Source organism: Nocardioides sp. Z40_12 (assembly GCF_058215795.1).
The window spans coordinates 1-56,764 of record NZ_JBZAJA010000007.1 but is presented as its reverse complement, the minus strand read 5'-3'; the positions used below and the strand labels follow the sequence as shown (position 1 = coordinate 56,764).

47 protein-coding genes and 1 tRNA gene are annotated in these 56,764 nt (G+C 73.6%); 17 read left to right on the top strand and 31 right to left on the bottom strand.

What is annotated here, in order from left to right; genetic code table 11:
* Positions 1-40: 40 nt before the first annotated feature.
* A complete protein-coding gene (locus AC4BG9_RS13785) occupies positions 41-214 on the bottom strand; it encodes a hypothetical protein (RefSeq protein ID WP_490571682.1) in 174 nt (57 codons plus the stop codon).
* A 203-nt stretch (positions 215-417) separates the two neighbouring features.
* Here AC4BG9_RS13785 and AC4BG9_RS13780 point away from each other — a divergent pair, with 203 nt between their 5' ends.
* Positions 418-1,170 carry a hypothetical protein gene (locus AC4BG9_RS13780; protein WP_490571681.1) on the top strand — a complete coding sequence of 251 codons (753 nt, stop codon included), beginning with the start codon at positions 418-420 and terminating at the stop codon, positions 1,168-1,170.
* A gap of 95 nt (positions 1,171-1,265) precedes the next feature.
* Here the strand turns inward: AC4BG9_RS13780 and AC4BG9_RS13775 are convergent, their stop codons facing one another.
* Positions 1,266-2,045: a 3'(2'),5'-bisphosphate nucleotidase CysQ gene (locus AC4BG9_RS13775; RefSeq protein ID WP_490571680.1), complete on the bottom strand. Its 780-nt coding sequence runs from the start codon at positions 2,043-2,045 to the stop codon at positions 1,266-1,268.
* 213 nt (positions 2,046-2,258) lie between these two features.
* On the opposite strand from AC4BG9_RS13775, the gene AC4BG9_RS13770 reads away from it, so the two are divergent.
* From AC4BG9_RS13770 to wecC, 5 genes are all read left to right on the top strand, one after another.
* Positions 2,259-3,512: an MFS transporter gene (locus AC4BG9_RS13770; protein ID WP_490571679.1), complete on the top strand. Its 1,254-nt coding sequence runs from the start codon at positions 2,259-2,261 to the stop codon at positions 3,510-3,512.
* Positions 3,509-4,528 (top strand): TolB-like translocation protein, encoded by a 1,020-nt coding sequence (locus tag AC4BG9_RS13765; protein WP_490571678.1) that lies wholly within the window; start codon positions 3,509-3,511, stop codon positions 4,526-4,528. The genes AC4BG9_RS13770 and AC4BG9_RS13765 overlap by 4 nt, the downstream gene beginning before the upstream one ends.
* Positions 4,529-4,589: 61 nt before the next feature.
* Entirely contained in the window at positions 4,590-5,768 is a 1,179-nt protein-coding gene (locus AC4BG9_RS13760) for a hypothetical protein (RefSeq protein WP_490571677.1), read from the top strand.
* On the top strand, positions 5,761-6,594 hold the full coding sequence (locus tag AC4BG9_RS13755) for a WecB/TagA/CpsF family glycosyltransferase (protein WP_490571676.1): 834 nt from the start codon (positions 5,761-5,763) through the stop codon (positions 6,592-6,594). Before AC4BG9_RS13760 ends, AC4BG9_RS13755 begins: the two co-directional genes overlap by 8 nt.
* A 25-nt stretch (positions 6,595-6,619) precedes the next feature.
* Positions 6,620-7,876 (top strand): UDP-N-acetyl-D-mannosamine dehydrogenase, encoded by a 1,257-nt coding sequence (gene wecC / locus AC4BG9_RS13750; protein ID WP_490571675.1) that lies wholly within the window; start codon positions 6,620-6,622, stop codon positions 7,874-7,876.
* Positions 7,877-7,892: 16 nt separating this feature from the next.
* Here the strand turns inward: wecC and wecB are convergent, their stop codons facing one another.
* The 3 genes from wecB to AC4BG9_RS13735 all read right to left on the bottom strand — a co-directional run bounded on the left by wecB (position 7,893) and on the right by AC4BG9_RS13735 (position 11,104).
* The gene (gene wecB / locus AC4BG9_RS13745; RefSeq protein WP_490571674.1) at positions 7,893-9,032 is read right to left on the bottom strand and encodes a non-hydrolyzing UDP-N-acetylglucosamine 2-epimerase; all 1,140 of its coding nucleotides are present in this window, start codon (positions 9,030-9,032) and stop codon (positions 7,893-7,895) included.
* 66 nt (positions 9,033-9,098) lie between these two features.
* Positions 9,099-10,436: an O-antigen ligase family protein gene (locus AC4BG9_RS13740; protein WP_490571673.1), complete on the bottom strand. Its 1,338-nt coding sequence runs from the start codon at positions 10,434-10,436 to the stop codon at positions 9,099-9,101.
* Positions 10,437-10,477: 41 nt separating this feature from the next.
* Positions 10,478-11,104, bottom strand: a complete 627-nt coding sequence (locus tag AC4BG9_RS13735) for a hypothetical protein (protein ID WP_490571672.1) — start codon at positions 11,102-11,104, stop codon at positions 10,478-10,480.
* 109 nt (positions 11,105-11,213) lie between these two features.
* Between AC4BG9_RS13735 and AC4BG9_RS13730 the strand changes: the two genes are divergently transcribed.
* Positions 11,214-11,903 carry a hypothetical protein gene (locus AC4BG9_RS13730; protein WP_490571671.1) on the top strand — a complete coding sequence of 230 codons (690 nt, stop codon included), beginning with the start codon at positions 11,214-11,216 and terminating at the stop codon, positions 11,901-11,903.
* On the opposite strand, the gene AC4BG9_RS13725 is transcribed toward AC4BG9_RS13730, so the two are convergent.
* Complete coding sequence (locus AC4BG9_RS13725) at positions 11,839-13,029, bottom strand: GNAT family N-acetyltransferase (protein WP_490571670.1); 1,191 nt, start codon at positions 13,027-13,029, stop codon at positions 11,839-11,841. The genes AC4BG9_RS13730 and AC4BG9_RS13725 overlap by 65 nt on opposite strands.
* Positions 13,030-13,296: 267 nt before the next feature.
* Between AC4BG9_RS13725 and AC4BG9_RS13720 the strand changes: the two genes are divergently transcribed.
* The gene (locus AC4BG9_RS13720) at positions 13,297-14,706 is read left to right on the top strand and encodes a DUF4082 domain-containing protein (protein ID WP_490571669.1); all 1,410 of its coding nucleotides are present in this window, start codon (positions 13,297-13,299) and stop codon (positions 14,704-14,706) included.
* On the opposite strand, the gene AC4BG9_RS13715 is transcribed toward AC4BG9_RS13720, so the two are convergent.
* The 15 genes from AC4BG9_RS13715 to AC4BG9_RS13645 form a co-directional block, all read right to left on the bottom strand.
* Positions 14,625-16,814, bottom strand: coding sequence for a glycosyltransferase (locus AC4BG9_RS13715; RefSeq protein ID WP_490571668.1), 2,190 nt, complete (start codon positions 16,812-16,814; stop codon positions 14,625-14,627). The genes AC4BG9_RS13720 and AC4BG9_RS13715 overlap by 82 nt on opposite strands.
* Positions 16,811-17,929 carry a glycosyltransferase gene (locus AC4BG9_RS13710; RefSeq protein WP_490571667.1) on the bottom strand — a complete coding sequence of 373 codons (1,119 nt, stop codon included), beginning with the start codon at positions 17,927-17,929 and terminating at the stop codon, positions 16,811-16,813. The genes AC4BG9_RS13715 and AC4BG9_RS13710 overlap by 4 nt, the downstream gene beginning before the upstream one ends.
* A complete protein-coding gene (locus AC4BG9_RS13705) occupies positions 17,884-18,933 on the bottom strand; it encodes a glycosyltransferase family 2 protein (RefSeq protein ID WP_490571666.1) in 1,050 nt (349 codons plus the stop codon). The genes AC4BG9_RS13710 and AC4BG9_RS13705 overlap by 46 nt, the downstream gene beginning before the upstream one ends.
* 14 nt (positions 18,934-18,947) lie before the next feature.
* Positions 18,948-20,426 carry a lipopolysaccharide biosynthesis protein gene (locus AC4BG9_RS13700; RefSeq protein WP_490571665.1) on the bottom strand — a complete coding sequence of 493 codons (1,479 nt, stop codon included), beginning with the start codon at positions 20,424-20,426 and terminating at the stop codon, positions 18,948-18,950.
* On the bottom strand, positions 20,423-21,544 hold the full coding sequence (locus tag AC4BG9_RS13695) for a glycosyltransferase family 2 protein (RefSeq protein WP_490571664.1): 1,122 nt from the start codon (positions 21,542-21,544) through the stop codon (positions 20,423-20,425). Before AC4BG9_RS13695 ends, AC4BG9_RS13700 begins: the two co-directional genes overlap by 4 nt.
* Positions 21,541-22,653, bottom strand: a complete 1,113-nt coding sequence (locus AC4BG9_RS13690) for a DegT/DnrJ/EryC1/StrS family aminotransferase (RefSeq protein ID WP_490571663.1) — start codon at positions 22,651-22,653, stop codon at positions 21,541-21,543. Before AC4BG9_RS13690 ends, AC4BG9_RS13695 begins: the two co-directional genes overlap by 4 nt.
* Positions 22,650-23,792: a DegT/DnrJ/EryC1/StrS family aminotransferase gene (locus tag AC4BG9_RS13685; protein WP_490571662.1), complete on the bottom strand. Its 1,143-nt coding sequence runs from the start codon at positions 23,790-23,792 to the stop codon at positions 22,650-22,652. Before AC4BG9_RS13685 ends, AC4BG9_RS13690 begins: the two co-directional genes overlap by 4 nt.
* Entirely contained in the window at positions 23,789-24,790 is a 1,002-nt protein-coding gene (locus AC4BG9_RS13680) for an NAD-dependent epimerase/dehydratase family protein (RefSeq protein ID WP_490571661.1), read from the bottom strand. The genes AC4BG9_RS13685 and AC4BG9_RS13680 overlap by 4 nt, the downstream gene beginning before the upstream one ends.
* Positions 24,787-25,869 carry a Gfo/Idh/MocA family protein gene (locus AC4BG9_RS13675; RefSeq protein WP_490571660.1) on the bottom strand — a complete coding sequence of 361 codons (1,083 nt, stop codon included), beginning with the start codon at positions 25,867-25,869 and terminating at the stop codon, positions 24,787-24,789. The genes AC4BG9_RS13680 and AC4BG9_RS13675 overlap by 4 nt, the downstream gene beginning before the upstream one ends.
* Before the next feature lie 45 nt (positions 25,870-25,914).
* Complete coding sequence (locus AC4BG9_RS13670) at positions 25,915-30,660, bottom strand: DUF4082 domain-containing protein (RefSeq protein WP_490571659.1); 4,746 nt, start codon at positions 30,658-30,660, stop codon at positions 25,915-25,917.
* Positions 30,657-31,547 carry a glycosyltransferase family 2 protein gene (locus tag AC4BG9_RS13665; RefSeq protein WP_490571658.1) on the bottom strand — a complete coding sequence of 297 codons (891 nt, stop codon included), beginning with the start codon at positions 31,545-31,547 and terminating at the stop codon, positions 30,657-30,659. The genes AC4BG9_RS13670 and AC4BG9_RS13665 overlap by 4 nt, the downstream gene beginning before the upstream one ends.
* Complete coding sequence (locus AC4BG9_RS13660; protein ID WP_490571657.1) at positions 31,544-32,974, bottom strand: sugar transferase; 1,431 nt, start codon at positions 32,972-32,974, stop codon at positions 31,544-31,546. Before AC4BG9_RS13660 ends, AC4BG9_RS13665 begins: the two co-directional genes overlap by 4 nt.
* Positions 32,975-33,339: 365 nt before the next feature.
* Positions 33,340-33,930 carry an aminoacyl-tRNA hydrolase gene (gene pth, locus AC4BG9_RS13655; RefSeq protein ID WP_490571656.1) on the bottom strand — a complete coding sequence of 197 codons (591 nt, stop codon included), beginning with the start codon at positions 33,928-33,930 and terminating at the stop codon, positions 33,340-33,342.
* A 109-nt stretch (positions 33,931-34,039) separates the two neighbouring features.
* Entirely contained in the window at positions 34,040-34,687 is a 648-nt protein-coding gene (locus AC4BG9_RS13650; RefSeq protein WP_490571655.1) for a 50S ribosomal protein L25/general stress protein Ctc, read from the bottom strand.
* A gap of 216 nt (positions 34,688-34,903) precedes the next feature.
* Positions 34,904-35,371, bottom strand: coding sequence for a MarR family winged helix-turn-helix transcriptional regulator (locus tag AC4BG9_RS13645; RefSeq protein ID WP_490571654.1), 468 nt, complete (start codon positions 35,369-35,371; stop codon positions 34,904-34,906).
* Positions 35,372-35,434: 63 nt separating this feature from the next.
* On the opposite strand from AC4BG9_RS13645, the gene AC4BG9_RS13640 reads away from it, so the two are divergent.
* Positions 35,435-36,124, top strand: coding sequence for a maleylpyruvate isomerase family mycothiol-dependent enzyme (locus AC4BG9_RS13640; protein WP_490571653.1), 690 nt, complete (start codon positions 35,435-35,437; stop codon positions 36,122-36,124).
* Here AC4BG9_RS13640 and AC4BG9_RS13635 read toward each other — a convergent pair.
* Together AC4BG9_RS13635 and glmU are read right to left on the bottom strand one after the other, a co-directional pair.
* Positions 36,096-37,067, bottom strand: coding sequence for a ribose-phosphate diphosphokinase (locus AC4BG9_RS13635; protein WP_490571892.1), 972 nt, complete (start codon positions 37,065-37,067; stop codon positions 36,096-36,098). The two genes, AC4BG9_RS13640 and AC4BG9_RS13635, sit on opposite strands and share 29 nt — an antisense overlap.
* A 129-nt stretch (positions 37,068-37,196) precedes the next feature.
* On the bottom strand, positions 37,197-38,657 hold the full coding sequence (gene glmU / locus AC4BG9_RS13630) for a bifunctional UDP-N-acetylglucosamine diphosphorylase/glucosamine-1-phosphate N-acetyltransferase GlmU (protein ID WP_490571652.1): 1,461 nt from the start codon (positions 38,655-38,657) through the stop codon (positions 37,197-37,199).
* Positions 38,658-38,821: 164 nt separating this feature from the next.
* Between glmU and AC4BG9_RS13625 the strand changes: the two genes are divergently transcribed.
* Positions 38,822-42,838, top strand: a complete 4,017-nt coding sequence (locus AC4BG9_RS13625; RefSeq protein WP_490571651.1) for a S8 family serine peptidase — start codon at positions 38,822-38,824, stop codon at positions 42,836-42,838.
* A 5-nt stretch (positions 42,839-42,843) separates the two neighbouring features.
* Here AC4BG9_RS13625 and AC4BG9_RS13620 read toward each other — a convergent pair.
* A tRNA-Gln gene (locus AC4BG9_RS13620) sits at positions 42,844-42,922 on the bottom strand.
* Between the two features lie 132 nt (positions 42,923-43,054).
* On the opposite strand from AC4BG9_RS13620, the gene AC4BG9_RS13615 reads away from it, so the two are divergent.
* The 3 genes from AC4BG9_RS13615 to AC4BG9_RS13605 are packed head-to-tail and all read left to right on the top strand — an operon-like array spanning position 43,055 to position 47,463.
* The gene (locus tag AC4BG9_RS13615; RefSeq protein WP_490571650.1) at positions 43,055-44,170 is read left to right on the top strand and encodes an ATP-dependent DNA ligase; all 1,116 of its coding nucleotides are present in this window, start codon (positions 43,055-43,057) and stop codon (positions 44,168-44,170) included.
* A 6-nt stretch (positions 44,171-44,176) separates the two neighbouring features.
* Positions 44,177-44,758 (top strand): hypothetical protein, encoded by a 582-nt coding sequence (locus AC4BG9_RS13610; RefSeq protein WP_490571649.1) that lies wholly within the window; start codon positions 44,177-44,179, stop codon positions 44,756-44,758.
* Positions 44,758-47,463: a stealth conserved region 3 domain-containing protein gene (locus tag AC4BG9_RS13605; RefSeq protein ID WP_490571648.1), complete on the top strand. Its 2,706-nt coding sequence runs from the start codon at positions 44,758-44,760 to the stop codon at positions 47,461-47,463. Before AC4BG9_RS13610 ends, AC4BG9_RS13605 begins: the two co-directional genes overlap by 1 nt.
* Before the next feature lie 39 nt (positions 47,464-47,502).
* On the opposite strand, the gene AC4BG9_RS13600 is transcribed toward AC4BG9_RS13605, so the two are convergent.
* The 3 genes from AC4BG9_RS13600 to AC4BG9_RS13590 are packed head-to-tail and all read right to left on the bottom strand — an operon-like array spanning position 47,503 to position 50,241.
* Positions 47,503-48,570, bottom strand: coding sequence for a sulfotransferase family protein (locus tag AC4BG9_RS13600; RefSeq protein ID WP_490571647.1), 1,068 nt, complete (start codon positions 48,568-48,570; stop codon positions 47,503-47,505).
* Positions 48,571-48,580: 10 nt separating this feature from the next.
* Positions 48,581-49,162: a mycothiol transferase gene (locus tag AC4BG9_RS13595; RefSeq protein ID WP_490571646.1), complete on the bottom strand. Its 582-nt coding sequence runs from the start codon at positions 49,160-49,162 to the stop codon at positions 48,581-48,583.
* Positions 49,159-50,241: a DNA polymerase domain-containing protein gene (locus AC4BG9_RS13590; protein ID WP_490571645.1), complete on the bottom strand. Its 1,083-nt coding sequence runs from the start codon at positions 50,239-50,241 to the stop codon at positions 49,159-49,161. Before AC4BG9_RS13590 ends, AC4BG9_RS13595 begins: the two co-directional genes overlap by 4 nt.
* A 59-nt stretch (positions 50,242-50,300) precedes the next feature.
* Here AC4BG9_RS13590 and msrB point away from each other — a divergent pair, with 59 nt between their 5' ends.
* Positions 50,301-50,717, top strand: coding sequence for a peptide-methionine (R)-S-oxide reductase MsrB (gene msrB / locus AC4BG9_RS13585; protein ID WP_490571644.1), 417 nt, complete (start codon positions 50,301-50,303; stop codon positions 50,715-50,717).
* Between the two features lie 76 nt (positions 50,718-50,793).
* Here msrB and AC4BG9_RS13580 read toward each other — a convergent pair whose 3' ends face one another.
* The 4 genes from AC4BG9_RS13580 to hemQ all read right to left on the bottom strand — a co-directional run bounded on the left by AC4BG9_RS13580 (position 50,794) and on the right by hemQ (position 54,466).
* A complete protein-coding gene (locus AC4BG9_RS13580) occupies positions 50,794-51,348 on the bottom strand; it encodes a glycosyl-4,4'-diaponeurosporenoate acyltransferase CrtO family protein (protein WP_490571643.1) in 555 nt (184 codons plus the stop codon).
* Between the two features lie 48 nt (positions 51,349-51,396).
* Positions 51,397-52,752 (bottom strand): hypothetical protein, encoded by a 1,356-nt coding sequence (locus AC4BG9_RS13575; protein WP_490571642.1) that lies wholly within the window; start codon positions 52,750-52,752, stop codon positions 51,397-51,399.
* 60 nt (positions 52,753-52,812) lie between these two features.
* Positions 52,813-53,673 carry a hypothetical protein gene (locus AC4BG9_RS13570; RefSeq protein WP_490571641.1) on the bottom strand — a complete coding sequence of 287 codons (861 nt, stop codon included), beginning with the start codon at positions 53,671-53,673 and terminating at the stop codon, positions 52,813-52,815.
* Between the two features lie 61 nt (positions 53,674-53,734).
* Positions 53,735-54,466, bottom strand: coding sequence for a hydrogen peroxide-dependent heme synthase (hemQ, locus tag AC4BG9_RS13565; protein WP_490571640.1), 732 nt, complete (start codon positions 54,464-54,466; stop codon positions 53,735-53,737).
* 142 nt (positions 54,467-54,608) lie between these two features.
* Between hemQ and AC4BG9_RS13560 the strand changes: the two genes are divergently transcribed.
* From AC4BG9_RS13560 to AC4BG9_RS13550, 3 genes are all read left to right on the top strand, one after another.
* Positions 54,609-55,109, top strand: coding sequence for a hypothetical protein (locus tag AC4BG9_RS13560; RefSeq protein WP_490571639.1), 501 nt, complete (start codon positions 54,609-54,611; stop codon positions 55,107-55,109).
* A gap of 58 nt (positions 55,110-55,167) precedes the next feature.
* Complete coding sequence (locus tag AC4BG9_RS13555; RefSeq protein WP_490571638.1) at positions 55,168-56,028, top strand: AraC family transcriptional regulator; 861 nt, start codon at positions 55,168-55,170, stop codon at positions 56,026-56,028.
* A gap of 109 nt (positions 56,029-56,137) precedes the next feature.
* Positions 56,138-56,524, top strand: a complete 387-nt coding sequence (locus tag AC4BG9_RS13550; protein WP_490571637.1) for a hypothetical protein — start codon at positions 56,138-56,140, stop codon at positions 56,522-56,524.
* Positions 56,525-56,764 lie beyond the last annotated feature (240 nt).

The following is a 56,764-nucleotide window of genomic DNA, read 5'->3' as shown; positions in this document are numbered from 1 at the left end:
TCGCGAGTCTACGTCGCGGGGTCAGGCACGAGCGCGACGCTCAGACGCTCACCGGCCGGCGCCGGCCCGGCGAACGGGGCGGCTCGGGGACGGCCGGCTCGCAGTCGCAGCTGTCCGAGCACGGCAGGTAGACGTGCAGCGCGTGCCCGCAGGCCGTGCACGGGCGGTCGTGCGAGAGATGGCTCGCGCGCGAGGTGTCGATGGTGTCCCACATTCCTCCACGGTGACCCGCGTCCGGACCCCGGCGGGGCCGAATGGCGCAGAACTGCCCACAAATGACCCGTTCGGGCCATGCGGCACGACCCCTGCTGGTTTGTCCGTACCCACCATGGGGTAGGACTTGCGCGGCGGCTCTCGGGGGCAGCCAGCCGACTTCGTGGGCGACGCCCACACCATTCAGAAAGGGACCAACGGGGAATGAACACCACCCGCCTCATCGCAGGACTCACCACCGCCGGACTCCTGGGCCTCAGCCCGCTCGCGCTCAGCGCACCGGCCAACGCCACCGAGACGTTCCAGCCGACGCCCACCGTCGAGGTGAGCCTGCCCCCCGACTACGCGGACAGCGGCCGCATCCCGGTCGGCGCCACGGTCAACGTCGAGGTCGACCTGCGCTACGTCGACTCCACCGGCGCGGAGAAGGGCGCCTTCAAGGGCGTCTCGACGCTCCAGATGTTCACCGCGAAGAGCGGCACCTGGGTCGACCTCGGCGCCCCGACCGGCGCGACGTACGGCACCTTCCGCGACATCAAGCCGGACTCCAACGCGCTGTTCCGCGTCGTCTACAGCGGCTACAACGCGGCCAGCCAGTACGAGGACAACTTCCTGGCGGCGACCTCCGCGCCGGTCCCGGTGGCGGTCACCCGCAAGTTCAAGACGAACGTGGGCAAGAACAAGACCAAGAAGGGCACGGTCATCAAGGGCAAGGTGACCCCGTCCTACACGAAGAAGCCGATCACCATCTTCTGGAAGAAGAAGGACAACGCGGAGTACAAGAAGCTCCGCAAGATCAAGACCGACAAGAAGGGCAAGTTCACCGTGAAGCTGCCCGCCCCCAAGAAGATCGGGCCGGAGTACTCCTTCCAGTTCGTGACCAAGGACGACGAGACGTTCTCGGCCACCGCCTACGGCATCGTCACCAGCCGCGGATTCTTCCGCCCCGTGGGCTGAGCCCAGCACCACTCAGCACCGGGCAGCACCCGCCAGACACGACAGCCGCGGTCCCCACGAGGGGCCGCGGCTGTCGGCGTTCGGCGGTCGGTCGTTCAGTCGGTCCCGTGCCGCCGCACGAAGTCGACGATCGACTCGGCCAGCTCGGGGCGGCAGACGATCAGGTCGGGCAGCGAGACGTCGTCCTTGTTGTAGACCAGCTCGGAGCCGTCGACCCGGGAGCAGAAGAGGCCCGCGGCCCGTGCGACGGCGACCGGGGCGGCGTTGTCCCACTCGTACTGCCCGCCCGCGTGCACGTAGGCGTCCGCGACGTCGCGGACCACGCTCATCACCTTGACCCCGGCCGAGCCCATCGGCACCAGGACGGCGTCCAGCTCGGCGGCGAGCGCCTCGACGAAGGCCGGGGGGCGCGAGCGCGAGACCGCGATCCGCGGCTTCTGCGACGTGCGCGGCGGCACCACCGCCGGGATGCCGGTGTTGAAGGTCTCCCCCAGCGCGGGCTGGGCCACCGCGCCGGCGACCAGCTCGCCCGACTGCCACAGCGCCACGTGCACCGCCCAGTCGTCGCGGGGCGGCTCGGAGAACTCACGGGTCCCGTCCAGCGGGTCGATGATCCAGACCCGGTCGGCGTCGAGACGGGCCTTGTCGTCGGACGCCTCCTCGGAGAGGACGGCGTCGTCGGGACGGTAGGTGGCCAGCAGCTCGGCGAGGATCGCCTGCGCGGCCGCGTCGCCGGCGTCCTTGAGGGCCTTGCCCTCGAGGCCCTGGGCGCGGACCGCCAGGAGGCGCTCGCCAGCCTGCTCGGCCGCCCAGGTGGCGAAGGCGTGGTCGTCGGAGAGGGCTGCGGCTGGGATCGGGGTCTCGGGAGTGGTCACGCACCGCAGCCTCTCATGTCGCGGAACCTCGTCGGCACCGGCGTGAGACGTGGCAAAGACCCCCCGGAGGGATTCCCCCCGTCGCTCCACGAGCCGATACTGGGCTGGTGCGGGCGCTTGCCGGGCCCGTCACGCGAGGGGGCCCGAGATGCGCGCAGCAAGCCCGAGAGCGCACCGCGACGGCGTGCGGCGCGCCGCCGGGGACTGAGACCGGTGTACCTCTCCCTCCGCGACCGGCCCGCGACCGGGGGCGACCCCGCCGCGCCGCGCCGGCCGGTGGGACGGGTCGTGGTGACGCTCGGCCTGGTCAGCCTGCTCACCGACGTCTCCTCGGAGTCCGTCGCGGCGATCCTGCCGCTCTACCTCACCGGCGTGGTCGGCCTCTCCGTGCTCGCCTACGGATTCGTCGACGGTCTCTACCAGGGCGTGGGCGCCCTGGTCCGGCTGGGCGGGGGGTGGGTGGCCGACCGGACGGACCGACCCAAGTGGGTCGCCTTCACGGGCTACGCGCTCTCCGCGCTCGCGCGGGTCTTCCTGCTCTTCGCCACCGGGGTGGGCAGCATCGCCACGGTGGTGGCGGTCGACCGGGTGGGCAAGGGGATCCGCACCGCGCCGCGCGACGCGATGATCTCCTCGGCCACGCCGACCGCGTACCTCGGTCGGGCCTTCGGCGTGCACCGGATGCTGGACACGATCGGGGCCGCCCTGGGTCCGCTGATCGCCTTCGCCCTGCTGTGGCTGGTCCCCGGCGACTACACCGTGGTCCTGGTGGCCTCGCTGGCGTTCGCGCTGGTGGGGCTGGCCCTCCTCGGACTGCTGGGCCCCGACCAGCGGGTCCGCCCCGTTCCCGACCGGACCGGGACCAGCGTCCCCCCGCCCTTCCGCTGGCGGGACCTGACCGACCGACGACTCCGTCCGCTGCTGGCGGTGGCAGGCGGGCTGGGGGTCCTCACCGTCGGCGACGGCTTCGTCTACCTGGTCCTGCTCGACGGGGGCGGGCTCGCCGTCGAGTGGTTCCCCCTGCTCTACGTCGGCACCAACGTCGCCTACCTCCTGCTCGCGGTCCCCGTCGGACGGCTCGCCGACCGGGTCGGCCGCGCCCGGGTCCTGGTCGGAGGGCACCTCCTGCTGGCCGGCGCCTACCTGTGCGCCACCCTCCCGGCCTCCACGGCGGTCGCCACCCTGACCACCGTGCTCCTGCTCGGTGGCTTCTATGCCGCCACCGACGGGGTGATCGCCGCCGTGGCCGGCCGACTGGTGCCCGTGCAGGCACGCACCAGCGGTATCGCGGCCGCCCAGACCGTGGTGGCGCTGGCCCGGATGGTCGCCTCGGTCGGGTTCGGTTCGCTGTGGCTGCTCGTGGGCCCGCGCACCGCGATGCTGGTGGTCTCCGGCGCCCTGGCCTGCCTGGTGCTGCTCGCCGCGACGCGGGTGCGGCGCCTGGACGAAGCGGTGGCGAACGGATGAGGGCCGGGGCGCGGGTGGCCGCCTTCACCGCGGTGACCGTCGTGGTCGTCGGCGGCGCGACGGCGTACGTCCTGGCCGAGCGCGACCGGGTGGTCGCCCAGGGCGAGCGCGCACCGAAGGCGGCGGAGGCCAGGACGGGGAGCATCGCTGCGCGCCCCAGGATCGTCTTCCGCCACACCGGCCTGGACAGCAGGTACGGGCAGGTGACCCTGGTCGCGCTGGACGACCCGCAGGGTGCGCGCGAGTTCACCGGGGTGGAGTGCGACCGCGTGGCCGCCTGGCACGGAGGCGCGTCGTGCCTGGCGATCAGGCGGGCGGGCACCCTCTTCGAGGCCAGCGAGCTCGGTCCGGACTGGCAGGTGCAACGCACCCACCCGCTCCCCGGGATCCCCAGCAGGACGCAGGTCTCCCCCGACGGCGCCCTCGTGGCCACCACGTCGTTCGTGACGGGCCACTCCTACACCACAGTCGGCTTCTCCACCGAGACGGTGGTCCGCGAGTGGGGTGGGGGGCAGGACTGGGGCGACCTGGAGCAGTTCGCCCTGGTCCTGGAGGGACGCCGGACCGAGCCGGCCGACCGCAACGTGTGGGGGGTGACCTTCGCCGGCGGCGAGCGCTTCTACGCCACCGTCGCCACCGCCGGGAGGACCTGGTTGGTCGAGGGCGACCTCGGCTCCCGGACCCTCACCTCGGTCACCGAGGACGCCGAGTGTCCCTCCCTCTCCCCGGACGGCTCGCGGGTGGCCTTCAAGGTCGACGTCGAGCCGGGCGACGAGAAGGTCTGGGGTCTCGCCGTGCTGGACCTCGCCACGGGCCGAAGACGGGTCCTGCCCCAAAGCCCACGCGGCGTGGACGACCAGGTCGCGTGGCTCGATGACGACACGCTCCTCTACGGGATGCCGCGCCCCGACGAGCCCGGCGTGACCGACGTCTGGTCCCTGGACGTGGACGCGGAGACGGCGCCCCTGCGCTTCGTCGAGGAAGCATGGTCACCGACCGTCCTTGTTGACGACTAGTCACCATTTACCCAATTATGGTGGTATCGCCCCCGTGTGACGTAGCACACGATGGAGCGAGATGTCGGGGGGTCTGATGGTGGTGAAGAACGTGCGCTCGGGGCATCCCGCCCCGCGGGCGGAGCAGGTCGGGCGCGAGGGCGCCGAGGCCGTCCGAAGGCTGGTGGAGCTGGCTGCTGGGGGGTTGGCTCGCGGGTACGACGCTCCGCGCGGGGAGTTCGCGCAGACGCTCCGGCTGGTCAGGGGCCCTGACGGGTTGCGGGTGCGGGCCGAGGGCCACAACCTGCGCTACTCGGCGATGGCCCTGCTCGGCCTGGGGCGCCTGGGCGCGGAGCCGGCCCGGGCCGTGCTGGGCGGGACGATGCTCGAGCAGCTGCTCGTCCGCACCGCCCATCTCGCGCTGGACGACCCCGACCCGGGTGCCGTGGCCCTGGTGGCGTGGGCGGAGGCGGAGGTCGGCCACACCTTCGCCGACAAGCTCTTCCGTCGGCTCGAGGAGCTCCTCGCCGCAGGCGGGCCGCTGCCCACCGTGGACGTCGCCTGGATGCTCACCGCCGCGACCGCCGCGAGCCGGCTCGGCCACACCGGCGCCGTGACCGAGCTCGCCGCCGAGAGGCTCCTGGCCCACCGGGGCGAGGCCGGGATCTACCCCCACCTGCTCCCCGCCGCCGCGCAGCCACGGTGGCGGGCCCATGTCGGCAGCTTCGCCGACCAGGTGTATCCGCTGCAGGCCCTGGCACGGGCCTCGGTGGCCGGGCGATCCGAGTGGCTCGAGGCGGCCAACGGCACCGCGGCCACGCTCTGCGAGCTCCAGGGCGCCGCAGGCCAGTGGTGGTGGCACTACGACTCGCGCCACGGCACGGTCGTCGAGCGCTTCCCGGTCTACAGCGTGCACCAGCACGCGATGGCCCCGATGGTCCTCTTCGACCTGCTCGAGGCGGGTGGCGCGGACCACCGCCCGGCCGTCGCGCGAGGCCTCGGGTGGCTCGACCGCCACCCCGAGGTGCTCGACGAGCTCGTCTCCGAGCGGTGGGGGCTGGTGTGGCGCAAGGTGGGACGGCGAGAGCCCCCCAAGGCGGCCAGAGCACTGCAGGCCGCCCTGTCCGCGGCCGTGCCCGCCGCCCGGGTGCCCGGCCTCGACCTCGTCCTGCCACCGCGGCGAATCGACCACGAGTGCCGGCCCTACGAGCTGGGCTGGCTGCTCTACGCCTGGCTCCCCGCCGGCGGCGACGATGAGTGAGTCCAGGGTCCTCGGGCACCAGCAGCTCTTCGGCCTCGACGTCGACTCGCTGACCCTGGCCGAGACCGTCGCCCTGGCCCGGGACGCGGTGCGCACCCGCGAGCGGCTCCTCATCGGCGTCGTCAACGCGGCGAAGGTCGTCAAGCTCACGGCCGACGAGATGCTCCGCGACTCCCTCCTCGCCTGCGACGTGCTCCTGGCCGACGGCCAGTCGGTCGTCTGGGCCAGCAAGGTCCTGGGCAGACCGCTGCCGGAGCGGGTCGCCGGGATCGACCTGTTCGAGGCGCTGCTCGACCTGGCCGACCGGGAGCACCGGCGGGTCTACTTCCTGGGCGCCAGGCCGGCGGTGCTGGCGGCCATGGCTGAGGTCGTGGCGCGACGGTGGCCCGGGCTGGTGGTCGCCGGCAGCCGCGACGGCTACTTCGACGCCTCCCAGGCGCAGGAGGTGGCCGACGGGATCCGGCACTCGCGGGCGGACATGCTCTTCCTCGCGATGACGACCCCGCACAAGGAGATCTTCCTCGCGACCTTCGGCCACGAGCTCGACGTCCCGGTCCTGCACGGGGTCGGGGGTTCCTTCGACGTCCTCGCGGGGCTCACCCGCCGGGCGCCCGAGCGCTGGCAGCGAGCGGGACTCGAGTGGGCCTACCGGGTCCGCCAGGAGCCCCGCCGGCTCTGGCGGCGCTACCTGGTCACCAACACGGCGTTCGTCGGCCTGCTCGCGGCAGAGCGGATCCACCCGCGCCGGCCCTACCGCCGGCCGGCCGTGCCGCGTCCTCGCGGCCCGGTCACCCAGACACCCACACCCACACCGACACCGCACTGAGTGCACAGAAGACGGGGGCAAGACGATGGATGAGGTCTTCAACGGAACGGTCGCGGTCATCGGGCTGGGCTACATCGGCCTGCCGACGGCCGTCTCCCTCGCGGTGGGCGGGGTCGAGGTGATCGGGGTCGACGTCAACGAGAGCACCGTCGCCGCCGTGTCGAGGGGCGAGCTGCCGTTCGTCGAGCCCGACCTGGCCATCGGGGTCAGCGGGGCGGTGTCGATGGGCCGGCTCACCGCCACCACCAAGACCCCCGACGCCGACGCCTACATCATCGCGGTGCCCACGCCGTTCAGGGACGACCACCAGGCCGACCTGAGCCACGTGCGCGCGGCGGTGGAGGAGATCGCTCCCCGGCTCCGGGGCGGCGAGGTCGTGGTGCTGGAGTCCACCTCTCCCCCCGGCACCACCGAGGGCGTCAGCAGGTGGCTCCAGGAGCTCCGCCCCGACCTGGTGGCCCCGCACACCTCGGAGGGGGTCCCCGACTTCCACGTCGCCCACTGCCCCGAGCGGGTGCTCCCTGGGCGGATCATGGTGGAGATGATCACCAACGACCGCGTGGTGGGCGGCGTCACCCGACGCTGCGCCGCGAAGGCTGCCGCGATCTACCGGGTCTTCAGCCAGGGGGAGATCCACCTGACCGACGCCGCCAGCGCGGAGATGGCCAAGCTCGTGGAGAACGCCTACCGGGACGTCAACATCGCCTTCGCCAACGAGCTGTCGCTGATCAGCGAGGAGCTCAGGCTCGACGTCTGGGAGATCATCAAGATGGCCAACCACCACCCGCGCGTCGACATCCTGACGCCGGGGCCGGGGGTCGGTGGCCACTGCATCGCGGTGGACCCCTGGTTCATCGTGGGCGCCTCGCCCGGGCTCTCCCGGCTGATCCGGACCGCCCGCGAGGTCAACGACGGCAAGCCCCACCACGTGGCCTCGCAGGTCATCGCCAAGACCGAGCGGTTCCGCAACCCGACCGTCGCGTGCCTCGGCCTCGGCTACAAGGCCAACGTCGACGACCTGCGCGAGAGCCCCGCCATGGACATCGTCACCGACATCGCGGACGCGCTGCCCGACCTGGACCTGCGGGTGGCGGAGCCGTTCATCGACCACCTGCCGCCGGCGCTGGAGGGCCGGGGCGGGGTGCGCCTGCAACGGGTCCACGAGGCGATCGACGACGCCGACATCGTCGTCGTGCTGGTCGACCACGACCACTTCCGGTCGCTGAGCCGCTCCCGTCTCGAGGGCAAGGTGCTCTACGACACCCGCGGCATCTGGCGCTGAGGCGACCCGGCCCGGGTCAGGGGCTGAAGTCGGGGATCCGCACGCCCCGACCGAAGTACTGCTCGATCGCGGCCCGACTCCGGCCAGCGGCACGACCGTCGCCGTAGGGGTTCACGGTGCGCGCCATCGCGGCGTACGCCGCCGGCTCGGTGAGGAGCTCCCGGACCGCGCCGATGATCAGCTCCTCGTCCGTGCCCACGAGCCGGACGGTCCCGGCGTCGACCGCCTCCGGCCGCTCCGTGGTCTCGCGCAGCACCAGGACCGGCTTGCCGAGGCTGGGCGCCTCCTCCTGCACGCCGCCGCTGTCGGTGAGCATGATCGAGGAGGCGTCCATCGCCCGGGCGAAGTCGCTGTAGGAGAGCGGCTCGGTCACCGTCACGTTGGGCAACCCCCGCAACGCGGGCAGGAGGACCTCGCGGACCACTGGGTTGAGGTGCGCGGGCAGCACGAATCTCGTGTCCGGGAACTCGACGGCCAGTCGGGCGACGGCCGACGCCGTGCGCGCCATCGGCGCACCCCAGGACTCGCGACGGTGGGTGGTGACCAGGACCGCCGGCGAGCCGTCGAGCACCGACAGGGCGGGGTTCTCCAGGGGCAGGCGCCTGCCCACCACGTCGAGCAGGGCGTCGATCACGGTGTTGCCGGTCACGACCACGTCCTCGCTCGCGAGACCTTCGCGCAGCAGGTTCCCCCGGGACACCGGCGTGGGGGCCAGGTGCAGGGAGGTGAGCTGGGACGTCAGCCGCCTGTTGACCTCCTCCGGGAAGGGGTTGTAGCGGTGCGCCGTGCGCAGGCCCGCCTCGAGGTGGACCACGGGCACCCGCTCGTAGAAGGCGGCGAGCGCCGCGACCATGGTCGTGGTCGTGTCGCCCTGGACCAGCAGGGCGTCGGGCCGTTCCTCGCGGATGACCTCGGTGAGGCCGGCGAGGATGCGCTGCGTCATCTCGTGGAGCTGCTGGCGCGGCTGGATGACGTCGAGATCGCGGCGTGGAGTGATGCCGAAGAGGCCGTTGACCTGATCGAGCATCTGCCGGTGCTGTCCGGTGACCACCACGAGCGGGTCGACGTGCGGGGATCCCTCCAGCGCCAGGATCACCGGGGCCATCTTGATCGCCTCGGGACGGGTCCCGTAGACCACCATCACGGTCTCCCCCATGGCCGCCCTCCCCCGACGTCCGGCGTCCGACGTGCGGACCAGAGAACGGTATCGGAGCCGGAGGCGTCACGCACCTGTCTGATGCACGCCGTGGGAGTCCCCGCGCCCGGAGCCGCCACTGCCCGGCTCCGCCAGGGGGGCCAGGGGTGCCGTGAGGCTCCGGCCCCTCGCGCCGAGCAGACCGAGGCAGAGGAAGAGCAGGCCGGGCACCATGGGGAATCCCAGGGCGTCGAAGGTCGCCATGCTCACGGCCGCCGCGGCGACCGCGGCGACGAGCGCACGCGTCCGCGACCTGTCCTGCGGCTCCTCGTGACGCAGCGCCCGGAGACCCGAGAGGATCGAGCCGGCCAGGAGGGCGAGGAAGGACAGCGTCCCGAGAATGCCGATCTCGATCAGCATCCCGAGGTACTGGTTGTCGAGGATGCGGTACTGCGGGAGGAAGGTGAAGAACCCGCGGCCCAGGACCGGCGAGCGGCTGATGAACTCACCGGCCAGGCTGTAGCTGTCGGTCCGTGACAGGACGCTGCCGTCGTCGGAGATCCCGGTGAAGAGCTTGAGCAGGGTGCCCAGCATGCCGGGGACGAGGACGTAGATCGACATCAGCAGGACGACGATCCAGGCGAGGGCGGCGCGACGCTGGCGCCCCGACCAGCCGATCGAGACGATGACCAGGGCGACGACGACGCAGACGATCGCGCTCCTGGAGATGCTGAGCGGGACTGCGACCGCGATGGCTGCCACCGGCCACCAGCGCCGAAGACGCCCCGCCGGACCGGAGCCCGCCATCGCCACGTGCAGCGCCAGCGGCAGCGCCATGCTCAGCACCACGCCGAACTCGAGCGGGTGCACCGCGGTGGCGGCGATCCGGGTGAAGCCCACCCGCTCCCCCACCCCGCCGATGTCACCGTTGAGGGAGAGCCCCGGGATGCTGATCCTGTCGACCAGCACGTCGCCGGTGAGGAACTGGAGGATGCCCAACAGGGCGATCAGGCCGGACAGGACGGCGATCCGTCCCAGCACGGACTCCTCCGAGCTCGCCGAGGCCCCCACGACCAGTGCCGTGACGACGACGCCCACCCAGGAGAGGACCGAGAGCAGGCTCCGGTCGGCCGCGCTGAGCTCCACGGAGCCCACCGCGCCCGCCGCGGCGACGGAGTAGCTGATCAGGACGCAGGCGGCGAAGACCGCCATCAGGACCATCACCGGCGCCCTGGTGACCTGCTGCACCTCCTCGCCGGGGCGGGACGGGGCCAGGGCGCTCCAGACGAGCGCGAGGACCGCCAGAGCCATGCCGAAGAGCTGGGCCGGCGTTCCCGCGGCTCCCAGCGGGGCGACCACGAGCGCCGAGGGCACGAGGAGCAGCAGCGTCACGTAGATGCGGAGCAGGAGGGCGCTGTCCCCCACCGCACGATCCGTCGGGTGGCGCAGCCGCGCCAGGGCCATCGCTAGCCCCGGTCGCCCGGTGCCGGACGACGCCGGCGCCGCCTCAGGAAGGCGTCGAGCAGGGCCACCAGACCCGCGGTGGCGACCAGTCCCCCGGAGAGCACGACCAGCAGCGCCCGCAGCTGGGACTTCCGGATCGTCTGCACGAGCGGGTCCGCGGAGACCACCGAGGTCCTGATCAGCGCCTCCCTCTCCACCTCGCTGGCCAGCTGGAGCTCCTGGAGGCTCGACGCCGCGATCTCCACCAGGGTGTCGCGGGCCGTCAGCGCTCCCTGCTCGGTCAGGTCCTCCACGACGACCAGCAGCAGGGGTCCGCTCGCGGTGGGATCCTCCGCGACGGTGTAATCGGCGTCCCCGGAGACCTCCGCGACCTGCTGGGCCACGGGGTCGGTCTGCATGGTGCGCGCCAGCACGCTGTTGACCGAGTCCAGGCCGTTGAGGCTCAGGAAGGGGTTCTTCACCTCCGCCTCGGTGGAGACGGGCGGCAGCAGCACCAGGGAGGCCCGCGCCTCGTAGCGCACCGGAACGAGGTTGATCACGGCAGCCACGGCCACCGCGGTGATCACGAGCCCGAGCAGGGTGGCGTACCAACGCCGCGCCAGTGCCCGGAGCAGAGCTCCTACGGTCATCGCCGCCCCATCCCCCTGGAGACCCCTGGAGACGCATCGCCGTCTCACGGTCCCACCAGCTGCTGGTCGCCTAGCCTAACGGCTCGAGCGGGGTGCAGGATGGGGCTCGATGGGCGGGACCGAGCGGGCGAGCGACGCGAGGCGCCACCTCCACCGGGGGGTTCGCGGCGGAGCGGTGCCGCTGGTCTGCGCCCTGCTGCTCAGCCTGCTGGTCGGCTGGGCAGTGCTGAGCCCGCCCGGCGTCCACTTCGGTCAGTCCGCGCTGATCCTCGTCCCGCCCGGGCGTCCGCCCGGTCCCACGCTCCTGCCCCCACGGATGAACAGCACCATCGGGGTCGCGGGGATGGTCGCTCGCTCGGTCGGCGGGTCGGAGGGCTTCGTCGACATCTCACCCGAGGTGACCCTCCTGGACCAGGGGGTCCGCCACGGGTGGTCGGTCCAGCAGCGGTCCGAGGGATCCCAGTGGCAGCGCATCTACGACCAGCCCACCCTGGAGGTGCAGGCGGTGGCCGGCACCGCCGAGGAGGTCCGGCTCCTGCTCGAGGAGGCCGAGGCCCGCGTCCGGGCCACCCTGGCGTCGTGGGAGAGCGAGGCAGGTGTCCCGCCGGACGACCGGATCGAGGTGGTGAGCGATCCCGGCTCTGTCGCGGTGACCTTCCACGACGGCGATCCGGTGCGTGCCCTGGCCGGGTGGCTCGCAGCCTCGACCCTGCTGGTGCTGCTCGCCCTCCGGCTCAGCCGGCGACCGGCCCCCGGTCGCCGGGCCCCTGCACCGCCTTCGCCCGCAACCGTCGCTTGAGCCTGCGCGCCGCCTCCCCTCGAGCCCACCGGGAACCGGCCGCCCGCGCCCGGAGCACGTCGAGACCGACCACCACCCGCATCAGCCGGCCCCGGGGTCGCCGGCTGAAGACGGTCACGTCCGTGGCCAGCACGTGACGTGTGGCGAACCGCTCCTTGTAGGCGGCGTCCCCGAAGCCCAGGTCGATCTCGTCGATCCCCGGGTCCTCGCAGCAGTCCTCGATCATCCGGCCGAACGCGTAGCTGCCCAGGCGATCCTTCGCAAAGGCGGCGTCGTACGCCGTGGCCTGGGCGAAGAACGTCCGTCCCACGACGAAACCCCACCAGTAGGAGACCGGCGTCCCGTCGACCAGCACGAGCCACGAGCGCAGGGCGCCGTGCGCCGCCCCCCAGGCCAGCACCGCCTCGCGGGTGGCGGCCGGCATCTCCTCGATGCCCAGACCGGCCTGGTAGGAGCCGGCGTCCACGCACGCCAGGCCGGCCCTCAGCTCGGCCAGGTCGCCCGCCCCGACGAGACGGCGCAGCGAGAGCCGCTCCCCGAACCTGCGCTCCGGCCTGGACAGGTGGTAGCGGAAGTCCTTCCGCGTCTTGGAGGGCAGGCGCTCGAGCCACTGCCCCCAGTCGTCGCGCACCTCGACGAGCCACTTGCCAGTGGGACCCGAGACGCTCAGCCTCGCCGGGCCGAGGAGGCCCCGGACGGCGGCGACGAACGGCGAGCCCTCCGGCAGCTTGGGCGCCACCACCGCGTCCAGGCCGAGGTCGTCGAGCAGCGCCAGCAGGGCCCCGACGACGTGCTGCCAGTCCTGCGGGCTGCGCGCCCCCAGCACCCCGTCGAAGGAGAGCACCAGGGCCCGGCCCGTCGTCCTCGCGACCCTGCGGTAGCCCAGCCGCACCCAGACCGCGGTGCTCGCGATCCGGCCGACGACGAGCATCGTGCCCCCCTCCTCGCGCGGGAGGGACAGCACGCACGGGGACTCGGTGCCGGGGAGGCTCCGGACCAGGGTGGTGAAGTAGCCGGGGTCCGTCTCCGGGCCGGTGGGGCCGGCGGCGCGCCACTCGGCCTCGAGGCCCGCCAGCTCCGCGAGATCGGTGACCACCCGACCACCGGCGAGCGCGCCGGTAGACACGCCGGGGAGCTCACCGTCTGGGTCGACCGGGAAAGCCATGGCACCTCCGGCCAGCGCGCTGCTCCGACGAGGCGAGTCTAGGGGTGTCGCGCGCCCGCGGAGCGTGCCTCGAGACGATTCGTCCGCGCACACCCAGCCGCGCGCTAGATTCGAAGATCCAGGGAAGGGCGTACTCAGTGGTGGGGGGCGCCGACGGTTCGGAGTGCTCCCCGACCAGATTCGCGTCACTCGTCGGCACCGGCGCCCCAACCCCGAAAGCAGGGCCTCATGCCCACCCCTCTCTCCTCGTCCGGCACCCGGCGCACGCGTCGGTCCCGGCGACTCACGCTCTCGTCGGTCGCCCTGGCGGTGCTGGCCGCCGCGGCCACCCTCCTCCCCGCCGGGCAGAGCACGTCCGCCCCCGACGGATCCGAGACGGTCGGCCTCTTCTCCGACGCCACCCCCTCCGCCGTGGTGGCGGACGACGACCGCAACGCGGTCGAGCTGGGGATGCGGTTCACCTCCTCCCGCGACGCGGAGGTGGTCGGCGCCCAGGTCTACAAGGCGGCCCGCGCCTCCTCGGTCACGCCGACGTCGGCCTCGCTGTGGAACAGCAACGGTCGCCGCCTCGCCCGGGTCGACCTGCCGGCCACGACGGGCGCGCGATGGGTCACGGCCGTGTTCTCCCAGCCGGTCGCGATCGCGGCCGGCAAGACCTACACCGTCTCCGTCTACGCACCGCGCGGCCGCTACGCCGCCACCCGCCAGGGCTTCGCGAACGCCGTGAAGCGCGCCGGGCTGACCGCGCCCGGCGGGGGCGCGAACGGCGTCTTCCGCTACGGCTCCACCTCCCGCTTCCCGGAGCAGACCTTCGACTCCACCAACTACTGGGTCGACGTGCTGGTGGACGTCACGGTGGACGACGAGACCACGCAGAAGCCGTCCACACCGCCGCCGAGCCAGGCGGGGGCCTTCCCGTCCGCGGCCGACACCGGCGCCAGCGGTCCCCTCGAGGTGCGCAACAGCGGCCTGACCGTCACCAACGACGGGGCGGTGATCGAGAACCGCGAGATCCGCGGCCCGCTCATCATCCGGGCGAACAACGTCACCGTGCGCAACGTCAAGGTGGTCTCGGACGGCTTCTGGGTCCTCTACAACTACGGCAAGAGGCTCACGGTCGTGGACTCCACGCTCCGCGGCGGCCCCGAGACGCAGGCGTCGATCGCGGGCGCGAGCTGGGTCGGCCAGCGCCTCGACCTGAGCGGCGCCGGGGACGGCGCCAAGATGGACGCCAACACCGAGATCTACGACAGCTACGTCCACGACCTCTCCGACCTGCCCGACGCGCACAACGACGGGCTCGAGGTCACCGCCGCGGTGAACGCCAGGGTCGTGCACAACACGGTGCTCAACGACCACAACCAGACCAGCGCCATCATGCTCAGCGAGTTCGGCAGCAACCCGGACACCAACGTCGTGGTGAAGGACAACTACTTCGCCGGAGGCGGCTTCACCCTGTACGGCGGCGCACCCGACACCGCGCGCGGCCACCGGGTGGTCGACAACCAGTTCAGCACCCGGTACTTCCCGCGCTCCGGCTTCTACGGGCCCGTCGCCTACTGGCGGTCGGCCGGGAACACCTGGTCGGGGAACGTGTGGGCCGACGGGCCCAGGGCGGGCGACCCGGTCAACCCGTGACCTGACCCGACGACATCGCGGTAGCAACCCAGCAGGAGGCGGCCCGAGTCCGTCCAGGTGAGCGTGCGCGCCGCCTCCTGCGTCTGCCGCCGCAGCTGCGCCCGGCACTCCTCGTCAAGCCGGAGCCGGGTGAGCTGCTGCGTCAGCGCGTCGACGTCGCGAGGGGCGTGCAGGAGCCCGGTGACCCCGTCCCGGACGGGCGCACCCGCCGCGGTGGAGACCAGCGGCACGACTCCGCAGGCCATCGCCTCGTAGACCACCAGCGCGCTCCCCTCCTCCACCGACGGCAGGAGCAGCACGTCGGCCCGCGCCATCAGGCGACCGACGTCGGGGACGAAGCCGGTCACGCTCACGTCCGGCGCCGCGAGCTCCTCGGCGATCCGCTCCGCGTAGGCGGGGTCGACCTCGCCACAGACCAGGAGGCGTCCGTTGCCGGCGGCGGCCGAGGCACGCCAGGCGCGCAGGGCGTAGTGGAGGCCCTTCCTGGGCTCCGCGCGCCCGACGAAGACGGCGGTGAAGGTCTCCGGCGGGGAGGAGGCGGTGAACCGGCCGGGCTCGTAGCCGTACCGGTGCCGGTGCAACCGGCTCTCGTCCACGCCGTGGGCCACGAACGTGGCGGCGACGTGGTCGGACGGCACGAGGAGGCCGTCGGCGGCGGCGTACTCGGCCTCCTCCAGCGCCTGGCGGCGCGGGGACGGCGTGTGGGAGTGGCCGCGCGGCAGGGCCATCCCAAGCAGGTCGTACTCGCGCGCCACCTCGGCGTACCCGTGGACGATGTGGGTGTTCGGGACCTCGCGCAGCCCGGGGACGCCGAGGCTGCGGGCCGCCCGCAGCGTCGCCAGGGAGCCACGGGGCCAGGCGTGGACGACGTCGTACCCCGGGACTCCCCGCGCGAGCGCCCGGGCCACCCGCCGGTCGTGGTAGCGGTAGGCGCGGTCCACGCCGAGGACGCGGTGCGGCACCCGGCGGCCGGCGACCCGCAGGGTCTCCACCACCCGAAGGTCCCGCGGGACGCCCGCGGCGCGTGAGGTGCACCAGACGGTGACGTCGCAGCCGAGGCGCCGCAGCGCCAGCACCTGCTGCAGGGCGGTGGTGCCGATCCCCGGCGCCCCGAGGGTGTGCGGGAAGCTGTAGAGCACCCGCAGGCCCCCGCTCTCCCCGGCCGGGTCCTCCCCCGCCCGACGGCCCGGTACGGTCGCGCCGGTCGACTCCCCGCCCGAGGGCCGCGACAGCAGGGCGCGCAGGGCCGCCCGGTGCACGGGCCGGTGGGCCCGGAGCGCTTCGTTGGTCAGCACCGCGCACCGGAAGGCGAGCGCGGGCACCGGCCCGTGGTGACGCGCGAAGTACCGGACCCGGTTGCGGGCGAGGAGGCTGTAGAGCACCGGGGAGACGTGCGACTCGCCCCCGCGGTGCCGCACCACCGCCCCCGGCTCGTAGCGGATGCCGAACCCCAGCCGCCTCGCCCGCCGTGCGAAGTCCGTCTCCTCGGAGTAGAGGAAGAAGCCCTCGTCCCACGGGCCCACCGCGCGGGCGCACTCCCCGGCGACGAGCAGCGCCGAGCCGGACGCCCAGTCGACCCACCGGGGGGCGTCGTAGGCGTCCGGGTCCACCACCAGCTCGCCGAGGCGGGCGAACCTGCCGGCGCGGGTTCCGCCGAGCAGCGCCTCCCCCCAGGCCCGAGCGAGCGTGGGCTCCCGGCGCAGGGAGGGGTTGAGCCGTCCGCCGGAGTCGAGCTGCCGGGGCACGACCACGCCGGCGCCGCTGCTCCCGAGCGACTCCAGGAGGGTGGCCACGCACCCCGGCGACAGGGTGACGTCCGGGTTGAGCACGAGGAACGCCCCGCTGTCGGGGGCGGTGCGCATCCCGGCGTTCACGCCCGCGGCGTAGCCGTCGTTGCGTCCCCTCTCGACCACGGTCGCCGCCGGGCACAGACGTCGGGCCAGCGCGGCGGAGCCGTCCTCGGAGCCGTTGTCGACGACCACCAGGCGCCAGCGCGGCACCCCCGCGAAGGCCGCCTCCAGGGAGCCGATCGCCGCGGTCAGGTCCGAGGAGCTGTTCCACGTCACGATGAGCGCGGTCACGTCCCGGGGCGACGGCGCCCTCGTCACGGCTCCCGGCCTTCCCACCCCAGGCTCTTGCCGACCAGGGAGTCGTAGGCGCCCAGCAGCTCCGCGCGCTGCCGCTCCGCGCCGTACTCGGAGGCGACGAACGACCTGGCGAGCGCTCCGCGTCGCGCGCACCACCCGGGCTCGGTGCGCTCGGCCGCCACCGCGCTCTCCACCTCGCGTGCCAGGGCGAGCACGTCGCCGGCGGGCACCGGCGCGGAGAAGCCGGGCTGCATCAGCTCGATCCCGGCGAAGCCGTGGTAGCCCACGACGTACGCCTCGCAGGCCATCGCCTCGGCGAGGGGAAGCCCGAACCCCTCCTGCCGCGAGCACGTGAGGTAGATCGTGGCCCGGCCGAGCGCGTCGGCGAACTCCCGCTGCGAGCGGGTGGCCACCCGCTCCACGTCCCACCCGTCCAGGACCCCTCTGGCGCGGAGGATCCCGAGCACCTGCTCGCAGTCGTCGGCGCCGCGCCGCGGGACGTAGACGAGGCGTGGCCGGTCCTTGGCACGCGCCCGGAAGACCTCCGACTCGACCCGGTTGCGCACCCGCAGGACCCGCTGCTCCGGGAAGGCGTGCTGGAGGTAGGCCCGGTTGTGCTCGGAGACGACCAGGATCCCGAGCAGACCCTCCGGGTCGCGGTAGTAGGCCGACGCCGGCCCGGGGGCGTTCGTCCAGGTGAGGTGGGCGTTCTGGTTGAGGACGACGTGCCGTGGCCGCCGCGGCGCGCGCACCAGGAGGTCCACGTCCTGCTCGGGGACGACCAGGACGTCCTGCGGTCCGACGCCCTGGTCCCGCGAGCTCACGGTCGCCGTGGCGTTGTCGAACCAGCTGCACCGGAAGCCGCGTCGCCGGTGCATCACCCGGGCGCGCCGGCCCGCGTCGTTGAGGAGGTCGACGTGCTGGTAGATCACGCGCACGCCGCCGGACGGACGGTCGTAGTCCGGGCACAGGAAGTAGAGGGTGGGCGGCGCCGACTGGCGCTCGGAGACGACGAGCCGCGGCCGAGGGCTGCGCCACGGGGTGCTGCGTGTCGCGAGGAGTCCCCGGAGCCGGGCGTCCATCGGCGCGCTCACCCCCAGGTCCCGGTCCGCGCCCAGCGCCGCTGCAGGCGCCACCAGGTCCACCTGGCACGGAGCGACTGGGCCACCGCGTGGACGGGCCGCCCGACCGGGCCGCCGCCCTGCAGCGCTGCCCACGCCGTGGTCCCGGTGACCTCCGGGTCCGCCTCCACCGCGAGCTCGGCGAGACGCCTCACCACCTCCGGCCGACCGCGCCGGCCCCGGCGGCGCTCGTAGGCGGCCTCCCGCACCGCCTCCCGCGCGATCGCCCCCACGGCGTGCCGGACCCCCTCGGCGACCCCGGGGACCCGCGCCACCACACCGCCTCCCAGCTCCCGGAACGCCGCGAGCCGTCCCTCCATGTCCCTGACCGCGTCCACCTCCCGCGCCGAGAGGCTCGCGTCGTGCTCGCGGTGCCACGCCTGGTCGGCGCCGACGACGTAGGCGACGTCGCTGACCGCAGCCAGCCGCAACCACATCTCCATGTCGTGGGTGTGCGGGAGGGGCCGCTGCCCGCCGACCTGCCGGACCGCGGCCATCCTCATCAGGACCTCCGGCGCGGTGATCACGTTGTGCCCGTCCTCGCACCGGTCGCTCAGCCAGTCCGCACCCCGCCAGACCCGCCACTCCCGGACCTTCGTCGCGACGGGCGGTGGGTCGCCGCGGAAGTGCACGGGGTGGCCGTAGACGAGTCCGACGGACGGGAGCGCTTGGGCCACGTCCGTGGAGCGGCGCAGCGACCCCGGCGTGAGCAGGTCGTCGGCATCCAGCCGGACCAGGAACTCCCCCGAGCAGGCGGCCAGCCCGTCGTTGAAGGTCTCCACCGGGCCGCGCGTGGTCCGGTGCCTGAGCAGCCGGACCCTGGGGTCGGCCTCCGCCAGCGCCGAGGCCACCTCGACCGAGTCGTCGGTCGAGGCGTCGTCGACGACCACCACCTCGAGCCGGACCCCGTCCTGGCCCAGCACGCTGCTCACCGCCTGGCGCAGGAACCGCCCGTAGTTGAAGCACGGGACGACGACCGAGACCACCGGCGGCGGTCCCTGCCAGGTCGTCGGGCGCACGCGCCGCGGCCCTCTCATCGGGTCCCTCCCGCTCGCAGGGGCACCGGCACCACGCCCGACTCCACCGCGCCGATCTCGCGGGCGGTGCGCAGGGCCCTGGTGATCCACCGGTGCATGAGGACGGCGTAGACCGCCGTGCCCGCCGCGCCCGCCGCCACGATCGCCAGCGCCGACGAGTCGACCAGACCGGCGACCAGGACGGCGGCGGCGAAGGCCGGGACGGACGCGAGCATCGGCAGCGCCACCGCAGGAACGACGTCGCGCACGCGGGCCCCCGAGCGCCGGCACACCCACAGGTAGCCCGGCAGCACGATCAGCAGGGCGATGACGGCCTGGGCCCAGGCCGCCCCCTCGAGACCTCCCCACCTGGTGCCGACGACCGCCGCGGGGATGAGCGAGGCCAGCCAGAGCACCTGCAGGTGCAGCACGGCACGCGCCTGGCCCAGCGCCATCAGGTAGGTGGCGAACAGGTCGAAGAGCACCCGGAGGCCACCGACCAGGGCCAGCGCCGGCAGCGCCGTGGCCGCGGGCAGCCACCTCTCGCCGTAGAGGAAGGAGACCAGCGGGACGCTCACGGCCGCGAGGAGGCAGACGGCCGGCGCCACCAGTCCGTAGGTGAGCTGCACCGCGACGACGAGGCTCCGGCCCGCGTCGTGCGTCTCGCGGCGCAGCTGCGAGAAGGCGGCCAGCGCCACGGGACGGATCGTCTGCCCGAGCGCGGTCATCGGCCAGCTGGCGATGTTGAACGCCAGCACGTAGTAGCCGAGGGAGACCTCGCCGGCGAGACGACCGACGACCGCCTTGTCCGCGCTGAGCACCGCGATCGAGACCATGTTGGCCAGGGCCAGCGGCACCCCGAAGGAGAGCGCGGAGCCGGCCATCTCCGTGGACCAGCCCAGCGTGGGGCGGCAGCGGGTGAGGAGGAACTGCAGGAACGTGGTGCAGACCTGCGAGGCGACGCGGGCGACCGCCAGGGCCATGGGACCCCAGCCGAGGAGGACCAGGGAGACGGTGACCAGGGCGTCGACCAGGAAGCCGGCCACGCTCGTGGCGAACATCTGCTTCTGCATGAACCGGCGCTGCATCCGCGCGTACGGGACGACGCCGAGCGCCCCCAGCGGGATGGTGAGCGCCAGCACCTGGATGACCTGCGTGGCCTCCGTGCTGCCGAGGAACGACGCCAGCGGACCTGCCGCCGCCACCATGGCCAGGGCGAGGACCCCGCTGGTGCCCAGGCTCAGCGTGGCCACCGTGGGCTCGCGGACGGCGGGGGTCCGGGTGCGCACCAGGTCGGCACTCAGGCCCAGGTCCATCACCGCCATCAGGATCCCCTGGACGGTGAGGGCGATGGCGTAGACGCCGAAGTCCTCGGGGGCCAGCAACCGGGCGAGGACGATGCCGAGGCCCAGGCTGCTGAACCTCAGCACCAGGGCGCTCAGCCCGCCCCAGGCCAGTCCTCGACCGACGGCCCTGCCGAGGACCTCCTCGCTCACGACACCAGGCCCTGTCGTTGACGCCGGCTCCGGACGCGGTGCCGCTCGGTCAGCCAGCGCTCGCGCGGCAGGAAGAGGGGGTTCCCCCGGCTGCGGCTCCCCCAGGCCTGGCGCCGGCGCAGCATCCGCCAGGCGCGGCTCCGGACGACCGAGGGGTCGACGCGCGTGGCGAAGGCCACCAGCTCCTGGGCGAACGAGGGGTCCGACCACCCCTCCACCAGGGCGCTCGAGGCGGTCTCGACCGCCTCCCGGGCCAGCGCCGCCCGCGCGGAGACCAGCAGGGCGTCCCCCTGCTCGTACGCGGATGCCGCGGTCTCGAAGACCCGGAGGCGGGCCTCGAGCCCGGTGATCACCCCGTGGGTCTGACCGACCGAGAAGACCGAGGAGTGCATGTTGGCGCCGTGGACCCGGTAGAACGCCTGGACCGTGTCGACCAGGATGCCGACCTCCCCCGCGGCCCCGGCCAGCAGCCACATCAGCATGTCGCCCGCCTGCGGGTGCTCCGGGTCGTAGCCGCCGATCCGCTGCTGCACCGAGTTGCGCAGGACCACCTCGGGCGAGTACGCCACGTTCGAGCCCTTGGTGAAGATCTTGCGAGCCCACTCGGCCCCGTCCCAGTGGACCCACGGTGCCCCGTGGCGCTCCGTGGCGACCGGGGCCGGCCCGTCGAAGGTCCTGATCGAGCCGTAGACCATGCCGACGGTCGGCACCGCCTCCATCACGGCGAGGGCACGCGTCAGCGCCGCCGGGGCCAGGAGGTCGTCGGCGGAGACCAGCGCCACGTAGTCGGTCGTCGCCGCGGCGAGACCGTCGTTGTAGGTGGCGATGTGACCGCGGTTCTCCTCGTGGGCGATCAGCCGGACCCGGTCGTCGGCGCGCGCCAGCTGCTCCGCGACCGCGGTGCTGCCATCGGTGGACGCGTCGTCGACGATGACGACCTCGACACGGACCGAGGGCTGCGCGAGGGCCGAGGCGACCGCCTGGCCGAGGTAGCGGCCGTAGTTGTAGCAGGGGATGACCACCGTCGCGGTCGGGTGGCCGACCAGGGCCGGCGCCGGGTGACGGTGCCTCGCACCGACCGGGCAGAGCTCACGGGGGCGCACGTCCTGGCTCGTCATCGCCCGGCTCCCACGAGACCGGCCAGCACCTCGGCCACCCGCTGCTGCTGCTCGGGCCCCAGGTGCTGGTGCATCGGCAGGGAGAGGATCGTGCTCGCGGCCGCCTCCGCGACCGGGAAGGAGCCGGGCCCCCGCCCCAGTCCGGCGTACGCCCCGGTGAGGTGCACCGGCGTGGGGTAGTGGATCCCGCAGCCGATCCCGGCCTCCGTCAGCCCGGCCAGGAGCGCATCACGCTCCGGCACCCGGATGACGTAGAGGTGCCAGACGTGCTCGTTGCCCGCCGCCGTCCCGGGGAGCCGGACGCCCGGGAGCCCGGAGAGCATGGCGGCGTAGCGGTCGGCGGCCTCGCGGCGCTGCTGGTTCCACTTCTCCAGCCGGCTGAGCTTGGCCCTCAGGTAGACCGCCTGCACCGTGTCGAGCCTGGAGTTCACCCCCACGACGTCGTGGACGTACTTCGTCCCGGACCCGTGGGCGCCCAGGATCCGCACCCGTTCCGCGACCTCCGCGTCGTCGGTCGTCACGCCCCCCGCGTCGCCGGCGGCGCCGAGGTTCTTCCCGGGGTAGAAGCTCGTCCCCGCGACGCTGCCCAGCGAGCCGGCCGCCCGGCCGTGCCGCCTCGCACCCTGCGCCTGCGCCGCGTCCGCCACGATCGGGATCCCGGCGGCCCGGCACGCCGGCTCCAGCAGCTCCACCGGAGCCGCCTGCCCGAAGAGGTGCACCGGCACGACCGCCCCGGTCCGCGGGGTGATCGCCCGCTCCACCGCGCCGACGTCGACCAGCAGGTGCTCCTCGTCGACGTCCACCAGGACCGGTGTGGCACCGATCCGGGAGACCGCCTCCGCCGTGGCGATGAAGGTGTTGGCCGGGAGCACCACCTCGGAACCCGGCCCGACGCCCACGGCCCGCAGCGCCAGCTCGAGGGCGTCGGTGCCGTTGGCGACGCCGACGCAGTGCCGGGCACCGACGTACTCGGCGTACTCCTCCTCGAACCGGGTGACCTCCTCACCGCCGATGAAGGCGGCCCGGGCGAAGACGTCGGCGAGACCGGCCTGCACCTCATCGGCGATCTCGGCGTGCTGGGAGACCAGGTCCACGAACGGGACGTTCATCGTCTGTCCCCCGCCCTGCGCAGCACCTCGACGACGCGGCCCTGGTCGGTCTCGGAGAGATGGTGGTGCAGCGGGAGGATCAGCGTGCCGTCGGTGAGCCGGTCGGTCGCCGGCAGCGGCAACCCCCCGCCGTACCGGTACCGGTGGGCGGGCTGGCGGTGGGCGGCCATGATCCCGCGTCGTGCCGAGATGTCGGCCCGGGCGAGCTTCCCGAGCAGGGCGTCGCGGGAGAGGGGGAACCCCTCCTCCACCTCCACCCAGCAGGACTGGAAGTTGGTCGTCCCGTACCGCGGGTCGGCGACCAGGCGGAGGCCGTCGATCTCGCCGACGGCCTTGGCGTAGCCGTCGGCGAGCGCGCGCCGCCGGGCGACCATCTCGTCGAGCTTGGCCAGCTGCACCAGTCCGACGGCCGCCTGCAGGTCGGTCATCCGGTAGTTGAAGCCGACCTCGGCGTACTCCTCGGCCGGGGCCAGCACGCTGGCGTGCCGCTCGGCCGCCGAGACGCTCATCGAGTGCTCGCGCAGCCGGGCGATCCGCTCGGCCCACTCCGGCCGGGAGGTGGTGACCATTCCCCCCTCGCCGGTGGTGAGCAGCTTGCGCGGGTGGAAGGACCACGCGGCGATCTCGGCCCCGACGCCCACCGGCCGGCCACGGTAGGTCGACCCCGCGGCGCAGGCCGCGTCCTCGACGACCACGATGCCGAGCGGGTCGCAGAGCTTGCGGATCGGGCCGAGGTCGGCCGGCACGCCGCCCTGGTCGACCACCACCACGGCCACGGTGGTCGCGGTGAGCACCTCGGCGACCGTGTCGGCGGTGAGGTTCCCCGTCACCGGGTCGACGTCGGCGAAGACCGGCCGGGCGCCGAGGTAGGCCGCCGCGTTGGCGGTGGCGATGAACGAGAAGGACGGCACCACCACGTCGTCCCCGGCGCCCACCCCCGCGACCAGCAGGGCCAGGTGGAGCCCGGTGGTGCAGCTGGAGACCGCCACCGCGTGCTCCACCTGCTGGTGGGCGGCGAAGGCAGCCTCGAACGCCGCCACCCGGGGTCCCTGGGCGACCCAGCCGGACGCGATGACCTCGGCCACGGCCGCAGCCTCCTCCTCGCCGAGCCACGGCCGCATCACGTCGATCCGGTTCATCGGGCACCTGCCGGACGACGCCCCGAGGCGATCTCCTCGCGGAGCGGGCGCCACCACTCCACCAGGCTCTCGAGCCCCTCCTCGAGCCCGATCCGGGTGGTGAAGCCGAGGTCGCGCCGTGCGGCCGAGACGTCCGCGAGTCGCCGGACCACGCCGTTGACCGCCCGCTCGGGACCGAGCTCGACCGAGAGGTCCGTGCGGCCCATCACGCGGAGCAGGGCCTCGGCCAGCTCCAGCAGGCTGGTCTCGGTGCCACTGGCGACGTTGTAGACCCCCTCGCGCACGTCGCTGGCGGCGGCCAGCACGTTGGCCCGGGCGATGTCCGGGACGCAGGCGAAGTCCATGGTCTGGCGGCCGTCGCCGAAGATCAGCGGAGGAAGGCCGTCCTCGACCCGCTCCATCCAGCGCACCAGCACCTCGGTGTAGAGGCCGTGCACGTCCATCCGCGGCCCATAGACGTTGAAGTAGCGCAGCAGCACGTAGTCGAGCCCGTGCATCGCGCGGAAGCTGCGGACCATGCCCTCGTTGAACGACTTCGCCGCCCCGTAGAAGGTGTCGTTGTTGTGGTGGTGGTGCCGCTCCCCGGTGGGGAACTCCTCCGCCATCCCGTAGACCGACGCCGACGAGGCGGCCACCAGCTTGCCGACCCGCGCCTGCGCGGCGGCCTCCACGACGTTGAACGTGCCGTCCACCATCACCTCCAGCGCGAGGCGCGGCTGCTCGGCGCACTGGGTGATCCGGATCGCGGCCTGGTGGAAGACCACGTCCTTGCCCCAGGTCAGGTCACCGACGAGGTCCCGGTCGGTGATGTCGCCCTCGACCAGCGTGACCCGACCCGAGGCGAGCGCGTCGTCGAGGTTGGCGCGCCGGCCGCGGACCAGGTTGTCGAGCACGTCGACGTGGGCCACCCCCGCCGCCACGAGCTGGTCGACCAGGGTGGAGCCGATCGTCCCCGCGCCTCCGGTGACCAGGACCTGCGCCCCTGCCAGGCTCGTCATCCCGCCACCTCCAGCCGCGCGGCGCTGATCTCGGTGTCGACGAGGACCCCGCCGGCACCGAGGCTGCGGGACGCGGCATCGAGCACCTTCAGCACCCTCAGCCCGGCGGCCCCGTCGGTCCGGGCCGTGCGTCGCCCCCGGATGCTGGCGGCGAACTCGGTCACCATCGCCCCCAGGGCCTCGCGCTCCGGCAGGGCCGGGGCCCACGTGTCGCCGAGCCGGTAGGAGATGGTCGCGTCGGTCCGGTCGGTCGCGCCGGCGGTCTGCTGCGCCAGGTCGACCCCCCGGTCGTAGACGCTCACCCGTTGCTGCGGGTTCAGGTCGTCCCACACCAGGGTCCGGCGGGTGCCGGCGATCACCATCTGCCGGATCTTGGTCGGGCTGAGCCAGTTGACGTGGACGTGGGCCATCGCCCCACCCGGCAGGGGCAGGCTGAGGTAGCCCACGCAGGCCTTCCCCGCCCCCAACGGGTCCGCCCCCTGGGCGGCCACACCGCTGGGGCGCAGCCCGCCGGGCAGCACGAAGTCGAGGATCGACAGGTCGTGGGGGGCCAGGTCCCAGAAGACGTCGATGTCCGGCTGGACGAGGCCGAGGTTGATCCGCACGGAGTCGACGAAGAGGATCTCGCCGAGCTCGCCCGCCTCGACGAGCTCGCGGATCTTCAGCACCGCCGGCGTGTAGCAGTAGGTGTGGTCGGCCATCAGCACCAGCGCCCGCTCGGCCGCCAGCTCCACCATCGCCGACCCGTGGGAGACGCTGTCGGCCAGCGGCTTCTCCACGAGCACGTGCTTGCCGGCCCCCAGCGCCGCCAGGGCGATCCCCTGGTGCGTCCGGGCTGGGGTGGCGATGGCGATCGCGTCGACGTCGTCGCGGCCCAGCACCTCCTCGAGCGACGCGGTCACGTGGGCTCCGCCGGCGTTGCCCAGCACGGCCCGGGCACGTTGCTCGTCCAGGTCGCAGACCCCGACGAGCTCCCAGTCCGGGCTCGACCCGAAGTTCCTGATCAGGTTCGGTCCCCAGTAGCCGGCGCCGACGACGACGACACCGATCGGCTCTCGTTCCTGTGAGGTGCTGGTCATCTGACTCCCCCGTGTGCTGCGCGATGTGTGGATGAGTGGGTGCTGCTAGGGCGTGGGCCTGAACGTGACGTCGACGAAGTAGTTGCTGGCCCCGTGGCTGTCGGTCGGGAACCCCCCGCCCGCCCCGTAGCGGAAGGTGCCGTTGGCCCCGGCCGGGGCCGTGAGGCCTCCCCGGCTGAACGGTTGGCCGAAGAAGCCCGTCGTGAGCGAGTAGCGCCCGACGGGGGCGTGGTAGGAGACGACGTACGTCGTCCCGGCCGTGACCGCGACCGGCCGGTCGAACGTGGCGCTCTGCCACCCGGTCGCGCTCTCGTGGGCGAAGGTGAGGGTCGCGAGGCGCTCTCCCGCCGCGGACCACAGGGAGCCCTGGTGCGGACCGGCGTTCCCGGCGCCCTTGTGGAAGCGGACCCCGAGGACCTCGCCGTCCACCGTCGGCACGAACCTGGTCCCCAGCTCGACGGCGGCGCCGTCCGCAGCGGCCGCCGTCGCGGGGACCACCCCCTCGAACAGGGTGGCGACGGGCGACGAGGTCAGCTCGGTCGTGAAGCTCCACGACTGCGTCGGCAGCACCGCGCCGTCCTCGGAGACGACGCCACTGACGGTGAGGGTGTGCAGCGCCCCCGTCGCGAGCGGTTGCTCCGGGGTGACCACCAGCGACCTGGCATCGTCGCTCAGCGCGACTCCCGCCGGCACCGCGGTCCCTCCCCGCGTCAGGCTCGCCGACCATCCCGCGGGCCGGACCCGCTCGGTCAGGGTCAGGTGGGGCTGCGCCGAGGTCAGCACCCCCGTCGCGCCGGGCACCGGACTCCGGGACTCGACGGCGACGGACGCCGCAGTGGCCTCGAAGACGGGATCCACGAAGTAGCTGGTGGCGCCCCAGGAGTCCTGCGGGAAGCCGCCGGTCGCGCCGTACTGGTAGCGGCCGTTCGACCCCGACCGGGCCCGGAGGTCCCCGGAGACCAGCTCGGTGGAGAAGAGCCCTTGCGTCGCGGCGTAGTGACCGCGGGGAGCCAGGTAGGAGACGAGGTACTCGGTGCCCTTGCTCACCGGCACCGGCTGGTCGAAGTAGGCGACCTGCCACCCGTTCTCCGACTCCCCCGCGAAGGTGACCTGGGCGAGGCGCTGCCCGCTCACCGACCAGAGCGACCCCCGGTGCGTACCGGTGTTGCCGGGGCCCTTGAAGAACCGGACGCCCGTCACCCGTCCGTCGCGCGACGGGACGAAGGCCGTCCCCAGCTCGACCGGGCTCGCGTCGGAGACCGCCGGCACCGACGGGACCTGGGTGGTGAAGAGGGTCTGCTCGCCCGTCTCCGTCCGGGCCGCGGTCCGGGTCCGGAACGACCAGACCCTGGGGGCCAGCGCGACCCCCTCCGTCGAGGTGACTGCGGAGAGCGTGACCTCGACGTCGGTCCCCCGGGCCAACGGCGCGGCCGGGGTGAACCGCAGCGAGGTCGCTCCCGCAGCCAGCGTGGTGGTGCCCGCGACCGGGCTCCCGGACTGCTTCACCGTGAGGCTCGCGCCCGGGGCGAGGGCGGTGGAGAAGTCGACGGCGACGGAGGTGCCCGGGGGCACCTCGACGGCGCCGGGTGCCGGCGCCTGCCCGGTCACGCTCAGCGGCTCGGGCGCCTTCCGGAAGACGACGTCGACCAGGTAGCTGCTGGAGGACCGGTCCGCCGGGAACCCCGCCGAGTAGCTGTAGCTGCCGCCGAGGGCATCGATGAGCGCGGTGTCGAGAGCGCCCCCGGCGAAGGCGTCCGTGGTCATCGAGTACCTGCCCACCGGGGCCCGGTAGGAGACGACGTACTGGACGCCCGCCTGCACGTCGACGGGCGAGCCGAACGAGAGCTCCTGCCAGCCTGCGGTCGACTCGGCACCGAAGGTGCCCTGGGCCAGGAGAGCGCCGTCGGAGACCCGCCACAGGGAACCCACGTGCGTCCCGGTGTTGTCGGGCCCCTTGTAGAACTGCAGCCCGGAGACCTGCCCGTCCCGGAGCGGGGCGAAGCGCAGCCCCACGATCACCGCCGCGGTGTCGGGGCCCTGGAGCATCGCCGGCTGGGCGGCGTCGTCGTAGACCCCGCACGGGCAGACGCCCGGCGCGGCGGCGGGCTCGGCGCTCGTGAAGCTCCACTCCCCACCCGCCGTGACCGCCTGGCCGAGGGTGTCGGTGCCCTTCACCGTGGCGCGGTAGGTGACGAAGCCGGCGAAGGGCTGGGCCGGGGTGAAGGTGATCGTGCGGGTCGCCGCGTCGAACCGGCTGGTGCCGGCCACCGGCTCGCCCAGGGCGTCGTGCAGCTGGAGGGTGGCCGATCCGGGGACCACGGGCTTGGAGAAGACGGCCGTGACTGCGCTCTGGACCGGGACGCTGGTCGACCCGGCGAGCGGGGCGTGCGAGCCGGCCCGCAACGGGGACTCGTCGCTGGTCGTGAACTGCACGTCGACGAAGTAGTTGCTGCTCCCGTAGCTGCGGTCGGGGAACGTTCCGGGGTCCGCGAAGACGCCCGCGGGGGCGGCGCCGAACCCGCCGGCCACCCGGAGCGGCGTGGCGACCTTGGGCGCCTCGTAGAACGCGTCGGTCGCGAACGCGTACCTGCCCTGCGGAGCGGTGTAGGAGGCCACGTACGTCTGGCCGGCGGCGACCGGGACCGGCTCCGGGAGCTGGAGCGTCTGCCAGCCGGTCGCGCTCTCACCGGTGAAGGTGCCGCGGGCGAGCAGCGTCCCGGCCGTGCTCCACAGCGAGCCGACGTGCGACCCCCCGTTGCCCGGCCCCTTGTAGAACCGCAGCCCCGAGACGAACCCGTCCATGGTGGGGCTGAACCGCACGCCCAGCTCCAGGGCCGAGGTGTCGGTGGTGGCGGGGGGCGTCGGCACCTGCGCGCCGAAGATCGAGCACGGGCACGTCACGGTGACCGATCGGCTCGCGGTCGCGCCGGTGTTGGCACTGTCGTCGGTGGCGCGCACCTGGAGCGCCACCGCACCGATCCCCGACTGGACGAAGGTGTAGGACCAGGAGGTGGTGCCCGTCGCGGGGTGCCACGTCCGACCGCCGTCGCCCGAGACCTCCACCCCGGCGACCCGGCCCGCGGCGTCGGACGCCGTCCCGCTCACGGTCACCTGGGTCCCGTTGGCGACCGTCGTGCCCGCTGCGGGGCTGGTGATGCTCACCACCGGCCCCGCCGAGTCGGTGGTCCGGGTCGCCCGGGTGAGGCCGGACATCAGCGTCGTCGGCTGGGCCCCCATGTCGGCGAGCAGGTTCACCTGCGCCTGCTGCATCCGGGCGTCGGCCGGCTCGGGGGCGAAGGACGAGTCGTGCTCTGGGTCCAGCCCCCACGACCACTGCACCGATCCCGCGCTGAAGACCAGGGCACCGCTGGCGGCCCGGTAGAGCGTGGTGTGGTGCGTCGTGGTGCCGGGGACCACGCGCGTCCCGTAGTCCGTCAGGTACTCCGGCGTCGGTCCGACCGTGGTCGAGGTCCGGATCAGGCCCTTGGGCCGGAACCCGTTGTCCACGTCCTCGTTGGACTCGTAGCCGACCGTGTGGGGCGCGAGCTGCGCGGTCGTCCCGGCGGCCAGGCTCGCCAAGGGCGTGTGGCGCCACAGCCTCAGCTTCCCCTCGGTCGCACTCACCGCGAGTCGCAGGTCGCTGAAGTTGGCCTTGAACATGGTCCCGGTCAGGGCGTTCTCGGGCAGGCCGCCACCCTGGGCGCCGGGGGCGTGACGCGGGTCGCGCCACGTGCCCGTCCACTCCGGCGAGGGGTCGATCTTGGCGTTGTCCCAGGTCTCCTTGTAGGCGACCAGGGTGCGGTGCGAGGTTCCGCGGCCGTCGATCGACGGCTCGTAGCGCGAGCGCCAGTACACCTCGTTGCCGCTCAGGAACTGCAGGCCGACACCCGCGTCGCGGGCAGCCTCGACGTTGGTCCGCTGCGTCCCGGTCCAGTACTCGTCGTGGCCCACCGAGATGAAGACCTTGTGGTTGGTCAGCAGGCCGCCCCGCCGGTGGGTGTCGACTCCCGCCTGGTAGCTGACGTCGTAGCCGTTGCGCTCCAGGAACCGCACGAGCGGGTACTCGGTCCCCATGAAGTGGTCCCGCCCGTCCTGCTGGCCCCGGGTCAGGACCGGGCGGTTGTAGCTGAGCTTGTAGGCGCGTCCGTGGGCGCCGCCCCGGTAGAAGCTCGCCCCGCCGTAGGTGTTGTAGGCCTGCCACGTGGTGTCGGAGGTCTGCACGACGACGTCGGACCTGCTGGCGTCGTCGCGGACCACGAAGGTGATGTGGCTCTCGTCGCCGTCCGGGCGCTTCAGGTGGGCGACGTAGACCCCGCTCACCGCCGTCGCCGGCACCGTCCAGGAGGCCGAGACGGCCCAGGTCCCACAGTCGTAGAGGTCGGTGGCGTTGTCCCTGATGCACGACGGCTGGGCCTGCGGGAGGACCGCGGTCGGGACGATCGAGGTGATCCTGCGGGCTCCGAGCCCCTGGTAGTAGCCGAGCCGGTAGATGTCGATGGTGTACGACGAGGCGTCGGTGTCGACCTTGAAGTCGACGCGCTGCCCCACGTTGACCGAGACGTCGGTGGCGAATCCCTGGATCGAGTCGTCCCCCGCCCCGTCGATGTCCCAGACCGACGGGCTGGTCCCCGGCTTGGAGTTCTCGCAGGCGATGGCGTTGCCTCCCGCCCCGCACGGGTCGGCAGCCTCTGCCGAGGACAGCCCGGGGCCCACGAGCCCGGCGAGCAGCAGCGCCAGGGCGGGCAGCGCCGCGCCGAGACGGCGGCCCGGTCCACGGCGCTGCGCGCTCATCGGCGTGAGCTCTCGTCCCGCTGCCAGGTGCTGAAGTCACCGGCCCGCACGGCCCGGCGCGCGCCCAGTCGGGCGATCACCGTGACGCCCAGGAAGACCGGCATCCGCAGGGCCAGGGACGGACGCCGGCGCACCAGCGCGACCAGGGTCAGCGGGCCCGTGGCGGAGCCGGTCCGGCGTACGCCGGCCTCCGCGGCCTGGACGTTGCCGGTCGCCACCCGGACCCGCCGCCGGACCAGGTCGCCGAGCGTCCGGGGCGGGTGGACCACCACGGTCGCGCGGTCGACGACCCGACGCTCCTCCTCCTCGAACGCCTCGGAGATGGCCAGGTCGTCGCTCATCAGCGGCGGCAGGGCGGCGATCCGCTGCTGGGCCGCCTCGGCGACCGCGACCACGCCGCGCCCGAAGAGGCCGGACCGCACCTGCGGCAGCGCCTCCCACACGTCGTAGTACCAGTCGACCCACGGCGAGCAGCCGTCCCGGGGCAACGCGCGCCGGGGCGCGGTGGCCAACGCCTCGCCGCTGGTGAGCGGCTCGAGCAGGGCGCGCAGGGCGGTCCCGGTCAGCTCGACGTCGGCGTCGAGGTGCACCCGGGGGAAGACCGTGGTGGCCGCGTTGCCCACCTGCACGGCCGCCGACTTCGACGGCTGCGCGATCTCGATCACCCGGGCCTCGGGGTCGGCGGCTCGGGCCACGGCGGCGGTCCCGTCCGTGCACCCGTTGCACACGACGACCACGTCGAGGTCGAGCCCGTCCACTCCCGACCGCAGGGCGGCGAGGCTGCGCCCGATGGTGCGGGCCTCGTTGTGCGCGGGGATCACCACGCTCGCCCTCGTCGGCGCCCTGGGGGTGGTGGTCGTCGTCGTCGTGGTGGTCGTGGTGCTCACCACGCACCTCGGGGCCGCGCCACCGCGTCGACGGTGCGGAGCGCGATCAGGACGTCGTCGGTGAGCCGGTAGTTGTCGGTGTAGTCGAGGTCGAGGTTCATCGACTCGTCGCGTCCCAGCGTGGACCGCCCGCTGACCTGCCAGGCGCCGGTCATCCCGGGCCGGACCGCGAGGCGTCGCCGCTCCATCGAGGTGTAGCACGACACCTCGTCGGGCAGGGCCGGTCGCGGCCCGATCAGGGACATGTCGCCGTTGAGCACGTTGACCAGCTGAGGCAGCTCGTCGAGCGAGTACCGGCGCAGGACCCGGCCGAGCCGGGTCACCCGGGGGTCGTGCTCCTTCTTGAAGAGCAGCCCGTTGCCCTCGTCGACGTCACGCAGCAGCTCCTTGACCTGCTCGGCGTCCACGTGCATGGTGCGCAGCTTGTACATGGTGAACGGACGACCGTGGCGGCCGATCCGCTGCTGGAGGAAGAGTCCCGGACCGGGCGAGGTGGCCCGCAGCAGCAGGAGGAGGACGGCGAGCAGGGGTGAGAGCACCGCCAGGAGCAGCAGGGCGCAGAGCCGGTCGGCCAGGGACTTCACTGCGCGCACCAGCCAGGACGGCCGGCTGGAGCGGACCTGCATCACGCTCATCCCCGCCATCTGCGTGTGCTGGACACGGTGCGCGGCGATGCCCGCGAGCCCCGAGCAGACCGCGAGGCCGGCGCCGGTGCCCTCGAGGGCCCAGCCGATCCGGCGGATCACCTCCGAGTCCACGCCCGGCCCCGGCACCACCAGGACCATGTCGGGCCGGAACCCGAGGATCAGCTGACGCGGATCCTGGGAGTCGAAGCGCTCCCCCGGCACCGAGCCGGGGGGGTCCTCCTCCACGACCAGGGTGCCGACGAGCCGGACGCGGCGGTCCCGGTCCCAGCACGCGAAGCTCGACGCCACCTCGGCAGCCGGCCCGACGACCACCACCCGGACGCCGGTCATCGCGGCGCGGCGCACGGCGGCGGCCAGCAGGGTCACCGACCCACCGGCCAGGAGCACGGCGAGGGCGGTCTCCAGGGCGGTCGCCTCCACCCAGCCACCCGCGCAGGCGAGCCCCACGGCCGCGAAGGGGAGGGCCAGGTCCCTGACCACCCGGCCCCGCGTGGGCAGCCCGGGACGGACGGCGTCCCGACCCGGCTGGTAGGCCACCACCAGCGCTCCCAGGCCGACGGCGAGGCCGACCCAGGGGTTCGACCCGACCAGGGCCGCCGCCACGGTCATCGCGGCGACCACCGCGGCGATCTCGACGACGAGGACCATGCGCAGGCCCGGTCGGCGGTCCCCTCGCCCGGCCCCGTCGGGGACCGGACCGGTCCGCAGCAGCGGCAGGGCACGCTCGACGGTGCCGGTCTGTGCGGGAGTGGAGTGCTCGGCCGGGAAGGCCCGGCTCATCTCGTGGCCCCCATGACCGCCACGCCGTCCCGGTCCGAAGCATGGGGCAACGGTGGAACGACGTGACGGCTGGAGCCACGGAAGGCGTGGGGGGGAGCACTCCCGTGGATCGATGTGCCGACGCGCGTCGAACCGCGCCCCGGTGTGGATGAAGCTTCGCTGAATACGCTCTTCACCATGCCCCCCGGTCATCCCCGCGCCCCCGCGGATTCCCCCGGATCCGATCGACCCGTCCCTGCAGGCTACGGCTGTCCATGCCGGTTTGGAATGCCTCAGAGAGAGAAATGATGACGGTTCGTCAACGAACCTTGCCTCATATTGGGCATGCCTGTGAGGCGCCCGACCTGCTACGCGCGGGGCCGGAATCAGCGGTTGAACTGCTGCTGCGCCTTCTCCAGACCCTCGGTCACCAGGCACTCGACCGCGTCCGCGGCCTCGACGAGCTGGATGGGCAGCTCCTTGCGCTCGGTCGAGGAGTAGTCGGAGAGCACGAAGTCCGCCACGTCCTGGCGACCGGGAGGGCGCCCGATCCCGGCCCGGACCCGGTAGAAGTCACCCGTGCCCAGGGAGGACCGCATCGAGCGGAGGCCGTTGTGCCCGTTGTCGCCGCCGCCCTTCTTCAGGCGCAGGGTGCCGAAGGGGATGTCGAGCTCGTCGTGGACGGCCACGATGCGCTCCGCCGGTACGCCGTAGAACTTGGCCACCGCCGAGACCGGGCCGCCCGTCTCGTTCATGTAGCACCGGGGGCGGACCAGCACCAGCCGGGGACCGGGAGCGCCCGGCATCCCGAGCCGGCCCTCGACCACGTCGGCGCGACCGGTCTTGTGGGTGCGGAACCCCGAGCCCAGTCGCTCGGCGAGCAGGTCGTTGACCAGGTAGCCGACGTTGTGCCGGTGCCCGGCGTACTTCGGGCCAGGGTTCCCGAGCCCGACGACGAGCCACACCTGCGAGTCCATGGCGCCGATTATCCCCGACCCCCTCGGAACGCGACGCGGCGCCGTGGCCACAGGGCCACGGCGCCGCGAGCAGACGTCGTGCGGAGCAGCCGGGCGGGCCCGGCCGCGATCACTCGGAGGCGGGCCCCGCGGACTCCTCGGGCTCGTCGGCCTCGTCGCGCTCGATGCCGGCCTCGGCCTCGGCCTCCTCCAGCTGGGCCTCGAGGGCCTCGGCGGAGATCTGCTGGGTCACGTTGACGATCAGCAGGTCGGCGTCGGAGAGCAGGCTCGAGCCCTTGGGGAGCACCAGGTCGGAGGCGAGGACCTGGAGACCGGCCTCGGCACCCTCGACGGAGACCTCGATCTGCTCGGGGATGTGGGTGGCCTCGGCCTCGAGCTGGACGGTGGTGTTCTCGGTGACGACCAGCGAGTCGCGGACGGCCTCGCCGACGACGTGGATCGGGACGTCGACGGTGACCTTCTCGCCGCGGACGACGGTGACGAAGTCGACGTGCTCGATGACCCGGCGGATCGGGTCGATCTGGACGTCGCGGACCAGGCCGAGGTGGCTCACGCCGTCGATGTCGAGGTCGAGCAGGGCGTTGGCGCCGCCGTTGCGGATCGCGAGCATGGTCTCGTGGCCGGGCAGGGTCACGTGGATCGGGTCGGCGCCGTGTCCGTAGATGACGGCGGGGATCTTGTTCTCCCGGCGGATGCGGCGGGCCGCGCCCTTGCCGAACTCCTGGCGGACCTGGGCGGTGATCTTCTCGGTGGACATGCTCGACTCCGTTGTGTGGGCTGTGCTGCGGACTGGTCAGGTTCTGTGGTTGCCCCGGGACGAAGAACGCCGCGCTCCCGGCAGGGGCGCGGCGCGGCGGCTGGCCTGCCCTGTCGATCACGGAGATCCCGGGTGGGACTCCCTCGCCGAGGCAACTTCAGCAGACTACCCGGCGCCGGGCCGGACCAGAAATCGTCAGCGGTCAGCGGTCGGCGCTCACCGGTCGGTGATCTCGCGCAGCCCCGCCAGCGCCTCCTGCAGCGCCGCGAGACCCTCCGGCCCCAGGTGCCGCTCCCACTCCTCGAGCACCTCGGCCTCGACCTCTCGCGCCACCTCCCTGGCCTCCTCGCCCCGCTCGGCGAGACGGACCAGGCGCGCCCGCGCGTCGCGGGGGTCCGGCTCCCGCCGTACGTAGCCCGCGCGCTCGAGCGCGTCGACGAGGAAGCCGGCCGACTGCTTGGTCACCCCGGCCCGCTCCGCGAGCTCGGTGAGCCGGGTGCCCCCCTCGTCGATGCGGGCAGCGAGGCGCGCCTGCGCGGTGGTGAGGTCGTGCCCCCGGGAAGCGAGCCGACTCAGCACCCGCTCCTCGGCGTGACGGTGGGCGACGAACATCAGGACGGCCGGATGCATCGCGCGCGACTCCTCGCGCGACCAGCGGGGCTCCGCCTGGGGAGCTCTTGACATCAGTCAGCCTCTCTGACGATAGTGGTAAGCCAATCTTACCAATCCCGCCGAGGGGGTGGCCCCATGTCGCTCCGCACCACCCTGCGACCGATGCCGGCCGACGAGGTGTGGCGCCACGTGCACGCCGAGCGCCGCAGCCTCGCCGCCACCCTGGCCACGCTGAGCGAGGACGAGTGGGAGCATCCCTCGCTCTGTACCGGCTGGACCGTCCGGGACGTCGCCGCCCACGTGATCGCCAACCCCCAGTTGCGTCCCCGCGACGTCGCCGCCCTCTTCCTGCGCAACCTGGGGCGGAGCTACGACGAGATGATCTACCGCGACGTGTTGGAGCGTGGCCGGCAGCCGGCCGCACGGATCCTCGCCGACTTCGAGAAGTACGCCGACTCGCGCGCCAAGGTGGCCACGACGACCGTGGTGGAGCCCCTGGTCGACGCCCTGGTCCACCACCAGGACGTCGTGCGCCCGCTGGGGCGACGGCACGAGATGCCGGCCGCCGCCGCCGCGGTGGCCGCCGACCGGTGCCGTCTGCTCGCCCGGCTGATGGGCAGCCGCGAGATCGTGCGGTCGGTGCGCATGGTGGCCACCGACACGGAGTGGAGCCGCGGTCGCGGACCCACCCTCGCCGGCCCGGTGCAGGAGCTGCTGATGGTCTGCGCGGGGCGGCTCGGCGCCGCCCGGGAGCTCTCCGGCGACGGGCTGGAGGCGCTGTCCTCGGCGGCCGGGGTCAGGCCTGACCGTCGAACATCGAGGTGACGGAGCCGTCCTCGAAGACCTCGCGGATCGCCCGCGAGAGCAGCGGGGCGATCGAGAGCGTGGTCAGCTTGTCGAACTGCTTGTCCTCGGGGATCGGCAGCGTGTTGGTGACGACCACCTCGGTGGCCACGCAGTTCTTCAGGCGGTCGACCGCCGGGTCGGAGAGGATCGCGTGGGTTGCCGCGATGACCACGCCGCTCGCCCCCGCCTCCATGCACGCCTCGGCGGCCTTCACGATGGTGCCGCCGGTGTCGATCATGTCGTCGGTCAGCACCGCGACCCGGCCGGCGACGTCGCCGACCACACGGTTGGCGACGGTCTCGTTGGGCCGGTCGGTGCGACGGGTCTTGTGGATGAAGGCCAGCGGCACTCCCCCGAGGCGGGCCGACCAGCGCTCGGCCACCTTGATCCGACCGGCGTCCGGGGAGACCACGGCGAGCTGCTGGGTGCCGTACTTCTCCTTGACGTAGTCGGTGAGGATCGTGATGGCCATCAGGTGGTCGACCGGGCCGTCGAAGAAGCCCTGGATCTGGTCGGAGTGCAGGTCGACGGTGATCAGCCGGTCGGCACCGGCGGTCTTGAAGAGGTCGGCGATCAGCCGGGCCGAGATCGGCTCGCGACCGCGGTGCTTCTTGTCCTGGCGGGCGTAGCCGTAGAAGGGCATGACGACCGTGATCCGCTTGGCCGAGGCGCGCTTGAGCGCGTCGACCATGATCAGGTGCTCCATCATCCACTCGTTGATCGGCGAGGTGTGGCTCTGGATGACGAAGGCGTCGCACCCCCGCACCGACTCCTCGTAGCGGACGTAGATCTCGCCGTTGGCGAAGCCGTACGCCGACTGTGGCACCAGCCCGCTGCCGAGGAGGTCGGCGACCTCGACGGCCAGCTCCGGGTGGGCTCGGCCACTGAAGACCATCAGGTTCTTCTCCGTGGTGCGCTTCATTCCGCTCACGGCGAGACTCCTCGGGGGGGTGAGGTGAGACCAGGTGGAACAGGCCCGTACCGACAGATTGTGGCTCACGCACCAACCCCGGCCCAACCCCGGGGTCTCCGGTGGGACGGGCCGCGTCCGCTAGGAGGCCCCTGACCCCGGCTCGCCGTCCGCCTCGCCCTCGCCGGGCACGACCCCGCCCTGCGCGGCCTCGGCCTGCGGCGTCCCGGAGCGGCGCGAGACGACCCAGCCCTCGATGTTGCGCTGAGGGCCGGCGGAGACCGCGAGCGCGCCGGGCGGCACGTCCTTGCGCACCACGGTCCCGCCCCCGGTCGCCGCGCCGTCGCCGATGCTCACCGGGGCCACGAAGGTGTTGTTGGAACCGGTGCGCGCGTGCCGCCCCACCACGGTCCGGTGCTTGGCCACCCCGTCGTAGTTGGCCACGATGGTGCCGGCGCCGATGTTGGTCCCCTCCCCGATCTCTGCGTCACCCACGTAGGACAGGTGTGGGACCTTGGCGCCGGGCCCGATGTCGGAGTTCTTGGTCTCCACGAAGGCGCCGATCTTGCCGTCAGCGCCCAGCTTGGTCCCGGGGCGCAGGTAGGAGAAAGGGCCCACGTTGGCCCGGTCCCCCACCACCGCCAGCTCGGCGTGGGTGCGCACCACCCGGGCGCCGACCCCGACCTCGCAGTCCTTGAGGGTGGAGTCGGGGCCGACCACCGCGTCCTCGCGCACGACGGTGGCGCCCAGCAGCTGGGTGCCGGGCAGCAGCGTGACATCGGGCTCGAGGACCACGTCGGCGTCGATCCAGGTGGTCGCCGGGTCCATCACGGTGACCCCCTCGCGCATCCACCGGGTGACGATGCGGCGGTTGAGCTCGCGGCCGAGCTCGGCGAGCTGGGCCCGGTCGTTGGCCCCCTCGGTCTGGCGTACGTCGTCGACGACGTAGGCGCCCACCCGCAGCCCGGCCTCGCGCGCGATCCCGACCGCGTCGGTGAGGTAGTACTCGCCCTTGGCGTTGTCGTTGCGGATCCGGCCGAGGGCGTCGGTGAGGAAGCCGGCGTCGAAGGCGAGGATGCCGGAGTTGATCTCCCGGATCGCCCGCTGTCCGGCGTCGGCCTCCTTCTCCTCGACGATGGCCTCGACGTCACCGCTCTCGTCGCGCACGATGCGGCCGTAGCCGGTGGGGTCCTCCACGACCCCGGTGAGGATGCTCACCGCGCGACGCGAGGCGACGTGGTCGGCCACGAAGTCGCGCAGGCTCTGGCCGTCGAGGAGGGGGGTGTCGCCCGCGGCCACCACCACGGTGCCCTCGTGGACGTGGGCCGCCTCGCAGGCCACCCGGACGGCGTGCCCGGTGCCCTCCTGGGTCTCCTGGACCGCCAGCACCGCGTCGGGCACCAGCTGCTGGATGTGCGGGCCGACCTGCTCGCGCTGGTGACCGACGACGGCGACGACCCGCGACGGCTCCATCGCCTGCACGGCACTGAGCACGTGGCCGATCATCGAGCGTCCACCGACCGGGTGCAGCACCTTCATGGTCTTGGACTTCATGCGGGTGCCCCCGCCGGCGGCGAGGACGATCACTGTGAGGTTGTCCATGAACACGCAGCCTAGAGGGCGGCGAGTTGGCCGAACGCCTGACAAGGAGGGCGCGGGTCGGCCAGACTCCGGGACCAAGGTCCCTCCCCCACGCAACCGACCCCCTGATCGCCCTCTCGCCCGTATCCTCCCCGCCTCTCTCGGCCACTCCCCTCGGAGACTCGATGTTCCCGCGCCGTCGCGCCGCCACCTCCACCACCACCGTGCTCCTCATGCTGCTCGGGCTGCTCGGGCTCACCGCCCCGGCGGCCCCGGCCGCCCTCGCGGCACCGACCACCCCCAGCGGCTCGATCACCGGCCCGGGTGACGCGGACCGCCGCGAGCGCTACGTCGTCGAGCTCGCGTCGGCGCCCGTGCCGGCCCGCCCGGCGGGCACCCCCCCGGCCGCCCAGCTCCGGGAGATCCGTGCCGAGCAGTCCGCGGCGCTGCGCGAGGTGCGCGAGATCGTCGGCGGCACCCCTGGCGTGGAGAGGCGCTTCACCCGCGCGCTCAACGGCTTCACCGTGGAGCTGACCGGCGCCCAGGCCGCCGACGTCGCCAGGCTGCCCGACGTCGTCGCGGTGGTCGTCGACGAGGCCTTCGCGCCCGACACCGACCGCGGCCCTGCCCACGTCGGCGCGCCGGCGGTCTGGGACGGCACGGCCGGTGGGCTCGCCGTCCGTGGCGAGGGGGTCGTCGTCGGCGTCCTGGACAGCGGCATCAACCCGTCCAACCCGTCGTTCGCCGAGACGGTCCCCGTCGCCGCCGGCGGCGACGGCCACGTGGTCACCAACCCCCGCGGCCGCTACTACGGCCGTTGCCACCCCACCCACGCCCAGTACGACGCCGCCTTCCCCTGCAACGGCAAGCTGATCGGCGCCTACGACTTCGACGAGGACGTCGACCTCTTCGACGGCAACGCGCACGGCACCCACACCGCCTCGACGGCCGCCGGCAATCAGGTCGAGCTGCCCAACGGGCTGCCCCTCAGCGGGGTCGCGCCGCACGCCAACGTCATCGCCTACGACGTGTGCAACAACACCAGTGCCGGCTGCTTCCAGTTGATGATGCTGGCCGCGATCGAGCAGGCGATCCTGGACGACGTCGACGTCCTCAACCACTCGATCAGCTCCAGCAACACCTCCCCCTGGGCGGACCTGAAGACCCGGGCCTTCCTCAACGCCCGCGCCGCGGGCATCCACGTGGCGGTCTCGGCCGGCAACTCCGGCCCCGGCGCGGGGACCATCACCTCCACGGCCGCCGCGCCCTGGGTCACCTCCGTCGGCAACCTGGACCACGGCCGCCAGTTCCGCACCACGCTCACCTCGATCACCGCAGACGGCGGCGCGACCCTCGGAGCCCTCCAGGGCCTGGCCTGGGGCGGCGAGACGGCCGCTGCGGCACCGCTGGTGCTGGCCTCCGCGGTGTCGCACGACGGCTCGGCGTTCTGCCGAGCCGATCGCCTGGACCCCGCCCGGGTCGCCGGCACGCTCGTGGTCTGCGACCGCGGCGGCCTCGAGCCCGACGGCGTCACCAGCCTCTCGCGGACCGGCAAGGCCACGGCGGTGAAGGCCGCGGGCGGGGTCGGGATGGTCCTGGTCGACGTCGCGGCGGGCACCGCACCGGTCGGCGATCTCTACGACCTCCCGGGCGTCCACCTCTCGACGGCCCAGGGCCGGCAGCTCAAAAGCTGGCTCGTCGGCAAGACCGCTCCCCGCGCCCGGCTGGTCAGCGGCGACTTCGTGGACCCTTCCCGTGCCGACGTGCTCAACGTGTCCACCAGCCGTGGGGCGAACGCGTTCACCTCCACCATCACGCCGTCGCTGGCCGCCCCCGGCACCGACATCATCGCCGCCGGGGGGATCGACGACCCGTCCCCCGGTTCCTGGGAGCGGATGACGGGCACCTCCATGGCCAGCCCCCACGTCGCGGGCGCGCTGGCCCTGCTCACCCAGCTGCACCCGACGTGGACGCCGGCGCAGATGCAGTCCGCGATGATGAGCACCGCGCGCAGCGGCGTCCGCGACCACGACGGCACCGCAGCCTCGCCGTTCGAGACCGGGTCCGGCAGCCTCGACGTCTCCCGGGCCGCCCGGGCCGGCCTGCTCTTCGACGTCACCGAGGCGGAGTACCGCGCCGCCGACCCCGCCCTCGGCGGTGACCCGAGCACCCTCAACCTGCCGAGCATGGCGGCCGACCGCTGCATCGCCTCCTGCTCGTGGGACCGCCGGGCCACGATGACGGCGACGCTGCCAGGGGCCGCGACGACGGTCACCTGGACCGCCACCGTCGAGGGCGCGAGCTCCGGTCTCGCCGTCGAGCTCGCCCAGACCTCGTGGACGGTCTCCGACGGCGGGTGGATCGACCTGGACGTGTCCGCGGACGTCGCCGGCCTGCCGGACGGCTCGTGGGCGTTCGCGACCGTCGTCCTGACCTCCAGCGACCCGCTGACGCCGAGCGCGCGCCTTCCCCTGGCCGTGCGCCCGATGCCCACCGAAGGCCAGCACGACGGCGCGCTGAGCACACGTCGCGACGCCTCCTCGGCCGCGCTCGACGGAGTCCGGGCCCGCACCGGCTCGGCAGTGACCGCGTCGAGCCTGGTTCCCGGTGTCGCCACCTCGCGCACCCTCACCAGCCCGGGTGGCGAGGCCCAGTACGTCGACGTCCCTGCCGGAACGGCCGCCCTGCGGGTCGACCTGACCGACTCGACCGCGGACCAGCTCCAGGTGCTCCTCGGCACCGGTTCGATCACCGACAGCAACGTCAGGTGCCGCAGCACCTCGGCCCCCGGCGACCGGAGCTGCACCGTGACGGACCCGGCGGCCGGGCGGTGGTGGGTCCACACCTCCTACGAAACGTCGGGCGACGACCCGGTGACCGTCACCCAGACCACCTTCATGCCGCGCGCCGACGACGGCACGCTGACCGGAAGCCTCGAGGCCGCGGGCCCCGACGGCAGCAGTGGCGTCCGGGTCGCCTGGGACCAGCCGGACGCCGCCACCGGGCCGTCGTTCGGCCTCCTGCGGATCGGTTCCGGGGGCGGGGTGGCCGACACCGTCCCGCTGCTGGTGACCCGCGCCGGCGACGACGTCACTCTGGCCACGGATCCGGCGGTGGCCCGCCCCTTCGGGACCGTGCGCCACCTCGTGCTGCTCGAGCCCGAGCAGGACGAGGAGGGGGCGGGCTACACGATCTCCGAGGAGCTTCCGGCCGGGACGGCGTACGTGCCCGGCTCGGTCACCGCCGGCGGCAGCCACGCGGACGGCACGGTCACCTGGACCGGCTCCTACGACCAGCTGGCCGCCCTGACCGGCACCGCCTCGGGCCCGGCGCGGCTCTCCTACGAGGTCACCGTCGACGGGGCCGTCGCGACCGGCGGCGTCCTGGGCCGCACGGTCACCCACGCGGTGGACCTGCCCGGCACCGTGGCGGCGCAGGCCACCCAGGACGTCCCCGTCGGGGAGGCCCTGCCCGAGGCAGGCGTGTCGCTGAGCGCCGAGCCGCTCGCACCCACCGCCGACGACCCGGTCACCCTCACCGCCTCGGTCAGCGGTGAGGCCGCCGGGCCCGTCCCGACCGGGTCCGTGACGTTCGCCGTCGACGGCACCCCGGTCGCGACCCGCGACCTGGTCGACGGGCGGGCCCGGCTCGTCCTGCCGCCGTTCGCCACCGCCGGCACCCGGGTGGTGAGTGCGCGCTACGGCGGGGGCCCGGCGCACCGGGCGGGGGCGGCCACGTCGCTCTCCGTCGCCGTCACGGCGGCGGAGCCGACGCCGGGTCCGACACCAGCGCCGACACCAGCGCCGGCCCCAGCGCCGACACCCGTGCCCTCTCCGAACCCGGGTCCGACACCGGGGCCGGTCCCCGGCCCGACCGCGGGTGCGGTCCCCCCGGGGCCGTCCCAGGCTGCTGTGCGGCTGCGCGCCAAGGCCCCGAAGAGGATCCGCCGCGGCGCCAGGGTCAGGGTCGTCGTCACCGTCGCGGCCGCCGGCGTGACCCCCGGCGGGACTGTCCGGGTGACCGTCCGCGGCGCGGTACGGCCGAAGACCTACACGGTCCGGCTCGACAGCCGGGGCAGGGCCCGTCTCCGCCTGGCGCCAGCCAGGGCGGCGGGCCGGATCCGCGGACGCGTGGTCTTCGCCGGCGACGCGATCGTCGCGGGCGGCAGCACCGTCTTCACCGTGCGCGTGGTGCCACGCTGACGCAGCTCCCCGGGTAGGAGTCGAACCTACGTCGCTAGTCCTGATTCAAAGTCAGGCGGGCCCTGCCGGCAGACCAACCGGGGATAGGCGGCCCAGCCTATCGGCGGGCGCGGGCGACGTGATCGCGCACCTCGTCGGCGAGCGCCGGGCCGCCAGGACATGGGGGGTCCGCGGCGAGGGGGCGCGGACGTCTGTCCCGCGCTCTAGGCTCGGGGTGTGGACCTCCCCGTGATGCCGCCGGTGCGGCCGATGCTCGCCAAGTCCGTGTCGTCCGTGCCCACCGCGGGCGGCTTCAGCTTCGAGCCGAAGTGGGACGGCTTCCGCTGCCTGGTCTTCCGCGACGGCGACGAGGTCGAGCTGACCAGCCGCAACACCAAGCCGCTCACCCGCTACTTCCCCGAGCTGGTCGCCGCGATCAAGGAGCAGCTCCCCGACCGCGTCGTCCTCGACGGCGAGCTCTTCGTGGCCCGTCCCACCGCCGAGGGCGGCGAGCGGCTGGAGTTCGAGGTGCTGCAGGAGCGGATCCACCCGGCCGCCTCCCGGGTGAAGATGCTCGCCGAGAGCACCCCCGCCGGCTTCGTGGCCTTCGACCTGCTGGCCCTGGGCGACGACTCCTGGCTCGAGCGGCCCTTCGCCGAGCGGCGGGCCGAGCTGGAGCGGGCACTGGCGGGGCTGGACGGACCGTGCTTCCTGACCCGGACGACCACCGACGTCGCAGTCGCCCAGGAGTGGTTCACGACCTTCGAGGGCGCCGGCCTGGACGGCGTGATCGCGAAGCCGCTGGACGCGGCGTACGCGCCGAACGCCCGCACGATGCTCAAGATCAAGCACGAGCGGACCGCCGACGTGGTGGTCGCGGGGATGCGCGAGCACAAGACCTCCACCCCCGAGCGCCGGCTGCTGGGCAGCCTGCTCCTCGGCCTCTTCGACGACGGGGCCGACGGCGAGCCCCGGCTGCAGCACGTCGGCGTCAGCGCCAGCTTCACCGAGAAGCGCCGCGCCGAGCTCTGGGACGAGATGCAGCCGCTGGTCTGCGACCCCGAGGAGCACCCGTGGGGCGAGTGGAGCCAGTGGGCGGTCGCCAACCCGGACCGGATCCCCGGCACCAAGAGCCGCTGGAGCGCCGACAAGGACCTCGGTTTCGTGGCGCTGCGGCCTGAGCGGGTGCTCGAGGTGAAGTACGACCACATGGAGGGGCGCCGGTTCCGGCACACCGCCCACTTCAAGCGCTGGCGGCCCGACCGGGACCCGGAGTCGTGCGACTACCGGCAACTGGAGGAGCCCGTGCGCTACGACCTCGCTAGGATCCTGGGCACAGACTCCGAAGGGTGAGGTGGCATGAGCCAGAGCGGCGACAGCACGCGCAACGAGCGGATCGACGACGGCATCGGCACCTACGACGTGGTGATCCTCGCCGAGCACGAGGTGAGCGCCAGTGACGCGCAGCAGATCCACAGCCTGCACGAGGAGATCGTCGACGAGGTCGTCTACCACGTGCTGATCCCGATCGAGGACGCCGCGGCGCGCGTCGAGGCGGCGATGGGCACCCTCGGCACCGGAGAGCTGCTGGCCGCCCCCGCGGTGATGACCGACTTCGACTACGAGGCCGTCCGCCACGAGTGCGAGGACCGCGCGGCCCAGGAGCTGACCACCAGCCTCGCGGCCCTCTCCTCGACCGGCGCCCGCGCGGTCGGCAAGGCCATCACCGACCCGCCGGTGGACGCGCTCGAGGCCCTGGTGAAGCAGGTCGACGGGCGGGAGGTCATCATCCTGACCCGGCCCCACGTGGTCGCGGAGTTCTTCCACGTCGACTGGTCCTCGCGGGCCCGTCGCAAGATCGGGGTCCCGGTCCTCCACCTGCTGGAGCAGGAGAACTTCGACGAGCAGGCCGGCGGCGGCGAGGGCGTCACCGGGCTCTGATGCGGCGGCTCCTGCGGCGACGCGCCGGCGACCGGCTGCGCATCGCCTTCCTGGTCCTCAACCTGGACGGCATGGGCGGCACCTCCCGCTCGGCGATCACCCAGGCGGGCGCGCTCGCCGCCCGGCACGACGTCAGCCTGGTCAGCGTCACCCGCACCGCCGACGCCCCGCACTACGCCGTCGACCCCCGCGTCGAGGTCCGCTACCTGGCCGACCTGCGCACCCCGCACCCCGACGGGCTCGACCGGCGTCCGTCGGTGCTGGTCCCGGCGCGGTGGGACGGGCAGTTCTCCGCGCTCACCGACGCCGCCCTCACCGCGGCCCTGCCCGACCTCGACGTCGACGTGCTGGTCACGGTCACCCCGGCGCTGCTCGCCGCCGCCGTCCAGCTCACCCCCGACCGGGTGGCGGTGGTCCACCAGGAGCACCGCTCCTCGGCCGACCGGGTGGGTGGCATGGAGCCGCTGCTCGCCTTCGCCCCGCGGGCCGACGCGGTGGCCCTGCTCACCGAGTCGTCGGCCGCCTGGCTGGCCCACGAGCTGGGTCCGGTCGCCCCCGAGCTGCTGGTGATGCCCAACCCGCTGCCGGCGGCCCCGCAGCCGCGCTCCGCGCTCGACGGGCGCCTGGTGGTGGCGGCGGGCAGGATCGTCGCGGAGAAGCAGTTCATCCACCTCGTGCGCGCCTTCGGCCGCCTCGACGCCCCCGGCTGGCGGCTGCGGATCCTCGGCGACGGCCCGCTGCGCGGCGAGCTGCTGGCCCAGGTCGCCAAGCTCGGCCTCGAGGACCGGGTCGAGCTCCCGGGAGCCGTCGACGACATGCGCGCCGAGTGGGCGGCCGCCTCCGTCTGCGCTCTCAGCTCGCGGACCGAGGGCTTCCCGCTGGTCGCCCAGGAGGCGATGTCGGCCGGGGTCCCCGTGGTCACCTACGACTGCCCCTCGGGCCCGCGAGAGCTCGTGGAGCACGAGGTGAGCGGGCTGCTGGTCAGCGCCGGCGCCAAGGCGGGGCTCGCCTCGGCGCTGGGTCGCCTGACCGCCGACGAGGAGCTGCTGCAGCGCCTCGGGAAGGGCGCCCACGACGCCGCCCAGGCCTATCACCCCGAGGTGATCGCCGCCCGCTGGGAGGAGGTCTTCACCCGGGTCGCCGGCCGCCGCGAGGGGCGCAGCCGGATGGAGGCCGCGGCCGCCGCCGGGCCGCCCGGCTCCCGGCTCCGCGTCGGTCGGCACACCCAGGAGCGCGCCCCCGGGGTCGCCGTCCCGCTGGTGACCCCCGAGGAGTCGCGCCGCGAGGCGCTGGACCTGCTGGTCGCCGCCGCGGCCGGGTTCGACGGGTGGTTCGTGGTGCCCCCGCACGGGGCTGACCCCACCACGGTGGTGGTCCCCGCCGAGCACCGGCAGGGCGTCCTCTCCCGCCTGGTCGGGGCGCCGGACCACCTCTCGCTCCTCGACCCCGGCGACCACGGGTGGCCCGAGCGACGGCTGCCGGTCGCGGAGATGGTGGCCCTCCAGTCGCGGGCGATGACCGCCCGGCTGGCGCTGGAGCCCTGGCCGCGGGGCGAGGACGGCCGGCCCAGCCACCTGCGCGGAGCCGGCGCCTGGCTGGAGTTCTGGGACCGCGACGGCGACCTGCTGGTGGCCCCCCGGCTCCCGGCCTACGCGGCCGAGGTGCCGGTCGGCGCGGCGACCGCGACCGCGACCGTGCACGAGCGCGAGGTGCCGACGCTGCCGCTGATGGCCGCGCCCCGGGTCGACGAGTGCCGCTTCCCGGTGGACGTCGTCTACACCTGGGTCGACGCCGAGGATCCCGCCTGGAACGCCGCTCGCCAGGCCCGGCTGGAGCGGGCCGACGGGACGGAGCGGCGCCGGGAGGCCAGCGGGCACGCCCGCTTCCGCAGCTGGGACGAGCTGCGCTACTCGATGCGCAGCGTCCACCTCTTCGCGCCGTGGGTGCGCACCATCCACCTCGTCACCGCCGGCCAGCGCCCGGCGTGGCTGGCCGACGAGGCCCTGGAGTCGGGCCGGGTCCGGCTGGTCGACCACCGCGAGATCCTGCCGGCCGACGCCCTGCCCACCTTCAACTCCCAGGCGATCGAGACCGGGCTGCACCGGGTGCCCGGCCTGGCCGAGCACTTCGTCTACCTCAACGACGACGTCTTCCTCGGCCGGCCGCTCGGGCCCGAGGCGTTCTTCTCCCCCGGCGGCGACTTCGCGGCGTTCGTCGCCGACGGCCTGATCGGGCTGCCGACCGACGACCCCGAGCAGCTGCGGCCCTTCCTCCAGGCCGCGGCCAACAACCGCCGGCTGCTGCAGGCGGAGCTGGGGGTGACCATCACCCGGGTGATGGCGCACTCCCCGCACCCGCACCGCGTCTCGGTGCTCACCGAGGTCGCCGAGCGCTACGCCGCCGCGGTGGACGCCACCGCGCACGCCCCCTTCCGCTCACCGACCGACGTCTCGATGCTCAGCTCCCTGGCCCAGCACCACGGGCTGGCCACCGGCACCGCCTACGCCGGTCGGGCCGAGCACGCCTTCATCGACCTGAGCAACGCCCGGGTGGAGCGGCAGCTGCGTCAGCTGCGTGCCCGGGACAAGGACTTCTTCTGCGTCGGCGACCACCACGACTTCGCGCTCGACGCCGAGGAGGTCGACCGGGTGCTCGGGGAGTTCCTGGAGCACTACTTCCCGGTCCCCGCCCCCTGGGAGCGCTGAGCGCCGCAGCGGAGAGGCTCCGCGAGGTTGGGGCCGGGGTCAGCGACCGCGGAGCCGGGCGACCAGCCGGTTGGGCAGCGAGCGGCGCAGCGCGGCGTTCTCCGCGCGGAGCTCCTCAACCTCGCGGCGCACCTGCGCCAGCTCGGCCTCCTTGTTGCGTCGCACCTCGCGGCGACCCGCGGTGACCCGCGCCGTGGTGGCGTCCATCGCCATCGCCTCGGCGTGCTCGAACATCTCGGCGTACTTCTCCCGCAGCTCGCCGAGCTCGGCGAGGGCGCGGTCGTCGTGCGGGGTCTCGACCAGCGTGTTCATCGCCTGCCAGGTGCGCTCGGCGAGGTCGCGCAGGGCGGCCGGCACGGCGAGGTCGTCCCAGGTGATCGCCGACCGGTTGAGCCGGGCGTCGATGAAGTCGTCGACCTCGTGGTGGGCGCGGTCGGACAGGTCGGCGGAGTAGACCAGCCCCAGCTGCTCGCCGGCCCGCGCCATCGCCGTGCGCCAGTCCTCGATCAGCTCCGGGTAGCGGACGAAGGCCCGCGCCTGCTCCCGGGTGGCGAGCTCGGTCAGGTGGGCGGCGTTGACCCAGGCGGCCACGTTGGCCGTCTCGCGCTGGCGCCGGAACTTCGGCGTCTGCTCGGTCAGGTAGGCGGTGTCGCGCGAGCGCACCACCTCGGTGGGGTGGCGCAGCATGGTGAGCGTGACCACGTCGGCCCCCAGACCGGCGGCCACCTCGGTCCAGACCGGGAGGATCCAGAAGGCGCGCGGGTCCTTGACCAGGATCTGGCCCTGGTGCAGCGCGGGGTCGAGCTGCTCGCCGAGCCACTCGCGCAGGCGGGCCTCCACCTCGGGGGCGGAGCCGGCCGCGATCGCGATCTCGGCGGCGTCCGGGCGGGTGTCGATGGTGCGCACCGGGACGGGGTTGAGGACGTCCTTGTGGAACTCGGTGACCCACAGCGGCTCGTAGTAGCCGCGCGGGTTGGCGTCGTCCGCGGGCACCTCGGGCTGGGGGATGTGGAGCCCGAGCCGCTTGAGGGTGCCGGCGACGCTGCTGGTCCCGCTGCGGCCCGAGCCGGTGACCAGGACGAGCTTGGGGCGGTTGGGAGGAGTCACGGGGTGCAGGCTAGTCGGTGCCCGGGGTCGCACCGGCGCCGCGGCCGAGCTCGGCGACCACGTCCAGGTGGCCGGCGTGGCGGGCGTACTCGGTCAGCACGTGGAAGCAGATCCACTCCAGGGTCGGGGGGTGCTCGGTGAACCGCCCCCCGACCGCCGCGCGGGCCGTCAGGGGATGCTCGCGGAGGATCTGCCGGGTTTGCTCGGCCACGGCCTCGATGCGTTCCGCGAGCCGTTCGGCCGTGACGGCGTCCGGGACCTCCCAGCGCGCGTCCCCGCGCACCTCGTGGGGGTCGTCGGGTCGCTGCGGGTCCTCGGTGTTCCAGTCGCCCCACGGGTCGCGGACCGGCTCGGCGAGGAAGCCCCAGACGAACCAGCGCTGCTCCACGTGCATCAGGTGCGAGAGCAGCTCGAGGGGCGACCAGCCCGACGGCACGAGGACCCGGCGCCGCTCGCCGGCGTGCATCTCCAGGACCGTCGTCACGACGTCGGCGCGGAGCCAGTCGAGGTAGTCGCTCCACCGCTCCGCACCGGCGGCCCCGAACCGGCCCGGCTCGTGCCGGCCGCCGGGCGCCCGGCCCTCCCCGCTCACGGCTCGACCCGGTTGCCGTCGTCGTCCCAGTGCTCGGCGACCTTCTTGCTCGGCTGCACCCGGGGCGGCTCGCCCGGCATCTTGGGGTGGTCGGGCGGGTAGTTGAGCTCGCGCGGGTCGGCCTCCCACAGCTCGAGCAGCGGAGCGAGGTCGTGGGCGACGTCGTCGATCTCGCGCCACGGGTCGCCGGAGGAGGCCAGCCGCTCCGGCACGGTGAGGAGGTTGAAGGCCCGCGGGTCCTTGACGTCGTCCAGCTCCTCCCAGGCGACCGGGGTGGAGACCGGAGCCCCGGGCAGCGGCCGCAGGGAGTATGCCGAGGCGATGGTGCGGTCGCGGGTGTTCTGGTTGTAGTCGACGAAGATCCGCTCGCCCCGCTCCTCCTTCCACCAGGCGGTGGTCACGCCGTCGTCGTGCTTCTCCAGCTCGCGGCCGAGGGCGATGGCGGCGTGCCGGACGTCGGGGAACTCCCACTCGGGACGGATGCGGGCGAAGACGTGGAGCCCCCGGTTGCCGCTGGTCTTGACGAACGGCCGGATGCCGAGACCGGTGAGCAGCTCGCGGGCGACCTGCGCCACCCGCACCACGTCGCCGAACGAGGTGCCGGGCTGCGGATCGAGGTCGATGCGCAGCTCGTCGGGACGGTCCACGTCGGCGCTCCGCACCGGCCACGGGTGGAAGGTGAGGGTGCCCATGTGGGCGCACCACACGGCCACCGCGACCTCGGTCGGGCAGATCTCCCGCGCCGTGCGCCCGGAGGGGAAGGTGATCTCCACCGACTCGATCCAGTCGGGCGCCCCCTTGGCGATCCGCTTCTGGTAGAACGCCTCGGCGTCCTTGTCCTGCGGCCCGGTCGCCAGCTGGAAGCCCTCACGCACGCCCGAGGGCCACCGCTCCAGCGCGGTGGGCCGGTCGCGCAGGGCCCGCATCAGGCCCTCCCCGACGTCGGCGAAGTACTGAGCGACCTCGACCTTGGTGATCGCGGGCGTCCCCTCGGTCGCCTCGTAGATCACCCGCTCGGGGGAGGAGACCCGGACCTCCCGCTCCCCCGCCTGCACAAACGCCTCCGCCGCCTTCGCCATGGGCCCATCATGGCCTCCGGCGGCGACAGGGGCCACCACGCGATGGATACCCTCTGCCCATGGGCTACCAGGTGGAGAAGACCGACGAGCAGTGGCGCGCAGAGCTGACCCCCGAGGAGTACGCCGTGCTCCGCCAGGCGGGCACCGAGCGCGCCTTCACCGGTGAGTACAACGACACCGACACCCCCGGCACCTACTCCTGCCGCGCCTGCGGGCACGAGCTCTTCGAGGCCCAGACCAAGTTCCACTCCGGGTGCGGCTGGCCCAGCTTCTACGAGCCGCTGACCGACACCATCGAGTACATCGAGGACACCTCCCACGGCATGAAGCGGGTGGAGGTGCGCTGCGCCAGCTGCGGCTCCCACCTGGGCCACGTCTTCCCGGACGGCTACGGCACGCCCACCGGCGACCGCTACTGCATCAACTCGCTCAGCCTCACCCTGAAGCCGGCGCAGGACGCCTCGCCCTCGCAGTGAGCCCGATCCGGCGGCCGTCGACCGCCGCCGCGTCGAGATGCCTCGCCTGATCCTCCGGCTCCACAGCTCGGGGTGACTAGGTCTTCCTGGCGAGCCTGACCGCTAGGGAGTGAAGGCGGGCACGCAAGAGCCGCTGCAGCAGCGCCGGGTACAGGTGCAGGGGCAGCCCGAGGGCCGCCAGCCACACCGCGCCGCGCCATTGCCCTGCCGAGAGGACGCCGAGAGCCACGGCCGCCGCAACGAGAAGGCAGATGCTGTGGCCGACCTCGGAGCGACGTGTGTGCTGCTCGAGCTCATCCAGGCCCTCCCGCGTGCCGTCGAACCCCCGTTCCCTCGCGATGACCCGGTTCCATCCGATGACGTCGAGCAGCTTCCCGAACAGTCGGACCCCCAGTGCCGGGTAGAGCCGCACCTCCCAGGGCCTGACCCGGAGCCACCCGTGGTCCGGGATCCGTACCCGCGGGCCGACGACCGAGGACACCCACGCCATCAGGATGAAATGAGTGACCCAGGCGAAGGCGAACCCGGTCGGGCCGATGAAGGCCCACGCCGCTGCGATGCCTCCGGCCGCGAGTGCCGTGGTCAGCGACGCGACCAGCATGACGCGCGCTGACGTGAGGGGGTGGGACACGCGAGAAGGCTATAGAGGCCGGATCGGGTGCCGGGACAGGTGACTCCCTCAGCGCTCGCAGCCCTTCCTCACCTCGGCCCGGCAGCTGTCCGTGCCGCGGAAGCCGTGCGCCCAGTCGCGGCCCGGGCCACCGATCAGGCGGTCGTCGCCCCATGCGCCGCCGAGGCTGTCGCGGCCCCGGCCGCCCGCGAAGTCCGCCCGCTTGTTGCGGCAGGTCTCGGAGAAGTCGAAGTACTCGTAGAAGATGTCCGGGAACACCCGGACCCGGTCGCGACCCGCGAGGGCCCGGACCTTCATCCGGCAGCCCTCCACGTAGATCCGGTCGGCCCGCGAGCTGCCGCGGACCGTCACGTCGCGCGCCAGAGCGTAGATCCCGGCGAACCCGTCGATCTGCACGTCGGCGCCCGGGCGGCCCACGTCGACCCGGCCCCGGCCGAGGTCGACCGCCATCCGGCGGGAGTCGCTGCCGATCTGCAGGTCGTTGCGGCCGGAGCCGCCGGCGAGGCGTCCGGTGGGTCGGGTGACCTCCATGATCGCCATCCGGTCGTCGCCGCCGCCCAGCTCGACGTCGTAAGCCGTGTGGCCGCCGGGGTCGGTGGCCAGGTAGAGGACGTCGCCGCCGCCGTGACCGCGGTAGGTGAACGACTCCGGCGCCGGCCCGTACAGGGTCACCTCGTCGAACCCGGCCCAGTCGAGCCACCGGGCGCCGTCGTCGGTGGCCGTCCGGGCGGCGGCGTCCAGCACGTAGTCGCCGCCGTCTCCGACCAGGTAGAGGACGTCGTAGGCCCGGTGACCGCTCCCCGGCCCCGCGTCGGGTCGCGCGGTGGCCGAGAGTCCCGCCCAGTTCAGGCTGTCGGGCCCGGCACCGAGCTCGACCACGTCCTCGTTGACCGCCGCCCCCCGCTGACCGCTGACGACGTGGTCGCCGCCCGCGCCGGTGGAGATGCGGTCCAGGTCGGTGTCGAGGTGCTCGAACTCCGGACCTCGCGCGCCGGCTTCGACCCGGTCCTCCTCGGGCCCCCCGAGGAACTCGTCCGCCCCGGCGCCCAGGACCACGTCGGAGTAGCCCCGCGACGCGCTGGCGTCCACGACGTCGTCGCCCGGGCCGGCGTCGATCGTCACCGAGCTGTAGCGGGGGGTGTCGGTCACGCAGATGACGTCGTTCCCCGCGCCGGTCTCGACCTCCTGGTCGCCCGCGGTGAGGAGCACGTCGTCGCCGGGGGTGCCGGTGCCGCCCACCTGGGTGACGGGCAGCCCCCGGCAGGTCGCCGGGCCCGCCCCGCCCGCCGGCACGGGGAGCCAGCAGGCGGCGAAGGCGGCCAGGACGGCCACCGCGGGGGCGGTGGTGCGACGGGCCATCCGGCCGCGTTCACTGGGGTGCGCGGGGTGCTCGGTCCTGCTCATGGTTCCTCCCGGGTCGTCGTTGCTGGTGTGACGCCCCGCGCGCCCGGAAAGTTGTGCCGCTCAGTCGTCGGCCGGCACGAGCGCGGAGCGGACCTCGACCAGGCCCTCCCCGTGGGCCGCGTCGACCCACTCCTGCAGCGTGCCGTCGTCGTGGACCACGGTCAGCAGCACCCGGTCGCCCCAGGCCGAGGAGCTGAGGACGCCGGGGAGGTCCTGGAGCTGGGTGGTCAGCGCGACGAGCTCGTCCTCGTCGTAGCGCGCCTGCTGGACGCAGAGCGCGCCGCCCCAGCTCTTGCGCAGCGTCGCCTCCGCGCCTGCGGGGTCCTTGGTGACCCGTACGTTGACGATCTGCCGCTTGGGCATGGTGGGGTCGCCGTCCAGCCACGCCTCCGCGTAGCCGGGCAGCTGACCGGCTCGCCGCAGCGTCTCGTCGAGCGCCGCGGACGAGGTCTTCGCCGGGTCCTCGACCCGCCAGCCACCGGCCGGCTCGGGACACGCGGTGCCCGGGGTCTCCTCGACCGTGACGGGCCCGTCGTACAGCGCCACCGGCACCGCCTCGGTGACCTTCAGCGTCTTGCCGTCCCAGGTGCCGGTGAGCGCGAACTGGCCGTACCGCACACTGCCGCTGGTCTCGTGCTCGGGATGGTCCTCCCAGCTCCAGTCGGAGAGCCGCTGCCCGTCGCACTGCGGGGGCTCCGAGGCCGCGACCGCGCCCAGGCAGACGACCGGCAGGTCACCCTGGTCGAGCACCAGGACCGGTCCCCGGGTGGTCACCTGACCCTCGGCCTCGGGCACCTGGGTGGGGGCGGAGGCGACCGCCTCCTCCGCGTCGTCCGGGGTCTCGGCCTCCGTCCCGCATCCGGTCAGCCCGGCGAGGACCAGGGCGAGGACGGGCAGCAGCAGGCGGGGGCGCAGGGGCATGCCCTGATCATGGCATCCTCCGCTCCCCGAGGGGGCCCGGCGACGTGACCGGGGAGAGGCGTCAGGGCAGCCGAGCGAGGAGCTCGGCCACCGAGGCACGGGCGCCGGTGTAGAACGGCACCTCCTCGCGGACGTGCCGCCGAGCGTCGGAGGCCCGCAGGTGGCGCATCAGGTCGACGATGCGGTGCAGCTCGTCGGCCTCGAAGGCGAGCATCCACTCGTAGTCGCCGAGGGCGAAGCTGGCCACGGTGTTGGCGCGGACGTCGGCGAAGCCGCGGGCCATCTGGCCGTGCTCGGAGAGCATCCGGCGGCGCTCGGAGTCCTCGAGCAGGTACCACTCGTAGGAGCGGACGAACGGGTAGACGCAGATGTGGGCGCGGGGATCCTCGTCGGCGAGGAACGCGGGGATGTGGCTGCGGTTGAACTCCGCCGGCCGGTGCAGCGCCATCTGCGACCAGACCGGCTCGAGGCGCCGGCCGAAGGCGGTGCGGCGCAGGGCGTTGTACGCCGCCTGCAGCGGCTCGCTGTCCGCGGCGTGCCACCAGACCATCAGGTCGGCGTCGGCCCGCAGCCCGCTCACGTCGTAGGTGCCGCGGACCACCACCCCGTCGGCCGCCAGCTTGGCGAACAGCTCCTCGACCTCGGCCGCCTCGGCGGCCCGGTCGGCGTCGCCGAGCAGGTCCCGCAGCTTGAAGACCGACCACATCGTGTAGCGGATCGAGTCGTTGAGCTCGTTGATGCGCGCGGCGTTGCTCTGGCCGGCGGTGGTCTGCTCCGGGGTGGTGTCGGTCATGTCCCCCATTGTGCGCTGGTGACGCAGACCACAGCACCCGGCCCCGGCCGGGACGCGGTGAGACCCACCTGACAGATGGCGTGGGGCCTGCCATCCTTGCCAGCGGCCCGTGGGGAGCGGGCCGGACCTGGGAGGGTTACCGATGAAGGCTCTTGTGCGACCCCTGACCGTGTGCGCACTGCTCACCGCCCTGACCCTGACCGGGTGCGGTGGCGAGGACGAGCCGGCGGAGCAGGCGGGCTCCGGCGCCGCGGGCGACCCGACGCCGGCCGACGCGGACGCCGGCAAGACCGACAAGGGCGGCAAGGGCGGCAAGGGCGGCAAGGGCGGCAAGAAGCCGAAGGCCCAGAAGCTGCCCGCGGACTTCCCGGCGGAGGTGCCCCTGGCTGACGGCCTCGTCTCCGTCGCCGGCAAGGAGGCCGGGACCTGGCTGGTGCAGGTGGAGGTCGAGGCGCCGTACGAGGAGGTCCGCGACAGCGCGATCGACCAGCTGCTGGGCGCGGGCTTCACCGAGGAGACCCGCAGCGAGGCCGGGGAGAGCAGCGTGATGCTCACGGCCACCGGCGCCGGGTACGACGTCACGCTGACGGTCGCCGAGACCGGCGACGCCAGCACGGTGCTCTACGCCGTGACCTCGGCCTGACCGCAACGGGCACCGAAGGTCGGACACGCGGGGCGGCGACCCGCCTAGCGTGGCCGACATGATCACCGCGCTCAACCAGGTCGTCGACGCGGTCGAGGAGCACCTCGACCGCGAGCTCGACGTCCCCGCCCTCGCCCGGCGGCTCGCCACCACCGAGTACCACCTGCGGCGGATGTTCTCCGCCCTCGCCGGGATGCCGTTGTCGGACTACGTGCGCCGGCGTCGGATGACGGCAGCGGCGCACGACCTGCTGGCGGGGAACGACGACCTGCTCACCGTGGCCGTCCGCTACGGCTACGGCTCGGCCGAGGCGTTCGGTCGCGCCTTCCGCAGCGTCCACGGCGCCACCCCCGGCGCCGTACGACGTGACGGTGGGCCGCTGCGCGCCCAGACCCCGCTCCGCTTCCGCCTCTCTGTCGAAGGGAGGTCTCCGATGGAGACCCGCCTCGTCCAGCGCCCTGCCTTCCGGCTCGTGGGCCATGCCGCCCGCGTCCCGCTCCTCCACCGCGGGATCAACCCGCACATCCAGCGGCACGTCACCTCGCTCCCGGCGCAGGAGCACCGGCGCCTGAAGGAGATGTCCGACGGCGAACCGGCGGGCCTCCTCCAGGTCATGGCGGACCTGGATCCGGACGGCCGGGAGGACACCGAGCTGACCTACCTGCACGGGGTGGTGAGCAGTCGGCACGCCCCGGACCTCGACGTCCTCGAGGTGCCCGCGCTGACCTGGGCCGTCTTCCGGACCAGCGGCAGCCATCCCTCGGTGCTGCAGGAGACCTGGGCGGCCACGGCCACCGAGTGGTTCCCCTCCAACCCGTGGCGACTGGTGCCCGGCCCCTCGATCGTGGCGATCCTGGAACGTGCCGAGGACTTCTCGACCGCCACCTGCGAGCTCTGGCTGCCGGTCGAGCCGGGCTGAGCCACCCGTCGCCGGACTTGCCTCGCCGGGACGTGCCTCGCCGGGACCTGCACAGGACCTTCACGGCTTCGCCACCACTCGCGACCGCCACCGCTCCTACGGTGGTGACATGTCACCGAAGAGCGCCTACCGCCTCGGACTCGCCCTGGCCGTCGCCACTCCCCTGGTGCTGCTGCTCACCGCCGGCGCCCTCGGCATCATCGGGTCCGGGGGCAGGCAGGATCGGGTCTACGTCGTGGTCCTGGCCGTCGTCCTGCTGGGCTCAGCCCTGGCCAGGCTGCGCGCCCCCGCCATGGTGCTGGTCATGCTGGCCAGCGCCCTGACCCAGGCGGTGGTGACGGCGACCGTGCTCCTCGCCGGGGTGCACGAGGACGTCGGAGGGGAGGTCGGCGACCTCCTCGGCGTCAACGCCATGTTCGTGGCGCTCTTGATCGCCGCCGCCTGGCTCTTCCACCTCTCAGCACGCCCGGCCGTCTCCGCGCCGGCGCGCGGGTGAAGCCGGTCAGACGCGTCGGCTGAAACGGACGCCGCCGTCGGGAAGCCTGTGGGTGGCGTGTCCCGGGTCGTGGGCCCGATGGTGGTGGAAGGGGCAGAGGAAGAGCAGGTCGCGCAGATCGGTCTGCCTGCTGATCGCCCAGGGTTCGTTCTGGTGATGGGCTTTGGTCTTGCCCGGGTTTCACGGACAGTTACTTGATGATGCTGCGTAGGAACGGGGTGGGACGTAGCCCAGGGATGA

What these genes read in the sequence shown, in the direction of transcription:
- AC4BG9_RS13785 (WP_490571682.1), bottom strand. Translation starts at nt 214, where the DNA reads ATGTGGGACACCATCGACACCTCGCGCGCGAGCCATCTCTCGCACGAC.
- AC4BG9_RS13780 (WP_490571681.1), top strand. Translation starts at nt 418, where the DNA reads ATGAACACCACCCGCCTCATCGCAGGACTCACCACCGCCGGACTCCTG.
- AC4BG9_RS13765 (WP_490571678.1), top strand. Translation starts at nt 3,509, where the DNA reads ATGAGGGCCGGGGCGCGGGTGGCCGCCTTCACCGCGGTGACCGTCGTG.
- AC4BG9_RS13760 (WP_490571677.1), top strand. Translation starts at nt 4,590, where the DNA reads ATGTCGGGGGGTCTGATGGTGGTGAAGAACGTGCGCTCGGGGCATCCC.
- AC4BG9_RS13755 (WP_490571676.1), top strand. Translation starts at nt 5,761, where the DNA reads ATGAGTGAGTCCAGGGTCCTCGGGCACCAGCAGCTCTTCGGCCTCGAC.
- wecC (WP_490571675.1), top strand. Translation starts at nt 6,620, where the DNA reads ATGGATGAGGTCTTCAACGGAACGGTCGCGGTCATCGGGCTGGGCTAC.
- wecB (WP_490571674.1), bottom strand. Translation starts at nt 9,032, where the DNA reads ATGGGGGAGACCGTGATGGTGGTCTACGGGACCCGTCCCGAGGCGATC.
- AC4BG9_RS13735 (WP_490571672.1), bottom strand. Translation starts at nt 11,104, where the DNA reads ATGACCGTAGGAGCTCTGCTCCGGGCACTGGCGCGGCGTTGGTACGCC.
- AC4BG9_RS13730 (WP_490571671.1), top strand. Translation starts at nt 11,214, where the DNA reads ATGGGCGGGACCGAGCGGGCGAGCGACGCGAGGCGCCACCTCCACCGG.
- AC4BG9_RS13720 (WP_490571669.1), top strand. Translation starts at nt 13,297, where the DNA reads ATGCCCACCCCTCTCTCCTCGTCCGGCACCCGGCGCACGCGTCGGTCC.
- AC4BG9_RS13695 (WP_490571664.1), bottom strand. Translation starts at nt 21,544, where the DNA reads ATGACGAGCCAGGACGTGCGCCCCCGTGAGCTCTGCCCGGTCGGTGCG.
- AC4BG9_RS13690 (WP_490571663.1), bottom strand. Translation starts at nt 22,653, where the DNA reads ATGAACGTCCCGTTCGTGGACCTGGTCTCCCAGCACGCCGAGATCGCC.
- AC4BG9_RS13685 (WP_490571662.1), bottom strand. Translation starts at nt 23,792, where the DNA reads ATGAACCGGATCGACGTGATGCGGCCGTGGCTCGGCGAGGAGGAGGCT.
- AC4BG9_RS13680 (WP_490571661.1), bottom strand. Translation starts at nt 24,790, where the DNA reads ATGACGAGCCTGGCAGGGGCGCAGGTCCTGGTCACCGGAGGCGCGGGG.
- AC4BG9_RS13675 (WP_490571660.1), bottom strand. Translation starts at nt 25,869, where the DNA reads ATGACCAGCACCTCACAGGAACGAGAGCCGATCGGTGTCGTCGTCGTC.
- AC4BG9_RS13670 (WP_490571659.1), bottom strand. Translation starts at nt 30,660, where the DNA reads ATGAGCGCGCAGCGCCGTGGACCGGGCCGCCGTCTCGGCGCGGCGCTG.
- AC4BG9_RS13660 (WP_490571657.1), bottom strand. Translation starts at nt 32,974, where the DNA reads ATGAGCCGGGCCTTCCCGGCCGAGCACTCCACTCCCGCACAGACCGGC.
- pth (WP_490571656.1), bottom strand. Translation starts at nt 33,930, where the DNA reads ATGGACTCGCAGGTGTGGCTCGTCGTCGGGCTCGGGAACCCTGGCCCG.
- AC4BG9_RS13650 (WP_490571655.1), bottom strand. Translation starts at nt 34,687, where the DNA reads ATGTCCACCGAGAAGATCACCGCCCAGGTCCGCCAGGAGTTCGGCAAG.
- AC4BG9_RS13645 (WP_490571654.1), bottom strand. Translation starts at nt 35,371, where the DNA reads ATGTCAAGAGCTCCCCAGGCGGAGCCCCGCTGGTCGCGCGAGGAGTCG.
- AC4BG9_RS13640 (WP_490571653.1), top strand. Translation starts at nt 35,435, where the DNA reads ATGTCGCTCCGCACCACCCTGCGACCGATGCCGGCCGACGAGGTGTGG.
- AC4BG9_RS13635 (WP_490571892.1), bottom strand. Translation starts at nt 37,067, where the DNA reads ATGAAGCGCACCACGGAGAAGAACCTGATGGTCTTCAGTGGCCGAGCC.
- glmU (WP_490571652.1), bottom strand. Translation starts at nt 38,657, where the DNA reads ATGGACAACCTCACAGTGATCGTCCTCGCCGCCGGCGGGGGCACCCGC.
- AC4BG9_RS13625 (WP_490571651.1), top strand. Translation starts at nt 38,822, where the DNA reads ATGTTCCCGCGCCGTCGCGCCGCCACCTCCACCACCACCGTGCTCCTC.
- AC4BG9_RS13610 (WP_490571649.1), top strand. Translation starts at nt 44,177, where the DNA reads ATGAGCCAGAGCGGCGACAGCACGCGCAACGAGCGGATCGACGACGGC.
- AC4BG9_RS13605 (WP_490571648.1), top strand. Translation starts at nt 44,758, where the DNA reads ATGCGGCGGCTCCTGCGGCGACGCGCCGGCGACCGGCTGCGCATCGCC.
- AC4BG9_RS13590 (WP_490571645.1), bottom strand. Translation starts at nt 50,241, where the DNA reads ATGGCGAAGGCGGCGGAGGCGTTTGTGCAGGCGGGGGAGCGGGAGGTC.
- msrB (WP_490571644.1), top strand. Translation starts at nt 50,301, where the DNA reads ATGGGCTACCAGGTGGAGAAGACCGACGAGCAGTGGCGCGCAGAGCTG.
- AC4BG9_RS13575 (WP_490571642.1), bottom strand. Translation starts at nt 52,752, where the DNA reads ATGAGCAGGACCGAGCACCCCGCGCACCCCAGTGAACGCGGCCGGATG.
- AC4BG9_RS13570 (WP_490571641.1), bottom strand. Translation starts at nt 53,673, where the DNA reads ATGCCCCTGCGCCCCCGCCTGCTGCTGCCCGTCCTCGCCCTGGTCCTC.
- hemQ (WP_490571640.1), bottom strand. Translation starts at nt 54,466, where the DNA reads ATGACCGACACCACCCCGGAGCAGACCACCGCCGGCCAGAGCAACGCC.
- AC4BG9_RS13560 (WP_490571639.1), top strand. Translation starts at nt 54,609, where the DNA reads ATGAAGGCTCTTGTGCGACCCCTGACCGTGTGCGCACTGCTCACCGCC.
- AC4BG9_RS13555 (WP_490571638.1), top strand. Translation starts at nt 55,168, where the DNA reads ATGATCACCGCGCTCAACCAGGTCGTCGACGCGGTCGAGGAGCACCTC.
- AC4BG9_RS13550 (WP_490571637.1), top strand. Translation starts at nt 56,138, where the DNA reads ATGTCACCGAAGAGCGCCTACCGCCTCGGACTCGCCCTGGCCGTCGCC.